The sequence below is a fragment of the uncultured Anaerovibrio sp. genome, assembly GCA_902786545.1.
GTDB lineage: Bacteria > Bacillota > Negativicutes > Selenomonadales > Selenomonadaceae > Anaerovibrio.
Map to the genome: position 1 here is coordinate 1 of CADACU010000013.1, position 40446 is coordinate 40446.

Here is a 40446-nt window from a genome sequence, read left to right on the forward strand (position 1 = left end):
CAATTAGCGTTTCAACGAGCTGGGAGATATGCTCGCCAGCTGTTGTAGTTTGTTTTCCCCCACCTAAAGAGGTGGGGGACATCTTAAAGCTCGTTATAAACAGATTATAATATGGGCTATTTTATTTCTCAACCCTTGGAGGATGCCTGATTATATACATCCTTCAGCAGAGTTTCCTTGCGAAGCTTCAAGCATTCACAATGCTTATCTGAAGCCGCCACATTGCGGATGGTTTCCAAAATAATCTCACCAATCATTGGTGCATCATCATAGAAAATATCCGCCATATCCTGATGGGACCATTTCCTTATGCCCTCACCATAATTAACAGTAAAATACAGTCCGGCATAGCAGGCCCCAATTTCCCGGGCCAAATATACCTCCGGACACATACTTTGCCCCACTATATCAGCATGACCATTCAGCATAGCCACCTCGGCGGGACTCTCAAAGTGACGGCCATCCGTAACCGCATAGGTTCCTCTGGTGAAAATACGCCCGTTAAACCGTTTTTTGGTGGCCTCAATAAGAGCCTGACGCAGCTCCGGGCACAAAGCGTCCCGCATCACCAACAGATACCGGCCATCCAGCATAACATCCTTGCGCATGGACAAATCAAGATAATCATCCGGCACCATAAAATCACGAATATCCAACAACTTATTTACAGTGCCGACACCACCCTCGGAAATAATCCGTTTTACGCCAGCCTCCCGAAACACCCAGAATACCTGTCTGGAGGCATCTGCCCTGGTTACTCCGCTGCGCCATCCGTGCATTTTTACAGTAAGAACATGCTTATCCCCTACGGTAAAATGGCAAAACGCCGGACTTTCCCCATAAGGAGTATCAAAATGAAGGTTTTCACCTACAATCTTTACATCATCAGCCTTTACATTGGCCGGAAAATCGCTGGAAAGGGTACCAGAACCACCTACCACTGCATAATCAGCCTTAGGGATTATCTTTTCTGCCATATCAGAACCTCCGTAAAATCTCATACTCAGTATTGCGCTGAGCTGGCTTCCGGCCAGCGCCCCTTATCATGTCCACCATTTTGTTAATGGACATATCATAAGCTGTACCAGCGGCCCTTACAACATTTTCTTCCAGCATAATACTGCCCAAATCATCAGCCCCAAAGCCCAGAGTCAACTGGCCAATGCGTTCTCCCTGCGTTACCCAGGAGCCCTGAATATGTTTAATATTATCCATATAAAGCCGACTCATGGCCAAATTACGCATATAATCCCAGCCGGACACCTTTTCGCCGCCCAGTTCAGTATTATGTGGCTGAAATGTCCAGGAAATGAAAGCCCGGAATCCACCGGTCTTATCCTGCAGCTGGCGGATACGCTCCATATGCTCAACACGCTGTGCCATGGTTTCACCTAAACCAATGACCATAGTAGCAGTAGACTCCATCCCGATAGAGTGGGCACACTCCATTACATGGAGCCAATCCTCGGTCATAATTTTTTTCGGACTTACCCGTTTACGCACCTCGTCCACCAAAATTTCTGCACCGCCACCCGGCAGGCTGTCCAAACCAGCCGCCTGCAGGCGTTTCAGGCACTCCAATACAGTTATGCCCTCCTGATAGGCAAAATGCTGGATTTCCGTTGCCGTAAAGGAATGAATGGTAATATCAAAGCGGCTTTTTATGGCCCGCAGCATATTTTCATAATAACCAAGGCCCAAATCCGGATACAGTCCCCCCTGAATCATCAGCTGGGTACCTCCGGCATCCACCGTTTCCTGTACCTTGGCCAGGATTTCCTCGTTGGTCAGCAAATAGGCATCCTTGTGATCCTTGCGACGGAAAAAGGCACAAAACCGGCATTCATTCTTACACACATTGGTATAGTTTATATTTCGGTCCACAATAAAGGTAACGGTATCATCAAACCGCTTACGGCGTTCTGCATCCGCTGCCCGGCCCAACTCAATGGGATCACCATTGGTCAGCAGCTCAACGGCTTTCTTTGCTTCCATTCGCATTTATTCCGCCTCCTTTATGGGATGATAAAAGGTATCCCGCTCCACCGGAATCATTCCCGCCTCAGTTATGAGCTTTCTAAGGCGCTCTCTGGTAGTCCCGGTTCCGGTTTTTGCCCCGGCCTCGTGAATGATTTTTTCCTCACCAATGGTACCGTCCAAATCATCCGCCCCAAAGCCAAGAGCCAACTGCGCCAATGGGGTTGTCAGCATAATCCAGAAGGCCTTCACATGGTCAATATTATCCAAAATCAATCGGGACAAGGCAATCATCTTCATATCCTCCCAAGAGCCAACCCGCTTTAAATGACTCAGCTGAGTATTGGCCGGGTGGAATGGAAAGGCAATAAATGCCTGAAAGCCACCGGTTTCATCTTGAATATCCCGCAGGGTAATCAAATGCTGCAGCCGCTCCTCTATGGTTTCAATGTGGCCATACATGATGGAGCAGTTGGTGCGAATCCCCAGCTCATGGGCTGCCTTAATCGTCTCAATCCACTGAGCTGTGGTGGCTTTTTTCGGGCATATTTCCTGCCGGACCCGATCGTTTAAAATCTCCGCTCCCCCGCCTGGCAACGAGGACAAACCTGCTTCCTGCAGAATTTCCAAAATTGCCTTGACCGGTTTGCCGGTCATCTGACTGAAATGCACTACCTCAACCGGCGTAAAGGCCTTTATATCCACCGTTGGCAGAGCAGCCTTCACCTGGCGTACCACATTTAGATAATAGTCAAAATCCTTTGTAGGATGTAACGCACTGACAATGTGAATTTCCCCCAGATTTTTCACCTGCTTGGCCTCGGCCAACACCCTGGCCACATCCTCAGTTTCCATCACATAGCCTCGTTTGTCCCCTTCCTCACACTGAAAGGCACACAAAGGACAGCCAGAGGTGCAGATATTTGTCAGGTTGATATGTCGGTTTACATTGTAGTAAACATTTTTACCACTTTTCTTTTCCTTCATCTTCCTGGCACAGGCGGCTAAAAAAAGCAGGTCGTTATCTTCATACAGGGCCAGGGCATCCGAAAGGGTCAACCGTTCGCCAGCCTCCGCTTTGGCTCTGGCCTGTTTTATTTCTTCCTCAGTCATTGGTATTCTCCTTAATCAAATCGACGCAAAATATTAAAATTGCAGTCACAGGCCGCCGGAATACGGCCAGCATCACGAATAAGCTTAATTATACGGTCCTCGCTAAGAGCCTGTGGGCTGGTGGCACCGGCATCATGCAGAATAACTTCCTTGTGAACTGTACCATCGATATCGTTAGCTCCGAATCCTAAGGCAACCTGGGCCACCGGTACTGTCAGCATTACCCAATATGCCTTGATATTGTCAATGTTATCCAGCATCAGACGGGAAATTGCCATGGTCCTAAAATCATCCCACATGGTAGTCTGCTTTATACTCTGCCCCAGCTCCGTGTTCTTGGGCAAAAACGGGAAACAAATAAATGTCTGGAGGCCGCCGGTTTCATCCTGTAAATCACGAAGCTTAATTAAATGATCCACCCGTTCCTCCAGGGTTTCAATATGGCCATAAAGCATGCTGGCATTGGACTTTATCCCCAGCCTATGAGCTGTTCGGGCCACCTCAAGCCATTCATCCGCAGTAGCCTTCTTTGGACACAGCTCCCTCCGGACCCGGTCAGACAAAATCTCCGCCCCGCCGCCGGCAATGGCCTGGAGTCCGGCTGCCTTTAATTTTTTCAGCACAGCTTCAATGCTAAGGCCAGAAATCTTTGAGAAATGGGTAATCTCTACTCCAGTAAATCCCTTCAGATACAGCTCCGGGAATTCATCATGCAAGGCCTGCAGCCGCTCCAGATAGTCATCAAAGGACCAATCCGGATGCAGACCACTGACTACATGCAGTCCGGCCAGATTGGGATCCTTTTTGGCGTCCCGAACCACATCAAGGGCCTGCTCTACACTGAAAGCATAAGCCCCCTTACTGTCCTTATCCTTGCCAAAGGCACAGAACTTGCAATGGGAAGTGCAGATATTCGTCAAATTCACATGACAATTTACATTGTAATAAACGATATCACCGCATTTCCTTTTCCGGACCATATCAGCCATATTGCCCAGCCAAGCAATATCGTGACAGTTAAACAGCCGGATACCATCCTCCCGGGACAGTCTTTCTCCCTGTATTATTTTTTGCTCAATATCAGCATATTCATTGGATGCGTACAAAACAATAATCCCTCGGTTTCTCTATATGATATAAAATTGTATGATATATTTTTTCGCATACGGAATATATTATAACGCAGTTGTTCAAATTTTCCTATATTTATATAGGAAAATATACATCATAGCGTTTCGTCGAAGTATAAAAGTAACTCGACATAACGCAGTTGTTCAAATTTTCCTATATTTATATAGGAAAATATACATCATAGCGTTTCGTCGAAGTATAAAGGTAACTCGACATAACGCAGTTGTTCAAATTTTGTCGACAGACAAAATACACTTATCAGCGTTTCGTTTCCCTCCCCACTTTATTCGGGCTTAGCCTTGACCAATAGCGTATAATATATATGTGAGTTAAAATTCGGGAGGATAATATGCACCAATTTCTTTTCTACATAGGAGATTTTCCAATACGGGCCTACGGTCTGGTGTTGAGTATCAGCATCATTTTAGCCACCGGTGTGGGCTACTATCTGGCCAAACAGGACGGCCGCTATCACGGTCATGTGGTGGATTTAGGAATTTATTGTGGCCTTAGTGGACTTTTAGGCGCCAGGCTGTGGGATGTGTTTTTCTTTGACTGGGGCTATTACAAAGACCACCTTACCGAGATACTAAATGTCTGGCAGGGGGGAATGGCTATTCAGGGTGGCGTGATTTTAGGCGTTATTGTAGGCGTATTGTATTGCCGTCATCATAAAATTGACATTTTGGCCATGATGGATATTGCGGCCCCGGCTATTGTTTTTGGACAGGGATTGGGCCGCTGTGCCAATTTATTAAACGGTGATGCCTTTGGAGCACCTACCGGCGGCAGCTTTGGCATATTATATCCATCCTCAACTCTGGCCTATCATACCTATGGCAGTCAACCGCTTTGGCCAGCCGAAATCTGGGAAGGCCAACTGGATTTTGTCATTTTTGCCCTATTGCTGCTTTTTCGGGCTTTTCCTCACATAAAAGGTCAGGCCTTTGCCCTGTATGTCATGCTGTATTCTCTGGTCAGATTTTTTTTGGAATACCTGCGGGGGGATTATACCGGGCTGATTATGGGCGTATTTAAATCGGCCCAAATGACCAGTGTTATTGGCTTTATTGCAGCTCTTATCTGTTTTGTTGGATTGTACTTTTACAAAGGCAACAAAAGCACATAATACCTTTACAAAAGTTATAAATACTTTACTCATAAAACTACTTATTGTATAATTATGAGGAAATGATAGCTTTGAAAGGGGTATTTACTTGAGTATAATTGCACGACACATTACTGTTGATATGTATAAATGCAAAACGACCTGCTTTGATGATATGCATGCGTTGCAAAATACCATAAAGACCATGCTGCAGGAAAGCGATTTGGAAATTCTTTCCTCCAGCAGCCAAATGATGACTGATGAGCACATTGCTATTGTATTGCTGTTCAACGAAGGTCATATTACGGTTCACGCGTTCCCAGATTTACAGTATGTTTCCGCCGATGCCTTTTTATGCGAAGAAGACGCAGCACCGGAGCAAGTTTTCAGCTCCATAAAAAAGCTCTTTAAACCGGAAAAAACCAAAACAACCATTTTAAAACGGGGAGATTTTGGCACCAACACGGATATGAAACCAAAGACAAAAACCAAGGTTGCCCCTCTGCGCCGGATTCACAATACCGGCAGCAAGGTAATCAATATGCTGAAAAACAAAGACGACAACAAAAACTGATAAAAGCCGTCCCTAGGGACGGTTTTTTTTATGTATACATTACACATTCCACCAAAGTATCAACAAATCCGTTTTTATATGTATAATATTACCTATATCAGATAATTCAGGAGTATACTATGAACAAACCTCGCCTTGGACATATCAATTTTTTAAATGTACTGCCGTTAACTTACAGTCTGCTACACTGCGGCTTTGATGAGGGCATTGACATAAAAAAGGGTGTCCCATCTGTTATGAACAACGATCTTATAAACAACCGGCTGGATGCCAGTGAAATCTCTTCCATTGTTTACGCCAAAAATTCTGACAACCTGTTAATATTGCCCGATATGTGTGTCCGGGCTGACGGGCCGGTACGGAGTATTATTCTGGTTTCCCGCAAACCCATCTACGAAATCAATGAAGACAAGATAATCCTTACAGCGCAATCAGCTACTTCCCACACCTTCGCCCGGATTATCCTCCATAAAGCCTATGATGCCAATCCAAAATATTATACCCGGCACATTTGTCCTGAGAATCCGGTACCGGAAGATGCTACCGCCGCTCTGTTCATCGGTGATGATGCCCTAAATTTGTATTATCACCAGGACAAGGAAAAGTTCTATTATTATGATATGGGCATGGAGTGGAAAAAACTCACCGGAAGGTGTATGGTTTACGCTGTATGGGCCGTCCATAAGGACTTTGCCACCAATTATCCTGATCAGCTTCAGCTATTGTATGAACGACTGTATAAGGGACTTCGTCATGGTTATGCCCGCAAGCAGGAGGCCATTAACTCGATTCTTGACACAAAACCATTCACCTATTCCCAGCTCAGTGAGTATCTGGAAGTCATAAAATGGAATCTGACCGAAGAATATTTGGACAATCTGATGGTGTTCTACAAATATGCTTATGAAATGAAGCTTATTCCCCGTATTCCCAAGCTAAAATTAGCTCAAATAAAAATTTAAGGCTGCCCTCAGGCAGCCTTTTTCATTGCTTTACGCAGCACATCCACCGGAATAACCCCAAAAGCCAGTCCGGCACAGACAAGCCAGGAATTTAATGACAAACTTTCTACACTTAATGCCTCGCCCCCAAAGGTGACAAAGACAAACTGCATAACAAAAATTCCCAGCATTACCAAAATAAAATTTGTATTCCTCCCCAAATGCTCAAAAGGATTTAAATGCTCCGTACGGGCGTTAAAACCGTTGAAGGTAATGGCCATCATAAAGGTGGCAAAGACAGCTGACTTCAAATATACGCCATCTGTACTGCCAAACCAGGCCCGAATAGGTTCAATAAATAATATTCCCAAACAGATTATGGTGATGTACAAGGCACCTATGATTACTTCCGTCATCATCCCACCAGTTACAATGTTTTCCTGCCGTGGGATTGGCTTATCCTTCATATATTCCGCCAGCGCCGGCTCACTGCCATAGGCAATGGCTGCCAAGGTATCCATTGCCAGATTTATCAGCAACAATTGAATGACGGTCAAAACTACATTTTCCCCCAACAGTGGTCCGATAAAGCAGGTCAATACTGCTGCAACATTCACTGTCAGCTGAAAAATAAGGAATTTTCGGATGCTTTTAAACATGGTACGGCCATACAAAATGGCTTTGCAGATAGAAGAAAAATTATCATCAAGAATGGTAATGTCCCCTGCTTCCTTGGCTACTTCCGTACCACTGCCCATGGCAAAGCCCACATCGGCTTTTTTCAGGGCCGGAGCATCATTTACCCCATCGCCGGTCATTCCAACCACATAATCCAGCTCCTGGGCAATTTTCACCAAACGGCTTTTATCTGTCGGCAGAGCCCGGGACACCACCCGCAAATCCGGCAGGATGGCCTTGATTTCCTCATCAGTTTTTTCCTTCAGTTCATCTGATGTCAAGACAATATCCTGATCATTTCGTATAAGTCCGGCTTCTCTGGCAATAGCCATGGCAGTTTCCTTGCGGTCACCGGTAACCATTACTACCTGTACCCCGGCAGACTGAGCCGCAGAAATGGCCTCCACCGCTTCCTTCCGCACATTATCACGGATGCTGATAAGGCCAATAAGAGTCAAATGGTCACTATCAGGGTTACTCCCCATAGCCACCGCCAAAAGGCGCATAGAGCGTGAGGCCTGCTTATTGATGTACCCATTTAGGACCTCATCAGCCGTTTTATCACCAAAATCCCGCTCAACGCCATCTTTATCAATATAGTAATGGCATAACCCTAAAACCTGTTCCGGTGCTCCTTTTAAGAAATAGCGGCTATCCTCCGGATCCATCCAATAAGTGATGGATGAAACCTTCCTTTCCGAATCAAAGGGAACACTGGTCTCCAGCCTGGTTTTATCTATTTCATCAACAAGTTGGTTGTCAGCCAGCATTTTTAGCAAAGCCCGGTCAGTGCTGTTGCCACCCACTATATTACCCTGACTGTAGGTAGCTCCATTGTTCACCCCTGCTCCCACAGTAAAATACCTGATGGCCTTCCGGGAAAATGATTTTACATCTGTATAATGGGAACCATCCCCCAGGGCAAGCTCCACCACAGACAGCTTTCCCTCCGTGATGGTACCGGTCTTATCACTGAACAAAATACTAATGCTGCCGGCTGTTTCCAGCCCGTTAATTTTTCGTACCAAAACATTGTCCTTGGCCATTTTCAGACTCTGCAGGGACAACAATATGGAGGTGAGCATGGGCAGACCTTCCGGCACAGCACAAACAATAATGGTAACTGCCACGGTAACGGCATCAATAATCAGCCGGCCCCACCCCAGAATATCCTCCGGCCATACACCGCTGAAAAAGGTTTTGGCCAAAATTCCGGCAATGATGGCGATAGCACCTACATAACCAAAAGTCGAAATTTGATGAGCCAGTTTCCCCAGCTTGACCTGCAGCGGCGTTTCACGTTGCTTTTCCTGGACCTCCAGTGACATTTTGCCAAACAGGGTCCGGTCACCGGTTACCTTGGTGGTAAAATATCCTTCCCCGGCGCAGACAATGGTTCCTCTGTACACATAGTAATTATTCAGCAAATCATTTATATCATAGGAATCATTATCCTGAGCCGGCGGAAATTTATCCGCTTCCTCTGTTTCGCCGTTCAGGGCCGATTGGTCGATTTGTACTCTACCCTCTATCATAAGCCCATCAGCCGGAATTTTATCCCCAGCCTGTAGATAAACGATATCGCCCTGCACCACATCGTCCACAGGAATTTCCTGCAAACAACTATCCCGGACGACCTTGGCCCGCTCCAAAGCTTCGGCTTCTTCCTTCAGGGCATTAGCCTTATGCTCCTGACTGTTTTCACTGTAGGCTGCCACTCCGTTGGCAATGATTATGGCCACAAATATGCCCACCGGTTCAAACCACTCAGCTTGTCCCATGGCAAATAAAACCAACTGTACCACAAGAGCCACCAGCAAAATCATTATCATAGGATCACGAAATCCGTTCAGCAGTTTTTGCCAAAGAGATTCCCCCTCCAGCTGGGTCAGCTTGTTAGTACCATATTTACGGCGCAGTTCCTCTATATCTTTGGAGCTTAAGCCCGTTAATGTCATAATAATCCCTCATCCATCACCATGGACTTTTACTTTCCCGTAGCCAAAATTTCGTTATCATAATCCTTTTCATCGAAAAACCTTGGCCGCAGGGTATTATACTCCTGGTTAATAATACTTCTGGCCGGATCAAAATCCGGCGTATGAATATCGGCAATATCCAGTACAGTATGAATCATATCATCCGTCATATACGGATTGTAAATGGCCTCCTGGATCAAGGCCCACTTTTCCGGATGATTTTCCTTAAACTTTTCCGAAGCCCACATAATCAACGGAACCTCAATCATATGCCGGCTTGGATTTTCTTCAATATGACCATTGACACCGCCCTCATCGTATACAGCCTCGCCATGATCCGGCAGATAAATAACAATGGTATCACTGTTGGTTTCCCGGAACTTGTCGATAATACCGCTGACAATGTAATCGTTGTAGAAAATGGCATTATCATACTGAGAAATAACTTCCTTCTGGTCATTATTATAATTTCCGGTAATATCCTTTTCTGTAAACTTAGTAAAGAGATATGGATATCGGTTGTAATACGCCAGATGACAGCCCATAAGATGCACTACATAGAAATTCTTTTCCCCGTCAGCACCACCAATGGCATTATCTACCAGAGGAAACAACTCTCCATCTACCCGACCGTCATCCTCCTTAGAATCCCGAATCTGGGTGTAATGACTAACATCACTGTGGGCCGCATAAATCTGGGCTACATTTCCCCATATTCCCGAGCTTTCCTGATTGGAAAGCCAATGGGTCTTGTAACCGGCCGCATTCATGATATCAATAAGATTGTTGTATTCAAACCACGGCTTTGGTGCCTCATGATTACAAAATGTAAAAATTTTGCTGAGTGAAGCCACAGTAGTGGAATGAGCACTGACCACATCCCGGAAATACACAATTTCACCTTTTTGGGCCATAGCGTCCAAATTAGGTGTATTAGGCAAATTGTAGCCATAAAGATGCATATGATTCCGGTTGGTGGACTCACCCAAAATAAACACAATATTGGTTATCTTGCCATCATTTTTCGTCAGTTCAATATGCTCATCCAGCTTGGCCACCAATTCCTGATAGGCCACATGGTTTTTCCAGGCCGTATTGGTGGCTCCCATCAGGCGGGTCAGTGGCGTCAAATCATCTCCGCCAAACATTATCCCCGGATAGGCACAGCACATATAAATAGCATAGGCCGCCGATACCGTAAATACAATACCCGCCAACACTTTTTGCGACAATGCATCTATTTGGGCCTTTTTCCACGGCTTATATTTAACCAGTAAATAAAGAACAACAACAATAGCCAGTGCCAAACCTAATCCGCCAAAACCTACAAAGGTCTTGACAAATTCAGCTGATTCCTCCGGATTGGTTTCAAACAGAGAATTCACTGTACCAATTCCCAAAAGAGCATTGTACTGATACAAAACAAAGGCTTCAATTACAAAGGCCACAAACATTATTCCCACCAAAATACGGCGGATAATTTTTGATGCCTTGGGAACAAACAGCCACTTGGTAATAAAGGTAACTGCAATAGCGGTCAAAAGACCGGTAAAAGTCAGACTCATCACCAAATCTACCTTGCCGTCATTGGCCCATTTTATCACCTGGGTGGAGCAGCCTAGCAGCCATATTGTCATCAAAAAACCGAAATCTTCACCGGCTATGCAGGCTATTTTCTGAAAAAATGCCCCCAGTTTGTCTGAAAAGTTTTCTTTAGCCAACTGCTGCACCTCCTTATAACTGATTCATCATCCGGTGGGTCTGAGGAATAACCCGTACATCCCTAAGGCATTCCAAAGCCTGTTGCTGCAGCTCCAGCATTAGATCCGGTGACGCCTCAGCTACCCCGTTCACTGGAGTAACTGGCTGCAAAACAAGCATAATATCCGGATTTATCCCTGCCACCATATCAATGGCCCGCTGAAAATCCTCCATATCTGTATCGCCGGTAATCACCAGCTTTACATAAACATCCTTTTTCTGCGCCAGCTCCAAAAATCTTTTATGATCAGCCCAATGATCAGCTCCGGTCATTTGTGGCAGCTTTATATCCATACTTATAATGTCTATCAAGTCAATTACCCGTTCCAGACGGTCCGGCAAAGTGCCATTGGTTTCCAGCATAACCGGTGCATTTATCATGGGAATTAACTCAGAAAGAAAAGCTGAATGAAGCAATGGCTCACCACCAGTAAAGCTGATAGCCTGATGTGGCAAAGCCTGTAGAAAACGGTTGATATAAGCCGCTACCTCGCTTGGCTCCAATGGGTTTATTGCATCAGAAAACTTCCGCGAGCCCGGATATGTTTCCACCTGACACAGGGTGTGCAGCCCGGCCTCGTGCTCCGTATCACAATATTCACATTTAAGATTACAACCTTCAAACCGCACAAATAATTGACGGCAGCCAACATAACGGCCTTCCCCCTGTACGGAAGAAAAAATCTCAATAATATTTGCGTCCATGCTCCCTGTCCTTTAATCCAATGTATAAATAACCGATGATTTTGGTGACTCCCAAACCTGAATATGCTTTAACTTAACATTTTCATTGAAAAAATCTGCCTTGGCCATTTCCTCGTATATATACTGCGCCAAATGCTCTGCCGTGGGGTTATAACCCTCCTTAAAGGCAGGCAGCTCATTCAGATATTGATGGTCCAAGGTTTCCAACAAATCCCGCAGCCGGCCCTTTACCACCTTAAAATCCACCAGCATTCCCAGTTCATCCAGTTTATTACCTGTAACAGCCGCTTCCACAATCCAGCTATGTCCGTGGAGTCTGTCACATTTGCCATTATAGCCGGCAATGCGATGAGCAGCCTCAAATTCAGCACTCACATGAATTTCAAACATAAACATCCTCCGTTCAAAAAGGGAAACCCCTTCATTGCCAATGGTTCTGAAGGGGTAATTTTATCATTTTCGACCATCAATAAACTGATCGTAGCTGACTGCCTGGGTATGCTTGGTATGCGCCCATTCGTGCTCGTTTCGATGAATAAAGCCCAAGAAAACAATTGGCAACCAGGAATAAATAAACACCTGATACAACGGTATATACAGCCAAGCCTTCCATTTGGCCCGCATCTTGATGAGAATAATCATTGGCAGTAAATACTGAATAATGGTGATAGCCGTCATCAGATGATTAGGCATAAAGGCGTAAATACTGGTATAAATCTGCTGACCGTAAAACACCTGAATATAACCCATAAGTATAAAAAAGGCCGTAAACATCAGGAAATATGGCTGAATAAGGTACAGGCAGCCATCCAAAATAGGAATACTACGCTGTTTGATTCCCTCTTTCAACAGCTTTGGTATAAAGCGATGGGCCACATCAAACTGTCCCTGTGCCCAGCGTTTGCGCTGATACCAGGACTGCATAAAGGTCAGTGGCTTTTCATCGTAAATAATAGCATCCACAGCCCAGGTGGTTTTGATACCTTCCACCAGGGACTTCATGGTAAATTCCATATCCTCAACCAGACAGTTAGCCCGCCAGCCGTGGCGTTTCAGGACCTCAGTCGTGATACACATACCAGTACCACCCAATACCGCCGAAAGGCCAAGATTCGTTTTGGCCTGATGTATCAAGTAATCAATAACCCAGAAAGACAGGGCAAAGGTAGCCGATACCCAGGAATCATACGGATTTTTGGCATCAAGAAAGCCCTGAACAATTTTGGCCCCCTTCATCAGATGGTGATTCATTTCCAGCAAAAATCTTGGATGAACCAGATTGTCCGCATCAAAAATGCAGACCGCGTCATACGGCTTGTCCATATCCTTTTCCATAGCAAACAGCTTGTCAAACATCCAGTCCAGGGCATATCCTTTGGTCTTATGCTCCGGATCAAACCGTTCGCAGACGATGGCCCCCGCTTCCCGGGACACCTCAGCAGTATTATCCGAACAGTTATCAGCAATTACATAGATATCATATAATTCCTTTGGATAATCCATCTCCTGTAAATTCTTTACCAGATGGGCCACCACCGCTTGCTCATTATGGGCAGCAATCAGGCAGGCAAACTTTTTTTCCGGAGTAGTTATCTTCTTTTCCTTGAACACTACCAGACCAAAAAAACCAATGATAAAGAAATATATAGTAAAGCAAAACAGAAATATCTGCAAAGGAATCATTATTATATCAAGTGGATAAAACATTAAGTTTATTCTCCTTCAAAAACAGCATACATCTTATTATTTATTACCAGAAAGCAAATTGATACTGTGGTTAACAATACCAAAAATTGCGTATGCTGCGAAAATACCAAACAGGACAGCATAACCGATTCCGTCCCGGCCCAACCACAAAATTAGCATAAAAATGATTGCAGCTACAGCCTTGGCAATAATATTCATTTTTTCACCATCACCCTTGAAATCAGGATAATGCACCGTGCTGACCATAAGATAAGCCACCACCATCACAATAATCGGGTAGGCATAGGACAACTCATTAAGATCATAGCCGATAGAGTTTACCAACAGAGTAGAAGTGGCAATCAAGCATCCACCGGCCGGAATAGCCAACCCCATAAAATAACCGTGTACCACGGTGGTATTGACATTGAACCGGGCCAAACGCCACATTCCGCACAACGCAAAGAATACCGCCGCTACACAGCCCAATATACCAAATTCGGCCAGCTGCAGCTTGTAAGCCAGCATAGCCGGTGCTGCGCCGAAGGATACCAAATCGCACAAAGAATCCATTTCCTTGCCAATCTCACTGCTGACATTCAGTGCTCTGGCCGACCGACCATCCAAACCGTCAGCCACCAGGGCCAACAATATACATACAGCACCCCAAAACAGGTTGCCATTAAAAGTCAAAATAATGGAACACATACCAAAAACCAGGTTCATTGAAGTCAAACCATTCGGAATAAGTGATTTACTCATTAGTCCTTTATCCTCCCTACGATGGTCTCGCCACCACGCACCTTGTCACCCTTCTTCACAAGGACTTCAACACCTTTTGGCATAACAATCTCCGTGCACGAACCAAACTTTATCAGGCCATAAACCTGACCCTTCTCCATCTTATCATCCAGGGTAACCCATGAAACAATCCGCCGGGCCAAAATCCCTGCTATCTGGGTAACCGTGACCTTTAGACGGTCATTCTCAATACCCAGCATATGACGCTCGTTGTCAAACCCCACCTCATCCTTGTAGGCTGGCCGGAAACGGCCACATACATATTTCTGACATTTGATTTCACCGGCAATCGGACTGCGGTTCACATGAACATTAAATACCGACAAAAAGATAATAACCTTTGTGCAAGGTTCCTTTATAAACTCATCATCGTCCAATTCAACTACATCCTGGACTGTGCCATCTGCCGGTGAAACCACCAGATGCTCATCTTCCGGAATCTTCCGTTTTGGATTTCTGAAAAAATATGTAAAATAACACGCTAAAATTACTGGAACAACTGCACCCAAGGGGCCAAAGGCCAAAGCAAGTAGTCCAGCCAGTGCCAATGCGCCAAAAATAAACACATAACCGTCCCGCACTATGGGAATACGGTTCATACTCAGCACCTCCCACTATAAAAATACAAATAATACCGATAAATAGCCACTCCATAAAACCTGTAGCTGGCTAATTTGCGCTTTAAGTCCGAATAAATTATATGCCAGTCAGTTTTCTTTGTCTACTTATTATTTGCTTTTCATTACTTCTATTACAAATTTTGGCAGGGCCATCAGCCGACCGATTCGGCTTGGCTGCTTCAAGCCCCGGAACAGCCATTCCAACTTGGCCTTTTGCATCCAGAGGGGTGCCCTCTGCATAACCCCGGCCATAACATCAAAGGAACCGCCCACACCGATGGATACCGGCACATTTAACTCCTGTTTATGGGCGTACAGCCATTTTTCCTGTTTTGGTACGCCAAGAGCTACCAATAGTATGTCCGGATCAGCATTCTTTATATCAGCGATGATTTCGGCTTCATCCTCTGGCTTGAAAAAACCATTTCGGGTACCGACAATATTTATTCCCGGATACCATTCTTCTGCCTTTGCTTTAGCTGATTCAGCCACCCCAGGTGCCGAGCCGAAGAAATATATCTTCTGTCCTCTTTCCGGTGCTGCTTTCATCAGTTCCTGCGCCAAATCATAGCCCGCTACCCGTTCCGGCATTGGATATCCAAGATATCCGGCGGCCCAAACTGTTCCGGCTCCATCCGGCACTACCAGATCAGCTGAATTTAAAATTGTTTTCAGCTCATCATCATAAGTGGCCCTCATTATCATTTCAGCATTAGCCGTGGCAATTAGGGCATTTCCCCGGTTTTCAATAAAGCCCTCAATAGTTTCCACCGCCTCGGTCATAGTTAAGGAATTTACCTTTACGCCGAGAATGTCAACCTTTTCCAAAGACATTATATGCCTCCCAATAAAAAAATAAGCAAAGGGGATGTGAAAAACGATTTTGTCTTATCACATTCCCCTTCGTATATAATTCTGATACCTAATTACTGATTAGTCTTCCTTGACCTTTTTCTTTACATGAGTGCGGATAGAAAGCTCCTTCAGCTGCTTTTCATCAACCTCAGATGGAGCCTGACTCATAACATCGGATGCACTCTGAGTCTTAGGGAAGGCGATAACATCACGGATAGACTTCCGCTTAGCCATAAGCATTACCAGACGGTCAAGACCAAAGGCCAATCCACCGTGTGGTGGAGCACCGTACTTGAAGGCATCCAGCATAAAGCCGAACTTTTCATGAGCTGCTTCCGGTGTCAAGCCGATAGCCTCAAATACCTTCTCCTGCAAATCCCCCTGATAAATACGGAGGGAACCACCACCGATTTCCACGCCGTTAAGTACCATATCATAAGCAATGGCCTTAACCTTACCTGGATTAGAGGAAAGATACTGCACATCCTCATCCCGAGGTGCAGTGAACGGATGATGCATGGCCTTCCAGCGCTTATCCTCTTCGCTGTATTCAAACATAGGGAAATCAACTACCCACAGAAAGCACAGCTTATCCGGATCAATGAGGCCACGACGGCGGGCCATTTCCAGACGAAGCTCACCCAAAGCCTGAGCTACTACCAATGGCTTGTCAGCAATTACCAGCAACAAATCACCAGTCTTGGCTCCGGTTGCCTTCTTGATTTCCTCAAAGGTTTCATCAGAATAGAACTTTTTGAATGGAGACTTTACACCTTCTTCAGTGTACTGAATCCAAGCCAGACCCTTGGCACCATAGCCCTGTACATACTGCACCAGACCATCCAGCTCACGGCGAGGAATATTGGCATAATCCTCCACATTGATAACCTTAACCTGACCACCGTTCTCCAAAACAGAAGCAAATACCTTGAAGTCAGAGCCCTTAACATATTCGGAAATATCCATAAGTTCCATGCCAAAGCGAAGATCCGGCTTGTCAGAACCAAACCGGTCCATAGCCTCATCCCAAGTCATACGCTGGAACTTCTCCGGCAGCTTAATATCCAATGCCTTATCGAAAATTTCCCCCATCATACCTTCCATCATGGTGAGAATTGTTTCCTGATCAATGAAGGACATCTCGATATCCAGCTGGGTGAATTCCGGCTGACGGTCAGCCCGCAGGTCCTCATCCCGGAAGCAGCGGACAATCTGGAAATACTTCTCAAAGCCGGAAAGCATAAGAATCTGCTTGTAAATCTGTGGAGACTGTGGCAAAGCATAGAATTCGCCTGGGTTCAGACGGCTTGGTACCAGGAAGTCACGGGCACCCTCCGGGGTGGATTTACAAAGCATTGGAGTCTCAATCTCCAAGAATCCATTACGGTCAAAATAGTCACGCATAATCTTGGTTACACGATGGCGAAGCATCAGGCACTTCTGCATCTCTGGCCGGCGCAAATCAAGATAACGATACTTCAGACGAAGCATTTCATCGACCTCAATACCATCCTGAATATAGAATGGCGGCGTCTTAGCTTTGTTCAAGATGCGAAGCTCAGCTACAACCACTTCGATTTCACCGGTTTCCATATTTGGATTGATGGTGTCCTCGCTGCGGGCCCGAACATTACCCCGAACGGCCAGCACGAACTCACTGCGGATGGTTTCAGCCTTATGGAAGGACTCCTCGCCAATAGCTGCCTCATCAAATACAATTTGTACCAGACCGGACCGATCACGGAAATCGATAAAAATCAGTCCGCCATGGTCACGCCGACGGGAAACCCAACCGCAAAGTACAACCTCGCTGCCCACATTATCCTTACGCAGCTCCCCGCAATGATGGGAACGCTTCAAACCTTCTAAAGTATCCATTTAGTTTTTCACCTCATATAATATTTTTGGATTATTTGACTTTGTTGATAATATCTGATACAGGAACCTTTTCCTGTTCACTGCCCGCCATATCACGGAGCATTACCGCGCCTTCAGCCAATTCATCATCGCCCATAATGGCCGCATATCTGGCGTTCAGCTTGTTGGCCTGCTTCATCTGGGCCTTCATGCTGCGACCAGCATAATCAACTGCCGCACTAAGTCCAGCATCCCGCAACTCCATTACCAGCTTGAAGGCTTCTTCCTGGGCTTTGTCACCCAAAGCAACCACATATACATCTACACTGCGATTCTTGTCCGGCAACAGCCCTTGCTTTTCCAGCGCCAGAAGCACCCTTTCCAGCCCAGTGGCAAAGCCAACTGCCGGAGTAGGATTTCCGCCCATTTCTTCAATAAGACCATCATAGCGGCCTCCACCAGCTACAGCACTCTGTGCTCCCAATGGCGGATATTTTATCTCAAAGGCAGTCTTGGTATAATAATCCAAGCCTCGAACCAGCCGTGGATCCAACTGGAACTTCACCCCCACCTTGGTGAGATAATTCTGCAGCTTCCGGAAATGGTCACTGCATTCATCGCACAGGCAATCAGTAATCTTTGGCGCATCCATCATATAAGATTTGCCGGCATCCTTCTTGCAATCCAGTATACGCATTGGTGCCCGCTCAAATCGGCTGCGGCAATCCTCGCATAAATCCTCCAGCTTATCCCGGAAGAATTCCTGCAACATAGTACGATACTTGGCCCGACAAGTTGGACAGCCCACGGAATTGATATAAAGCTCCAAATCCTTCAGGCCAAATCCTTCCAACAGCTTTATGGCCAATAGAATTATTTCCGCATCCACCGCTGGGTTGGACTCGCCAATGGCCTCCACCCCAAACTGATGGAATTCCCGCATCCGGCCAGCCTGTGGGCGGTCATAACGGAACATAGAGCCAATGTAGAACAGCTTGGTCAAAGCATTTTCAGCATAAAGCTTGTTCTGCAGATAGGCCCGGACAGCTGAAGCCGTATTCTCCGGCCGCAGGGTAATGCTTCTATCCCCCCGGTCGGTAAAGGTGTACATTTCCTTATCCACCACATCAGTGCCTTCGCCAATTCCCCGCTGAAACAGCTCAGTATGCTCAAAAACCGGTGTACGGATTTCCTCATAACCAAACCGCTTGCACAAAGAACGGATTTTGTCTTCCACATACAGCCAGTCACCTACTGTGTCCGGCAAAATATCCTTGGTGCCCCGTGGAGCATTTGTCAACATACTATCAAAAACCTCCTTTGCCCCTAATATAAAGAAGCAAGGTATATTCTAAAGGTGGCCATAAGCGTCTGCTATCAGGGCCGCCCGTTTTTCAATGTAAATATCTATATCTCTAAGATAGGTGATTAAATCCTTGGCGTTAAAGGATGATTTTAACCGTCTTTCCCGGAAATTAACCACCTTGCTGGTAGCCGCACCACCAATACCCAATATAGTCTGGTGTTCTTCCATTATCTGAATATTATAGATGCTTTCGGCTCCCGCCCTACAACAACCAACATTTTCCAGCTGGCCGCTCATATAGCCCTGTCGATACAGATAATATGGCTTCATTCCGGCCTTATGGATATAATCCATAGCCGTGCTGAACATCTGTCGGCAGGTATCATCATCCGGCAGCTCATATTCCTCCAGATTCATCTTCAGAACCGAGCCACGCTTCAGGGCCAGCGAATGAAGGGTAATATCATCCGGTCCCAGGGCAATGATTTTTTCCATGGTATCTTTGATATCAGCCACTCCCTCACCAGGCAAGCCAATAATCAAATCCATATTTATTTCCGGAATACCGGCCTCCCGCAGGCTGTCAAACATGGTAACAATGGCCTCCGGACTATGGTTGCGGCCAATTCTTTTCAAGGTCCGCTGCTGCATGGTCTGCGGATTGACACTGACTCTGGTCACATGCATTTCCACCATGGTTTTATTCTTTTCCGCCGACATACTGTCAGGGCGCCCCGCCTCTACAGTAAATTCCACCGTATCAGACCCATAAAAGGCTTCCTTTACGGTGGTCAGCATTTCCCTAAAATATTCATCCGGCAGGCTGGTAGGTGTACCACCGCCTACATATATGGACTGAACTTTAAAACCATAATCAGCTACAGCCTGCTTTACCGCTGCCAAATCCTTATGAAAAACCTCCATAAACCGGTCCAAACCGGCTTTATCCGGTAAGATATTGGCCGGAAAGGAGCAATACAGGCATCGGCTAAGGCAAAATGGAATTCCAACATATATACTGATAGTCTTTTCATCCGATCTGGCCAAAAATGGCTTTTGACGAATGGCCATATCCGTAATGGTGACAGCTTTTTCCTCACTGGCTTCGTAATCGCTGCGAAGCCGGGCAATCACCTCATCCCGGGACAAGCCACCCTCCAACAGGCGATGCACTATTTTGGTGGGACGGACCCCATGCAATATCCCCCAGGGAGCTGCTTTGAAACCAAACTGTTTTCTGAACAGCTGATATAGGTTAAGCTTTATCAAACGATGCTTGCCGGCCGAAAATCGCTCATCAGTCCGCCCAGCCATCGTCTGGCTCAAGGTTATGGCCTGATTCTTGGCATCGGTAATACTGATAACAGTCTCCACAACAGGGTATTCATCCCCCCGAAGATTGTTTACAATATCCAATGTTTTCCAATCGTATTCATCTTCACAATCAGTCTCAATCTTAAACAGATTGAGAACCTCCCGCACCACCTTGGTAACCACCTGGTCGCGGCTGTTCAATGTAAAGTAGTTTACCTTCAAACCTTATTGGCACTCCTGACAATATCCGTAAAAGATTACCTGGTGATCAATAATTTTAAAATTGCACTCCGTGGCAATCTTTTCCTCAAGCTCCTCCAGCATATCTTCGGAAAATTCAATAACCTTATCACATTTCTTGCAAATCAGGTGATGATGCTGATGAGTATTTGGCTCAAAATGCTTTAGCTCATACCGGGCCCGTTTCTCACCAAATTCCATCTTCTGCAAAATCCCCATTTCTGGACTGCACATCAATTCAAGAGTACGATACACCGTTGCAAGACCAATATCATACCCCTTATCCCGAAGAATACGATGTACCTCCTCAGCACTAAGGTGTTCGCCACCACGGTTGAGAAAAACCTCCAATACATCCTGTCGTTGATGAGTAAGCTTATATTTACTGTTTTGGAGTCTTTTTTTCAATTCTTCGACGCTAAATCCAGCCTGCATATGCCTATCCTCCGTATACCTTAATAATAATTGCATTACTCTCCTAGTATACATCCAATTATTGTATTATACATTAGTTGTATAATTTTTTCCATTAAAAAATAGAAAATGCTCTCCCATTTCAAAACTCAATTCCCAGTTGAGCCTTTACTCCTTTTTGATAAGGATGCTTTAGCAAAGTCATTTCCGTAACCAAATCAGCCATATCAATGATTTCCGTTGGAGCCTCCCGTCCTGTCAATACCACATGCATATCCTTGGGCCGGTGGCTCAGCAGTTCCTTTACCTCATCTACTGTAATAAGACCAAACTTAACTGCATAATTTATTTCATCCAAAATTATCAAATCATAATTGCGGCTTTCCATGGCTCTAACCGCTTCATTTAATGCCTCCCTGGAAGCAGCTATGTGCTCGGTCTTGTCCGTAATATTGCGTTGAAAGCCTTTGCCCAGCCGTCGCAATTCTATACGGCCATCCAATTCGTTCAGCCTTTTTATGGTTTCAATCTCACCATATTTCCACTGACCTTTGATGAACTGCAAAATCAAAACCCGAAGGCCATCGCCCCAGGCCCGCATGGCCAGTCCCAGGGCTGCCGTGGTTTTCCCCTTGCCATTTCCTGTATGCACAATGATTAAGCCATTCTTTTCTTCCATATTTTTTTCTCCACCCGATTAAACACATTGATATACAGGCCAATTATCACAAACACGGTGGCCAGCCAGCTGATAGGATAAACCGCCATCAGCACCTCAAAGGTCGGATATTCGGCAAAAATCGAATAAACATAAAAAACCCGGAACACGCAGACACCTAGCATGCAGGCAATAGCCGGCACAAGGGAATAGCCCACCCCCCGCATGGCACCGCTAAGGGTTTCAATGAATATATTGATAATCTCAAAGGATAAAATATATCGGATACGGATAACAGCGTATTCTACCACCTCCGGATCAGCGGTAAAGATTTCCGCCAAGGGATAGGCAAAAACAGCAAAGGCAATACATACAGACCAGCTTATCAATGTACTAAGCCCCAAGGTAACCTTGATAACCCGCCGACAACGGGCAATGTTTTTTGCACCGTAGTTCTGCCCCACAAAGGTAGTAGCCGCCTGAGAAAAGGCCTGCAAAATAAAGCAGCCGGCAAATTCAAAATTAAGAGCTACAGCTGTGGCCGCCACCACCTCGGCCCCCAAATTATTCAACGCCACCTGAATAACAACATTGGAAAAAGAAAATACCATTCCCTGGAAACCGGTGGGCAGGCCAACCTTACAAATATGAATGAGAATTGATTTATCCACCGACAGCTTATCAAAACGCAGCTGCATCGGCCCCTTCTCCTGATGAAGCCAATAAACCATCAGACCGGCACTGACACAGCTGGCCATAACAGTCGCTATTGCTACGCCTTCCACCGCCATTCCCAGCTGAGTAACAAAGAACAGGTTCAACAGAACATTTACTGTACCGGCACAAAGCATCGCATACAGTGGTCGCTTGGTATCCCCCTTGCTTCTGAGAAGTGAGGCGCCAAAGTTATATACCAGCATAATTGGCACGCCGCCCATCAGAATGCGCAGATATAATACCGCACCATCCATTATATGCTCCGGTGTATCCACCAGCTCCAAAATATCCCTGGCAAAGTACACACCGAACAAGGCCAATATAGCACCACTGGCCAACGCTAAAACAATCGATGTGTGAACGGTCTTTTTGATTCGAAGGTAATCCTTGGAACCGATACGCATTGCGCACACAACATTGGCACCGATGGACAGGCCAATAACCAGATTGAGCATCAAATTGATGACAGTGGCATTGGCCCCTACCGCCGCCAGAGCTTCCTTACCGACAAATTGACCTACTACAGCTACATCTGTTGCATTGAACAGCTGCTGCATTATACTGGTAACGGCTAAGGGAATAGCAAATTTTAAAATCTTATCCCAAATGCTGCCCTCCAGCATATTTATACTAGCTAAAGCCAAATCTATTTCTCTTCTTTCAAATATTCTTCCAATTTATCCATTATCTCAAAGGCCTGGTCTTCTGTAACAAGGATTTCCCGTGGCTTGCTGCCCTGCGGCGGACCAACGATTTTAAGCTGCTCCATGGTATCCAGTAACCTTCCGGCTCTGGTATAACCTATATGATACCGGCGCTGGAAGCTGGACGCAGATGCATTGCCGGTCTGCATAACCAGCTCCACGGCCTGGCGCAACAGTTCATCCACATTACTCTTGTTCTTGACAGCATCGGCACCATCCTCCGACTCGCTGTCCGCCCTATTGGTAAAATCAATGATTTCCTGATTGATTTCGCATTTATGGCCCTGTTGCTTAATACTTTCCACCAGGCGTTCCACTTCCACATCACTGACAAAGGCTCCCTGTACCCGGACGGACTTTGGTTCTGTCTGCGGTTTAAACAGCATATCGCCCTTGCCAAGCAGCTTCTCTGCCCCGGCCGAATCCAAAATTGTCCGGGAGTCAATCTGAGAAGTGACGGCAAAGGAAATTCTGGACGGAATATTGGCCTTAATAACGCCGGTAATAACATTGACCGATGGACGCTGGGTAGCCAATACCAGATAGATACCGGCCGCCCGGGCTTTCTGGGCCAGACGGCAAATCGCATCCTCCACATCGTGAGGGGCCACCATCATCAAATCCGCCAACTCGTCAATAATAATAACAACTGACGGCAGCTGCTTGGCCTTGTCGTCTGCATAGTACTGATTATAGGTTTCAACATTTCTGACGCCGGCTTCGGCAATCAGACCATACCGCTTCTCCATTTCCTGAACCGACCAGTTTAAAACAGCAGCTGCTTTTCGGGAATCAGTAACAACCGGTACCATAAGATGAGGAATATCATTGTAAACCGACAGCTCCACCATCTTCGGGTCAATCATTATGAATTTGACCTCATCAGGTTTGGCTTTAAACAAAATACTGGTAACAATTGTGTTGATACACACGGATTTACCGGAACCTGTAGCACCAGCAACCAGCAAATGTGGCATATCAGCCAAATTGGCAAAAATCGCCTTGCCACTGATGTCCTTGCCAAACCCTACTGTCAGATTTGATTTGGCCTCCTTAAAGGCAGGATTTTCCAAAACCTCCCGCAGCTGAACACTTTCCAGCTTACGGTTCGGCACCTCAATACCAATAGTAGACCGATTTGGAATTTGTTCTATCCGCACCGAAGATGCAGCCATACTAAGGGCAATGTCATCAGCCAAACCGGTAAGTTTGTTTACCTTGACCCCTGGGGCCAGCTTCACCTCATAGCGGGTTACGGCCGGACCGTGACAGGCACTTAAAATAGAGGCATTAACCTTAAAATCCTTCAGTGTTTGGGCCAAAACCTTGGCCTTATCCGAAATTTCCTGCTCCAGCTCTTCATCTTTTTCCTTATTTTTCTTATCCAAAATAAGATTTACATCCGGCACTTCGTACGGTGGCAACGGCTTCTGCTCTTCCTCAGACGATGACTGGGACAGCTCCGCTGCCATAGCCAGTTTATCCACCGGGGCCTCCCTTGGGGCTTCCACCGGACTATCTGCCTCAACAGAATCATCTATTTCATCCTCCGGCAAGCTCTTGGCAAAGGATGATTCCCCTTCATTATCGGAACTGAATTCAATGGCAAAGCCCGTCTCTGCTTCAGCAGCATTTTCTTCCAGTTCTTCCATTTCATTCGAATTATTTATGGTCAGATTATGATAATCCTTATCGTTATCTGCTTCCTCCAGCAATTCATCGATGGAATTTACCACCATTGGTCCTTCATCTTCCGGTTCAGCTTCCTCCGACTGTTCATCCACATCAGCAAAGGAACCGTCCTCGATTGTTGCATTGGCGAAATCAAAGGTCTGCTCATCCAGCTCACTGGTCTGGCCTTCATTGCTTTTTTCCCCATCAACAGGCGTATTATTGTCCGGAGATGATATGAACCCACCATTTTCAGCAGTCAGGCTCATCACTTCGGCCAATTCCTCCTCCGACAAAGGCTCGTCATCGTTGCCCTTTAAGCGCCAATTGTCAAAGGTGCCTTCCGGTATTTTATTTTCCTTTACATTAACAAAATTGGTAGTGTCCAGTTTTTCCAGATTTTTATTGAGGTTACCAGCTGCCTTCTTGGCAAACTGACTTATATACTCCCCGTCACCGTTTCCGATTGGCTCCACATAGCCGTCCATATCCGGTCCATCAAAGGACTTCTTTTCACCTACAGGCTCCGGTGCCTGCCAGGACGGGGCATCTGTACTGCCATCCAGCTTGATTATCGGCTCAATCTCACCTTGATCCATGCCTGGTTCAACCCGTTTGTCTGTACTGTCCATCACCGGCCCGTCATCAATAAAGGAATCATCTCTGGTCTGGTCATAAAAGGATTTTTTATTCTTTAGCTTCTGTACCTGTTCCCCAACCTGATTCTGCACCTTGGCACCAACATTTTTTGCCCCATCATATACAACTTCAGCCACATCCTTAGCTACACCAGCCCCCATTTCCGAGGCTTCCTTGGTATACAGAATGCCTGTTGCCAAGGACCATGGGGTAGCCAGCAATACAGAGCCAATAATGGCGGCAGCAAAACAAATGGTAGTTCCGGTGCTGCCAAGAGGCTTATGAAACAGCCAAGCCATCACTCCCCCAATCAGTCCGCCACCATTGGCCAAACTGTCCGGCATTATTTCCTTTCCCACCGGAATGAGGATATGATGATACATGGCCAAAATGGAAATCAGCAACAGCAAAACCCCAATGGAGGTTTTGTTGATACCAATTTTTTTATGCTGCATAATGTAATATCCACCACAAACAACGAACAGCAACGAGACCACTGCCGCCCCAATGCCAAAGAAATATTTCAGGCACTTGGCAAAAAACAGTCCCATATAGCCTACATTAAGCCCCAGCAAACCACAAATGGAAATCAAACCAATGGCCACAAAAACAATGCCGATAATTTCTGATTTACGGGTGGATGGTGTTTCTGGTATTTCAGTCTTATTTTTCTTTGTCTCTACCTTGTTTTTGGTTTTAATATGTTTATTACGCTTCCCTTTATCCTTGGAAGTTTTTTTTGTTATTTTTTTCTGCAAGATTTTCACCTCATTAAATAAAACACTGCATATTATTATATCGCAGTTGTTCATATTTTTCCATTTCCATAAAAAAATACACCGAACCCCATTTAAACGAGTATAAATCTTTAACCTCGTTGTAATCAACTAAAAAAGACTTGAGAATACCTCAAGTCTTTTCACATATTATTTGTCAAATATCCAGTGCAGCCTTGGCCAACTTGTCCGCCAGCTCATTTCCGGCCACTCCGGTATGACCGGCCACCTTCACAAAGGAAAACCGCTCTTTTCGCTGCTGCATAAACCGGGCATATTCCGTAGTCAAAGGAGTATTGGTCTTCCAATGCCCCAAAGCCCACTCAGAGAGGCCAACATAATCGTGGCAAATAATTATTTTGTCTACGCCGTTGGCTTCAGCCCAAAGCACCGCCTGTTTTGCGCCTTCGATTTCGCCGGCCACATTGTGCAGCTTGGCCGCTTCCTCGGAAGTACCTTTGCCCTTGTCCTGAACTACCAACTGACCGTCCTTATATATTGCCATTCCCCAACTGTATTCGCCGTTGAAGTAGGACCCATCTACATAGGCTACCACTCCGTCCACCGGCAACACCGTTGTTTCTTCCCCGGACATATACGCCTCGGCTTCTTCCTTGGTAACAAACCCTTTAAATTTAGCTCCCTTATAGCCGACAGTCTGTTTCTGGCAATCAGCCCAGGTAGTATAAATCCCTGGCTGACGCCCCTGCTTTACTGCATAAAACTTCTTCTGTGCCATTATCGGTTCACCAAATCCATAGCCACAGCCTGTGCTTCATGTAGAATTCTTTCTTCATCCAAGGTGAGCACCTCACCCTTCTCCATAACTATCTTGCCATTACAAAGAACTGTATCCACAGAAGTGGAATTGGCTGAATAAACCAACAGAGAAACCAAATCATGGCGTGGACACCATTCGGTCCGATTCATATCGTAGAGAACGATATCCGCCTTATAGCCAGGCTCCAGCTTGCCTACCTTATCCAGAAGCAACGCCTTGGCACCATTTTCCGTCCCAAGCTTCAAGGCTTCCTTGGCTGGAACAGCCAATGGATCCAGCTCATTCACCTTGTGGAGCATCGCTGCCAATCGCACTTCCTCCAGCATGTCCAAATTGTTATTACTGGAGGCACCATCGGTACCTAATGCTACATTCACGCCCTCTTTAATCAGCCGTGGTACAGGCGATACACCACTGGCCAGTTTCATATTGGAGCCTGGATTATGAATAGCTGATATATTATGCTTCTTCATAATGGCAATATCCTCATCATCCAACCATACACAATGGGCTGCAATAGCTAGGAAATCAAACAATCCGGTATCTTCAATATACTTAAATGGCCGTTTGCCATACTGTTCCTGAATTTGCTTGATTTCCGCCTGAGTCTCACTCATATGAATGTGAATTGGAATATTATATTTTCCGGCCAATTCCCGGGCATAGGCACAAAACTCCGGTGGACAGGTATATGGGGCATGTACCCCCATCATAATAGTAATAAGCCCATCACCGGCTCCATGGTAGTTCTCATATAAATGCACATTGTCTTCCAAGATCTGCCGACCAGCCGGGAACAAACCAATGGCACCCCGGGCAATTACACCACGAATACCCGCCTGAATGGTTGCTTCAATTACACTTTCCATATGTGGCCCATACATATCCGAAAAGGCGGTAGTACCGGTTTTAATCATCTCCAGGAGAGCCAGTTCGCCGCCAACCCGAATATCCTTTTCCACCATCTTGGCCTCGGTTGGCCAAATACGGTTATTGAGCCAGTCCATCAGCTCCATATCATCACCATAGCTTCGCAGCATGGTCATAGAAGCATGGGTATGACCATTTACCAGACCAGGCACAGCAAAATGGTCCTTGCCATCTATTGTCCGGTCTGGAGCAAAATCCGCCGGAACAGCCCCAACTGCCAAAATTTCCGTATTTTCAATGGCAATGTCCGCTTCCTTGGTAGTATAATCCGGCATCAGAACCGTTGCACCCTTTATCAATATTTTGCTCAATTTTTATCCCTCCATTATTCCAGGTTGATATATAACCCTTTAATATTAAATTCTGCTTTTGTATTCCGGGTACCATTTTAAAATCTGTTCAGCCGGAATTTCAAAATGCTGGTAATCCTTTTCTTCGTCCCAGTCACCGCCCCAGTCAAAGCCATTTTCCACAAACAGCTTATAGCAAAGGTCATTCTTTTCCAGCTTGTAATCAAAATCATTATCCCGCTCCATATATGGCCTGCCAGCGGCGGGAGCAATGTAGAGTCCACTCTCAATGGTCTTTATATATGGGTTATACAGCGGGTTAATATCCACCGCAAGACCAAAACCATGCTTGGAAATCCGATCAGTATGGGCTACCAAACGATAATTGAAGCAGGAGCTGTTGTTATTCGTCATAGACAGCTCATCATCGGCGTGATACTCATCAATAAGATTGCACTTTTCAATTGGATAACCTGCATCAAAAAGCTTTTGGAAAATGTCCAGCAACCGGTCAGCAATATGATGGTTGCAAATCATTTCCCCGCTAAGGGTTTCCCCCTTGAGGTTTTTATGGAGAAAATGGATGTACCGCAATTCCGTCTCAGGCAGAATACAACCTTTGGCATAGGATTTGCCTTTTATCTGAAATGACAACTCTTGCGTAATTTCCGTCTTAAAAAAATCATTATCCATACTTATGCCCTCCCCACATTTATTTTCCATCATAAACTGGCTTACCCTTTAATAATATTTTATTCACCATTATAAGTCAATTAAAACGCTTTTACCTGTACCATTTAATGGTTTCCCTACTTTATCTTTCCAATAATATCATCCTGTTTTACTTCCATGAGCGATTATATGCCCTGATAACCAATGACTGCACATAAAAATGCCCTGACTCCGGAGATAAGACCAAGGCCGTGGCTGGGTATGTGGGTAGGTATATTTTAATATCACAATTATTTGTATTTAGTCAAAATCACCGTAGACTATGAGCGGAAGAGATATTAAAATGGAATATAGTAACTAAAACACTACAAAAAGGACTGTTTCTATGAAAAAAATAACTTCTATTACTATACTGCTTTTCTGTCTTATCTGGCTTATTACCGGCTGTGGCAATGAGCAAAAATACAATCCCGACACTACTATTTCTATGGCACTGTCCAGTGAGCCGTCTTCCCTGGACCCGGCCATGACCTACGGGTTGTCGGAAAGCACCGTTGAACTGGCCATTTTCGAAGGACTTACCCGACTCGACGAGCATAACATCCCTCAGCCAGCTTTAGCGGAACACTGGGAAATATCCCCGGATGGCCTTACCTATACCTTCTATTTAAGACATAATATACAGTGGACTGACGGTACGCCGATTACTGCCCACGATTTTGTCTATTCCTGGAACCGGATCCTCAATCCGGACACAGGCTGTGGCAACTCCTATATGCTGTTCAATATCCTTAATGCCGAAGAATACAACAGCGGTGAAGCCACTGAGGCTGAGGTGGGATTAAAGGCCCTTGATGACCATACTTTACAGGTGACCTTAAAGGAGCCGGCAGCATATTTTCTGAACCTTACGGCCTTTCATGCCTTTTATCCGGTGCCGAAGCACATCGTAGACAATGCCCCGGACACCTGGGCCAGCAACAGCAATACCATTATTGGCTGCGGTCCTTTTAAAATCATCAAATGGACTCATGCCAGCGAAATAATTCTGGAGCGGAACGAAACCTACTGGAACAGTGAAGTTGTAAAATCCGACCACATAAAAATGCCGATAAGTGAATCCCGGAGCACTCGTCTCACTATGCTGGAAAGCCATCTCACTGATTTAATAATTGACCCGCCGGCAGCGGATGAAGCCCGGCTCACCCAAATGGGCTTGTACAAAACCACCCCGATGCTGGGAACCAGTTATTATGTATTTAATGTAACCAAACCGCCTTTTGACAATGTTGATGTGCGTAAAGCCTTTGCCATGTCAATCGCCCGGCAGGATTTGATTGACAAGGTCATAAAAAATGGCAAGAAACCGGCCTATACCTTTGTGCCTCCTGGAATAACAGTTGATAATAAGGATTTTATCAGCGAAAGCGGTCATCTTATTGAAGAGGATGTACAACAGGCCCAAAAACTGCTGAAATCCTCCGGATATAACGGCGAACCGATAACCATCCTCTATAACACCAGCGAAGTAAACAAGGCAATTTCCGAGGCAATTCAGGCCATGTGGAAAACAAATCTTGGTGTGGAAGTCGAACTGACCAATCAGGAGACCAAGGTTTTCTACGACAGCCGGGAACACGGCCAATATCAGATTGCTATCGCCAACTGGGTGGCGGATTTTGCTGACCCGGTAAATTTTCTTGATGTTTTTTCTGACAAAACCAACGATGCCCAATACCACAATCCGGCCTACAACCAGCTTATGGCATTGGCTCACAAGGAAATAAATCCACATAAACGGCTGGAGTATCTTCATCAAGCTGAAAAAATGCTATTTGATGACTGCGTGATAATTCCGCTGTATTATACCAATCAGGTTTTGGTGGTCAATCCGGCCTTTAAAGATTACATCTGCTCTCCAATGGGCACCATCGACCTTATAAAGGCTTACAAGGAGAAACAATAATGTCTGATATAAAAAAAGAACTTTGCCGGCTGACAGATAAATACCAGCCACTTCTAAATGAAATTGCCGATTATATCCATCAAAACCCGGAGCTGGGCTGTGAAGAACATAAAGCTGCTGCTTTCCTGCAGAATATACTTGCTGACCATGGCTTTACCATATCAAATAAACTGGCCGGAAAATTCCCCACGGCCTTTAAGGCTACCAAAGGTGAAGGTCCCTCTCATATCGGCTTTCTGGCTGAATACGACGCCCTGCCGGAAATCGGTCACGGCTGTGGCCACAATTTAATCGCTGCAATGAGTGTAACAGCGGCTATAGTCTGTAATGAGGTATTGGGAAATGAAGCCACTATTTCCGTGTTTGGCTGCCCGGCTGAGGAAACCGTTGGCAGTAAAGTTATGCTGAGTGAACAGGGGGTATTCGATGGATTGGATGCAGCCCTTATCTGTCATCCCGGCAGTGAAACCTCCTTTGGCGGCACCTCTTATGCTACCCATCCCCTGCAAATTACCTTCATCGGTAAACCGGCCCATGTGGCAGACCCGGATTATCACGGTATAAATGCTTTGGATGCCTTAGTAGATTTCTACCAACAGCTTGAAGGTTTGGCCAAAACCTTCACTGAGCCGCATATTCTGGGGAAGATTATTACAGAAGGCGGCACCGCTCCCAATATCATCCCGGATAGGGCTGTGATGCGGGCTACCATTCGGGCCCTACGGGCAGAATACCTGGAAGATATTATGCTTCCTAAAATTAAACAGCTGGCCCAACAGGTTTCAGATGCTCACGGTACCCGATTAGAGCTATACCATTATGAACCGCTGTTTAAAAATATGCTGAATGATAAACAGCTTCAAGCCTATGCTATGGCCAATTTTCAATCACTAGGCCTGACGGATATGACTACATATCCTGACGATTATGCCGATGGCTCCACTGATGTAGGCAATGTAAGTCATATTGTACCTACTATTCAACCTGAAATAAAAATTGGCGACCAAATTGCCGCCCACACGCCGGAATTCGCCAAAGCTGCTGCCAGTGCATATGGCAAGGAAATGGCCCTAAAAGCCGTCAAGGGTCTGTGTATGACTGTGGCAGATGTAATCAAAAAGGGCTGAACCACAAGGTTCAGCCCTTTACTAATATCTATCAGAAATACATATTGAAAAAGTTTCCCATATTTGCATAGCCGTTCATCCGTAACAAGGCACTGCCGGTATATACCTGGGCTGTCTTCAGTTCTTTCCCAAACAGGGACTCAACCGATGGGAACAACTTATCCTTCTGGGAATTAGCGGTTTGAATGTGAGACTCGGTCTTGCCAGCCAAGCCATCCTGTCCCAAAATTCGTGAAACCTTGTCCGGTGAAGAAGTAATGGCATTGGTCAATCTTTCTTCATCAACAGACAGGCTGCCATCCTTGCCTACACTAATACCAATACTCTGATAATTTGAGGCCCGATACGCAGTGTCGGCAAACATTTCACTAACACGCCCCATCCGTTTGGAAATGGACGCATTATCCTTCATAAAGCTGACGGCATCATTGTAGCTACTTACAAAGTCCTTAACATTCTTTACTGCCGTCTTCAGCTCATCACTCATCTCAGTCTTTGTGCCGGTGGTAGTCTTGCCATCCTTATCAGTAGTGGTAACTTCCGATTTGGTCAAGGCATCCTTGCCAACATTAAAATTCGTGGAACGAAGATTTTTTGTCGCCTTGGACAAATCACTCATAACAGAGCTGAAATCCTCGTTAAACTCCTTGCGGGTACTCTCATAGGAACTCAATAGCTCCCTGGCCCCTTCCTTAATGCCATAAACATCGGCCGCATTAAGGCTATAAGAATTGCCACTGTTCTGGGAACCGGCATAGCTGTTCCACATATCAGAGATATTAGAGACATTATTGGTTTTGCTGGTGGCATTCCTATTGCCATACAGACCAACCCCTTGATCCTGAGCTAACTGGTAAAAACTGTATTCGTTTTTAGCCATCGATGAAATCGTCATAGCCATAACTCATTCTCCTCCCATCCGTGAAACCTCTATACATCCTGTAAAATGAAACTTATCCTGGGCTTTATTGGTGCTCTGCTCCCACCTAAGAGATGATTGCCTTAGCACCCGTTAGCACAGGTAAAATCAGTACATACGGGTGTATTTATTCCTAGCTTAGTTTACCATACCACCACTAAAGTGTCAATAAATAGTAAAAAGTTATTAACAGTTTTATTAACATATTCACAGCAAAAAGCAAGGAAGTTTACACAAAAGTGTAAACTTCCTTGCTTTTAATCAACTCATCTTTCTTCTGACGAGTCATTTGTTTTATTTCCCACTCCCGGCTCATAGCCTGGTTTTTGTCATCAAATTCTTCAACATAAACCAGCTGCACCGGCAACCGACTACGGGTATATTTGCTGGCTTTACCACTGTTATGCATCGCCAAACGATGTTCAATATCCGTAGTATAGCCCGTATAAAGGGAACCATCAGCACATTTTAAAATATAGGTATAGGCCTTCATTATTCAGCCGCTTTAATCTTGATGCTGTTAATAACCACATCATGAACCGGTCTGTCCTGGGCCCCGGTCTTCACATGACCAATCTCCCGAACTACCTCAATCCCCTTTACCACCTTGCCAAATACGGCATGATGATCGTCAAGCCACGGCGTTGGTGCCAAAGTGATAAAGAACTGAGAACCACCGGTATTAGGCCGACCGGTATTGGCCATGGAAAGAATACCCTCGCTCTCATGACGCAGCTCCGGTACAAATTCGTCCTTTATATTGTAGCCAGGACCACCCGTGCCAGTGCCGGTTGGGTCACCACTCTGAATCATAAAGCCATCAATAACCCGATGGAAAATTACTCCGTCATAATAGCCATCCTCGGCCAGCTTAATAAAATTTTCAGTAGTGATAGGGGTCTTATCCTCGGTAAGCTCAACCTCAAATACCCCCATATTGGTGTCAAAAACTGCAATACGATTAGCCACTTTGTCATTCGCTCCTTTTCCATTGTTGTTGCCTGCCATACAGCCGGTAGTCATTAGCACCATCAGCAGCATGGCAAAAATTAGAATTCTTTTCATAAGTGCCTCCTTATATATTATCAATGGCCTGACAATATATCAAAGCCATAATCCAACAATTTAGCTGCTTCGGTAAAACGGCTTTCCATACTATCTGAATGAAGCAGCACCACCATTACCTCATTATTCTTGCGTTGAGCCGCTGAAATCAGACAACCTTTGGCCGCCTTTGTCCAGCCGGTTTTTACCCCAATACATCCATCATAATCATACACGAGATCATTGGTATTTTCACAAAACAGGGTCTCACCCGGAGGGTAAACACTGTTGACATACATGCTTTGTGTTCCCACTATCCGCCTGAACAAGGGATTTTTCATGGCATAATTGGCAATCTTGAACACATCCCGGGCCGTAGTGTAGTGATCATAATCCGTCAAACCATGTGGGTTGACAAAATGGGTGCTGACTGCACCAATATCCCTGGCCTTATTGTTCATCATCCGGACAAAATTTCGCTGATTACCACCTACCGCCTCAGCCAACGCCGAAGCAGCCACATTGTCTGACAGCAACAGCATCTGGGTCAGCATATCAAACTGACGAATCACCTGCCCAGTGTACGCAAAACTGGCATACGGGGTATTGCCAGCCTCCCGGCTTACCTTGACATTCCTATCATTGTGGTTGTCCTCCAGCACTAAAATCGCAGTCATTACCTTGGTGAGACTGGCCGGATATTCCCGCTTATCAGCATTTTTTTCATATAATACATTTCCTGTTTTATTATCCACTACCATCACAGCATCTGCTGTCACCCTTGGTACAGCCATTTTTGCTTCAGCATAGGCCGATATGGTCAGCATACAAACCATGGTCATTATGGTTAACAAAACATTCAATTTAAACTTCAACACAAACCCTTCTTTATGTTTATAGTATTTGTTTATAATCCACCATAATTAAATTTTGGGGCCGGCTTCCTATCAACAGGTTCATCATCATGAATGTCCAGTATCTCCTCGGCATCCAAGGGCAAAGTAGTATAAGTCCAGCTCAGGAGATAGTATTTCTCCGTCTCCAGCTCCAAAAGCATCTTGGCCTTTTTATTGGACGGATTGGTAAAAACATAGTATATGCTTCCATCTAATTGCTTATGCTCAGCCGTGCCAAACGCATCGGTTATTCCGGCCCGGGTAGCCCCATAGGTCACACCCTTTGGCCCAACATAATGCTTGCTTTTACAGAATATCTCCACAACCTTTTTATCAGCAGCTGAAACATATATCTTCTGATCCGCCGAATAAGTATATCTTATTACCGGAACCCCCCGATGATACATCTCAGTATCAAAATCCGGTTCTCCCAGCTTTTCCTGCATCTGAGCCACGCTATCCCCCAGGGAAAGTCCCTTAAAGGAAAAATCTGCCGGACTGGCCGCAAAAGAAATTGATGTCATTACAATGAATATCAGAAAGCATACCGCACTGACTTTTTTAATGAGTTTATCCATACACATCACCTTACTTTTTTAAAGAGGTTCCCTTGTCAACCACCATATCAATCCATTCCTCATGGAAACCAGTGTCCATCAGTAATTCTTCCAGACTGGCACAGCGCCTCTGCTCCAAAAACATACCTACCCGTTCCTTTTCCACAGATTGGGTAATATAGAAATCCTGTCCAACCGTGTCATCAGCCGGAAAAGCCACTGTATATTCGTGGTACTCCTCATCGGACAGGGACATGGGCAAACTGGATGAATGGGCTACTTGCGCCTTCCAGGCCGGAGTCTGCTTTTCTAAAAGCTTTTTGGCCTCATAAATCAGTGGCTGAATGGTGTCACGATACTCCTGTAAGGCGTCCTCAATAGCCTGAGTATCCTGCAATATAACAGCACACACCAAATCTCGCAAGCTTTCATGGGTGGATAAATCAAACTGCAACAGATAGCTGGAATCCTCAATTCCGTCCAGCCATTTTTTTACAGAAGCAGTCATCAGCTTTTTCGCCTTGGCCGCCAACAGCTCATCCTGCATATGAAGCTGGTGACACAAATTGTATATATGTTGACCCGCCTCCTGGGAATTTAAAATATGCTTTTTGGCACATTTGCTGCACACCCCAATAGTATGATATGTAAACGGCTTTTCCATCAGCTCCCACTGGGCCGGAAAATCCAAATCCAGCTCATCGTAGACTTCCCGCTGGGAGGCCACTCTGCTCTTGGAAAAATAAGTGATACCATCATTATCATTCCGGAATTTAACAGTAAATTCTCCGCCACATTCCGGACAATGATACATTTTATCCACCAGCTTTACCCCAACATACATAGCATCATTGGGCTTAAAAAAGCCGTAGGGCATATCATCAATAAAAGCGTAATTATACACCTTCAAAAGGTTATCGGTTATTTTTGTCATGTCAATATCTGGCATTATTACACCTCTGTTAAAAATTTCACTCGTTTATTATACGCTTATAATCTGTAAATAACAAGGAAAGGAAAAAAGCAACAATATAAAGGGCTGGAGATCATTCCCCCAGCCCTACAGGAAGCACACTGCTATATCAAAATTTCTCGATTAAATTATATCCTTTCCCCATCAGGAAGGTAGCCGTCTCTGGTTCATTGGTCTTAAATACCACCACCGGTTTGCCGGTATCACGCTCAAAGGAAATATACAAATAAGAAATATCTATATTTGCCCCATGAATGGCGTTGAGAATATTATCCAAACAACCAGGAGTATCCTCCATGGTAATGGCAATAACCTTGTCCTCCCGGCACTGATAGCCTGCCTTGCGCAATACATCTATGGCTTTTTCCGGCTGATCAACAATAAGGCGGATGATACCAAATTCAGCACTGTCATTGGCCAACATGGTATAGATATTGATATCTGACTTGGCCAGAACATTGGTAATTTGAAAAAGCCCTCCCGTTTTATTTTCCGTGAACAAAGAAACCTGTTGTAACATATGTATACCAGACCTTTCTAACATCTTTGTTCATAATATACCAAATGCACTGGCTATAATCAAGTAAATCACCATCATTACTTAGCAAAAAACGGGTTACATCTCAATCAGCAACCCGTTTTCATAATTCTTAGCTTACGGCTTCCTTTTTCTCCCCCGGAATGTCCCGGATGGCATCATCGCCTCGCTGACCTGTACGGATACGCACCGCATCCTTCAGCTCTGTCACGAAAATCTTACCATCGCCAAACTGCCCGGTCCGAAGCACCTTTTCACATATTTCCAGCACCCTTTCCACAGGAATTTCCGAAACCACAGTTTCTACTTTTATTTTAGGAACAAGATTTATATCGTAGGCCTTGCCCCGATATACCTCTCGATGACCCTTCTGCAGGCCACAGCCGAACACTTGACTGACGGTGATTCCCAGTACACCAATCCGGTTTAGGGCCCCCAACAGCTCATCTAACTTACTGGAGCGGGTAATAATCTCAATCTTTGTCAGCATACCAATCATCCTTTCCCTGCCAGAGCATGAACTGTGTTGGCCAGCATTTCACTGGAGTCTTCAAATGATCCCAGTAATGGACTCCCCGTCAGAACACTTCTGGCATAGCCCCGTTCACCATGCTCTACAATATCCAAACCGGTGAGTTCCTCAGTTTCATCGGCCCGAACTTCCATAAAGCTGCTAACAAGTCTATAAATGATAAAGGAACCTGCAACAGCCAAAACATAAGCAACAACTATGGAAATTAACTGTGCAGTAAACAAGTGAGTTTCGCCGTAAAATAAGCCATTGGCTCCAGCCGGATTGATTTCTGTGGTAGCCCAAATACCAGTAGCTATGGCACCCCAGGTACCGCCTATACCATGTACACCGAAGGCATCCAAAGAATCATCATATCCCAGTTTTTCCTTTAAAACCGCCACCGCAAAGTAGCAAACTGCACCCCCAACCAGACCAATAATAACCGCTGGCAGCGGAGCCACATAGCCAGCCGCCGGTGTAATAGCCACCAGACCGGCAACACAACCGGAAACAGCTCCCAAGATGGTTGGCTTGCCGTTAATCTTCCATTCCACCAATACCCAGGACACTGCAGCAGCAGCCGCCGCAGCCTGAGTTACTACAAAAGCATTGGCGGCCAAAGCATTGGCCCCCAGAGCACTGCCGGCATTAAAGCCAAACCAGCCAAACCAAAGGAGGGTTGCTCCCATAACAGTCATTGGCAAATTGTGTGGTAACATTGCCGTATAATGATAACCATGCCGCTTGCCCAGCAGCAGACAAATGGTCAGACCGGATACGCCGGACAGGATATGTATAACCAGGCCACCGGCAAAATCCAAGGCCCCCAGTTCAGCCAAAAATCCGCCGCCCCATACCCAATGGGCCATCGGATTGTAAATTAAAATCGCCCAGAGCAATATAAATACCGCAAAGGCAGCAAATTTCATCCGCTCGGCAAAAGCACCGGTAATCAGTGCCGGAGTAATCACCGCAAACATACACTGAAAAGCAACAAATGCCAGCTCAGGAATAGTAGCACCTTCCAAAACCTGCATACCAATACCTGCTAGGCCAAATTTATCCATATTACCAATAAAGCCGTTCATATCACCACCAAAGGCCATGGTATAACCAATGACAATCCATTCCACGGAAATCATGGCTACAATAAAAAAGCTCTGCATAATCGTGGTCAAAACATTTTTGCTGCGGACCATACCACCATAGAAAAAAGCCAAGCCCGGTGTCATTATAAAGACCAAAGCGGCACTGATAAGCACCCAAGCCGTATCGCCGGTGTCAATCATAATAATCATCCCTTCCAAAATGCAACTAAACTCTCAACCTAATACATATAATTTCAGCAGAACCAAAAACAGCGCCCACCCGGCAATAAAAATGCCAGATGGACGCCATTGTCCAAAGAAAAATCCCCAAATACCCGGTACCTGGTATCTGGGGACTTCATTGTCCTGCTTTACAAATTATACATAAATTATAGAAAAAATAGCAAAAAATGTCAACCTGAAATTTTATGTATACATGAATACAAAAAGCTATCTTTAATTTCAGCGATTTATTACCTTTACCAGCTGATTCATATATTCCGGTATATCTGGCGGACGGCGGGCTGATACAATATTATCATCCACCACACATGGTTCATCCAGCCATATCGCTCCGGCATTGGACAAGTCATCCTTAATCCCCGGGGTACTGGTGACCTTTCGCCCCTGCAAAATACCGGCAGAAGCCAATACCCAGCCAGCGTGGCAAATCTGACCAATAAGCTTTTTGTCCGCATCCATTTCCTTGACCAGGGATAAAACCTTTGGAAATCTGCGCAGCTTATCCGGTGCCCAGCCACCTGGTACCAGAATACCATCGTAGTCTTTGGAGTTCACATCATTAAAGGACATGGCTACTTCACAGGGTACACCATACTTTCCGTGGTACAATCCTGGCTTTTCTGCCACCAAATCCACTTGAATACCGGCTTCCCGCAGCCGCATCACCGGACACCACAATTCCAGGTCCTCAAAATCATCACTGACCAGCTGCAATACCTTCTTCATTGACCTTCCTCCTCACTTATGCCTTACATATATGGATTACTTTCCCGCTCAATGCCCATATTAGTGGCCGGACCGTGGCCAGGAAACACCTTAACCATATCTTCCACCTTGGCTAGTCTGGTCTGAATGGACTTAATTATTTCCTCCAAACTGCCCTCCGGGAAATCAGTCCGCCCAATGGAACCAGCAAACAGTGTATCACCACTAAAGAGTGCTCCACCACCGTGAAGACAAATCCCCCCCCTGGTATGTCCCGGGGTACTGATAACCCGCAAACTACATTTACCAAAGGAAATACAGTCACCGTCACGAAGGATTATATCCGCAGGCTCAGTTTCAACTATCGCCCCCATAAAGGCCGACAGGTTTTTCCGCCCATCGGTAATCATATCTGCATCAGCCTCATGAACTGCCACCGGGACTGCTAAGGACTGCCGTAGCTCCTCCACGGCCCCAATATGGTCAAAGTGGCCATGTGTCAAGGCTATAAGCTTCACATCGATATCATTTTCATTTATATAGGCCAGTATCCCTTCTGTATTATCCCCCGGATCAATAATCATACCTTCGCTGGAATTATTGTCTTTTAAGATGTAGCAGTTTGTTCCCACTGGTCCAACTACCATTGTTTTTACTGAAAAATCCATAAAACCCCCATCAACCATTGCGCTTATCCGCATTGTTGGTCATAGCCCGGCTTACACTGTACACATCTTTTAACCGCCTAATTTTAGTCATTATCTGGTCAACCTGAGAGGCTGCATTAACCTCAATACCCATCATAATGACGGAAGTCTTATTATTTCGGTTAGTCCGGGCATTAACGGAGCTGACATTCATCTTCATCTCCGACGGAACGGCCAAAATACTGGTAAGTATTCCGGCAGTATCATTACAATGGATTTCAATTTCTACCGTGTAATCCTTATCCAGACCCACATCCCAGTTTACCGCAAT

At 45.4% G+C, this 40446-nt stretch carries 39 protein-coding genes; 5 read left to right on the forward strand and 34 right to left on the reverse strand.

What is annotated here, in order from left to right:
• Positions 1 to 128: 128 nt before the first annotated feature.
• Genes QZV24_RS03945 through mqnE (QZV24_RS03960) form a run of 4 tightly spaced genes read right to left on the reverse strand, consistent with a single transcriptional unit; the run spans position 129 to position 4196 of the window.
• The gene (locus tag QZV24_RS03945; protein WP_294520421.1) at positions 129 to 977 is read right to left on the reverse strand and encodes an MTAP family purine nucleoside phosphorylase; all 849 of its coding nucleotides are present in this window, start codon (positions 975 to 977) and stop codon (positions 129 to 131) included.
• A 1-nt stretch (position 978) separates the two neighbouring features.
• Complete coding sequence (mqnC, locus tag QZV24_RS03950; RefSeq protein ID WP_294520424.1) at positions 979 to 2001, reverse strand: cyclic dehypoxanthinyl futalosine synthase; 1023 nt, start codon at positions 1999 to 2001, stop codon at positions 979 to 981.
• Positions 2002 to 3090, reverse strand: a complete 1089-nt coding sequence (gene mqnE / locus QZV24_RS03955; RefSeq protein ID WP_294520427.1) for an aminofutalosine synthase MqnE — start codon at positions 3088 to 3090, stop codon at positions 2002 to 2004.
• 11 nt (positions 3091 to 3101) lie between these two features.
• Positions 3102 to 4196, reverse strand: a complete 1095-nt coding sequence (mqnE, locus tag QZV24_RS03960) for an aminofutalosine synthase MqnE (RefSeq protein WP_294520429.1) — start codon at positions 4194 to 4196, stop codon at positions 3102 to 3104.
• Between the two features lie 374 nt (positions 4197 to 4570).
• On the opposite strand from mqnE (QZV24_RS03960), the gene lgt reads away from it, so the two are divergent.
• From lgt to QZV24_RS03975, 3 genes are all read left to right on the forward strand, one after another.
• Positions 4571 to 5350, forward strand: coding sequence for a prolipoprotein diacylglyceryl transferase (lgt, locus tag QZV24_RS03965; protein WP_294520432.1), 780 nt, complete (start codon positions 4571 to 4573; stop codon positions 5348 to 5350).
• Between the two features lie 88 nt (positions 5351 to 5438).
• On the forward strand, positions 5439 to 5903 hold the full coding sequence (gene speD / locus QZV24_RS03970) for an adenosylmethionine decarboxylase (protein WP_294520435.1): 465 nt from the start codon (positions 5439 to 5441) through the stop codon (positions 5901 to 5903).
• Positions 5904 to 6022: 119 nt separating this feature from the next.
• Positions 6023 to 6865, forward strand: a complete 843-nt coding sequence (locus QZV24_RS03975; RefSeq protein ID WP_294520439.1) for a menaquinone biosynthetic enzyme MqnA/MqnD family protein — start codon at positions 6023 to 6025, stop codon at positions 6863 to 6865.
• A gap of 8 nt (positions 6866 to 6873) precedes the next feature.
• Here QZV24_RS03975 and QZV24_RS03980 read toward each other — a convergent pair whose 3' ends face one another.
• From QZV24_RS03980 to QZV24_RS04065, 18 genes are all read right to left on the reverse strand, one after another.
• The gene (locus QZV24_RS03980) at positions 6874 to 9480 is read right to left on the reverse strand and encodes a calcium-translocating P-type ATPase, PMCA-type (protein WP_294520442.1); all 2607 of its coding nucleotides are present in this window, start codon (positions 9478 to 9480) and stop codon (positions 6874 to 6876) included.
• 29 nt (positions 9481 to 9509) lie between these two features.
• A complete protein-coding gene (locus QZV24_RS03985) occupies positions 9510 to 11222 on the reverse strand; it encodes a phosphoethanolamine transferase (RefSeq protein WP_294520445.1) in 1713 nt (570 codons plus the stop codon).
• A 13-nt stretch (positions 11223 to 11235) separates the two neighbouring features.
• A complete protein-coding gene (locus tag QZV24_RS03990; protein ID WP_294520447.1) occupies positions 11236 to 11967 on the reverse strand; it encodes a 7-carboxy-7-deazaguanine synthase QueE in 732 nt (243 codons plus the stop codon).
• 12 nt (positions 11968 to 11979) lie between these two features.
• Positions 11980 to 12357, reverse strand: a complete 378-nt coding sequence (gene queD, locus QZV24_RS03995) for a 6-carboxytetrahydropterin synthase QueD (protein WP_294520450.1) — start codon at positions 12355 to 12357, stop codon at positions 11980 to 11982.
• Positions 12358 to 12420: 63 nt separating this feature from the next.
• Positions 12421 to 13674: a glycosyltransferase family 2 protein gene (locus QZV24_RS04000; RefSeq protein ID WP_294520452.1), complete on the reverse strand. Its 1254-nt coding sequence runs from the start codon at positions 13672 to 13674 to the stop codon at positions 12421 to 12423.
• Between the two features lie 36 nt (positions 13675 to 13710).
• Complete coding sequence (pssA, locus tag QZV24_RS04005) at positions 13711 to 14415, reverse strand: CDP-diacylglycerol--serine O-phosphatidyltransferase (RefSeq protein ID WP_294520455.1); 705 nt, start codon at positions 14413 to 14415, stop codon at positions 13711 to 13713.
• Positions 14415 to 15053 (reverse strand): phosphatidylserine decarboxylase family protein, encoded by a 639-nt coding sequence (locus QZV24_RS04010; RefSeq protein WP_294520458.1) that lies wholly within the window; start codon positions 15051 to 15053, stop codon positions 14415 to 14417. Before QZV24_RS04010 ends, pssA begins: the two co-directional genes overlap by 1 nt.
• Before the next feature lie 129 nt (positions 15054 to 15182).
• Positions 15183 to 15908 carry a WecB/TagA/CpsF family glycosyltransferase gene (locus QZV24_RS04015; RefSeq protein ID WP_294520461.1) on the reverse strand — a complete coding sequence of 242 codons (726 nt, stop codon included), beginning with the start codon at positions 15906 to 15908 and terminating at the stop codon, positions 15183 to 15185.
• 99 nt (positions 15909 to 16007) lie between these two features.
• Positions 16008 to 17807: an aspartate--tRNA ligase gene (aspS, locus tag QZV24_RS04020; protein ID WP_294520462.1), complete on the reverse strand. Its 1800-nt coding sequence runs from the start codon at positions 17805 to 17807 to the stop codon at positions 16008 to 16010.
• A gap of 31 nt (positions 17808 to 17838) precedes the next feature.
• The gene (gene hisS / locus QZV24_RS04025; protein ID WP_294520465.1) at positions 17839 to 19089 is read right to left on the reverse strand and encodes a histidine--tRNA ligase; all 1251 of its coding nucleotides are present in this window, start codon (positions 19087 to 19089) and stop codon (positions 17839 to 17841) included.
• Positions 19090 to 19137: 48 nt separating this feature from the next.
• Positions 19138 to 20628: a coproporphyrinogen dehydrogenase HemZ gene (gene hemZ / locus QZV24_RS04030; protein ID WP_294520468.1), complete on the reverse strand. Its 1491-nt coding sequence runs from the start codon at positions 20626 to 20628 to the stop codon at positions 19138 to 19140.
• Positions 20629 to 20631: 3 nt separating this feature from the next.
• Positions 20632 to 21081, reverse strand: a complete 450-nt coding sequence (locus tag QZV24_RS04035) for a Fur family transcriptional regulator (protein WP_294520471.1) — start codon at positions 21079 to 21081, stop codon at positions 20632 to 20634.
• Between the two features lie 121 nt (positions 21082 to 21202).
• Entirely contained in the window at positions 21203 to 21739 is a 537-nt protein-coding gene (gene cobO / locus QZV24_RS04040) for a cob(I)yrinic acid a,c-diamide adenosyltransferase (protein WP_294520474.1), read from the reverse strand.
• Complete coding sequence (locus QZV24_RS04045; protein WP_294520477.1) at positions 21718 to 23079, reverse strand: MATE family efflux transporter; 1362 nt, start codon at positions 23077 to 23079, stop codon at positions 21718 to 21720. The genes cobO and QZV24_RS04045 overlap by 22 nt, the downstream gene beginning before the upstream one ends.
• A 2-nt stretch (positions 23080 to 23081) precedes the next feature.
• Positions 23082 to 26207, reverse strand: a complete 3126-nt coding sequence (locus QZV24_RS04050; protein WP_294520480.1) for a DNA translocase FtsK — start codon at positions 26205 to 26207, stop codon at positions 23082 to 23084.
• Between the two features lie 175 nt (positions 26208 to 26382).
• On the reverse strand, positions 26383 to 26964 hold the full coding sequence (locus QZV24_RS04055; RefSeq protein WP_294520483.1) for a ribonuclease H family protein: 582 nt from the start codon (positions 26962 to 26964) through the stop codon (positions 26383 to 26385).
• On the reverse strand, positions 26964 to 28211 hold the full coding sequence (locus tag QZV24_RS04060) for an amidohydrolase (RefSeq protein ID WP_294520517.1): 1248 nt from the start codon (positions 28209 to 28211) through the stop codon (positions 26964 to 26966). The genes QZV24_RS04055 and QZV24_RS04060 overlap by 1 nt, the downstream gene beginning before the upstream one ends.
• An 81-nt stretch (positions 28212 to 28292) precedes the next feature.
• A complete protein-coding gene (locus QZV24_RS04065; protein WP_294520486.1) occupies positions 28293 to 28919 on the reverse strand; it encodes a M15 family metallopeptidase in 627 nt (208 codons plus the stop codon).
• A gap of 364 nt (positions 28920 to 29283) precedes the next feature.
• Between QZV24_RS04065 and QZV24_RS04070 the strand changes: the two genes are divergently transcribed.
• Both QZV24_RS04070 and QZV24_RS04075 read left to right on the forward strand, forming a co-directional pair.
• Complete coding sequence (locus QZV24_RS04070) at positions 29284 to 30864, forward strand: ABC transporter substrate-binding protein (RefSeq protein ID WP_294520489.1); 1581 nt, start codon at positions 29284 to 29286, stop codon at positions 30862 to 30864.
• Entirely contained in the window at positions 30864 to 31991 is a 1128-nt protein-coding gene (locus QZV24_RS04075; RefSeq protein ID WP_294520492.1) for an amidohydrolase, read from the forward strand. The genes QZV24_RS04070 and QZV24_RS04075 overlap by 1 nt, the downstream gene beginning before the upstream one ends.
• Before the next feature lie 31 nt (positions 31992 to 32022).
• On the opposite strand, the gene fliD is transcribed toward QZV24_RS04075, so the two are convergent.
• The 12 genes from fliD to QZV24_RS04135 all read right to left on the reverse strand — a co-directional run.
• Complete coding sequence (fliD, locus tag QZV24_RS04080) at positions 32023 to 32892, reverse strand: flagellar filament capping protein FliD (RefSeq protein WP_294520495.1); 870 nt, start codon at positions 32890 to 32892, stop codon at positions 32023 to 32025.
• 247 nt (positions 32893 to 33139) lie between these two features.
• Positions 33140 to 33403 carry a GIY-YIG nuclease family protein gene (locus QZV24_RS04085; RefSeq protein WP_363137874.1) on the reverse strand — a complete coding sequence of 88 codons (264 nt, stop codon included), beginning with the start codon at positions 33401 to 33403 and terminating at the stop codon, positions 33140 to 33142.
• On the reverse strand, positions 33403 to 33933 hold the full coding sequence (locus QZV24_RS04090; RefSeq protein ID WP_294520521.1) for a peptidylprolyl isomerase: 531 nt from the start codon (positions 33931 to 33933) through the stop codon (positions 33403 to 33405). Before QZV24_RS04090 ends, QZV24_RS04085 begins: the two co-directional genes overlap by 1 nt.
• A gap of 62 nt (positions 33934 to 33995) precedes the next feature.
• On the reverse strand, positions 33996 to 34829 hold the full coding sequence (locus QZV24_RS04095; protein ID WP_294520498.1) for a D-alanyl-D-alanine carboxypeptidase family protein: 834 nt from the start codon (positions 34827 to 34829) through the stop codon (positions 33996 to 33998).
• A gap of 32 nt (positions 34830 to 34861) precedes the next feature.
• On the reverse strand, positions 34862 to 35428 hold the full coding sequence (locus tag QZV24_RS04100; protein WP_294520501.1) for a hypothetical protein: 567 nt from the start codon (positions 35426 to 35428) through the stop codon (positions 34862 to 34864).
• Positions 35429 to 35438: 10 nt separating this feature from the next.
• A complete protein-coding gene (locus QZV24_RS04105) occupies positions 35439 to 36356 on the reverse strand; it encodes a hypothetical protein (protein WP_294520505.1) in 918 nt (305 codons plus the stop codon).
• Between the two features lie 133 nt (positions 36357 to 36489).
• Positions 36490 to 36900, reverse strand: coding sequence for an amino acid-binding protein (locus QZV24_RS04110; protein WP_290656566.1), 411 nt, complete (start codon positions 36898 to 36900; stop codon positions 36490 to 36492).
• Positions 36901 to 37030: 130 nt separating this feature from the next.
• A complete protein-coding gene (locus QZV24_RS04115; protein ID WP_290656594.1) occupies positions 37031 to 37414 on the reverse strand; it encodes a P-II family nitrogen regulator in 384 nt (127 codons plus the stop codon).
• Positions 37414 to 38721, reverse strand: coding sequence for an ammonium transporter (locus QZV24_RS04120; protein WP_294520508.1), 1308 nt, complete (start codon positions 38719 to 38721; stop codon positions 37414 to 37416). The genes QZV24_RS04115 and QZV24_RS04120 overlap by 1 nt, the downstream gene beginning before the upstream one ends.
• 261 nt (positions 38722 to 38982) lie before the next feature.
• Positions 38983 to 39489: a type 1 glutamine amidotransferase domain-containing protein gene (locus QZV24_RS04125; RefSeq protein ID WP_294520511.1), complete on the reverse strand. Its 507-nt coding sequence runs from the start codon at positions 39487 to 39489 to the stop codon at positions 38983 to 38985.
• Between the two features lie 23 nt (positions 39490 to 39512).
• Positions 39513 to 40136: an MBL fold metallo-hydrolase gene (locus QZV24_RS04130; protein ID WP_294520514.1), complete on the reverse strand. Its 624-nt coding sequence runs from the start codon at positions 40134 to 40136 to the stop codon at positions 39513 to 39515.
• A gap of 10 nt (positions 40137 to 40146) precedes the next feature.
• The coding region (locus QZV24_RS04135) for an ACT domain-containing protein (protein ID WP_363137878.1) at positions 40147 to 40446 on the reverse strand (300 nt) is incomplete at its 5' end.

What these genes read in the sequence shown, in the direction of transcription:
- QZV24_RS03945 (WP_294520421.1), bottom strand. Translation starts at nt 977, where the DNA reads ATGGCAGAAAAGATAATCCCTAAGGCTGATTATGCAGTGGTAGGTGGT.
- mqnC (WP_294520424.1), bottom strand. Translation starts at nt 2,001, where the DNA reads ATGCGAATGGAAGCAAAGAAAGCCGTTGAGCTGCTGACCAATGGTGAT.
- mqnE (WP_294520427.1), bottom strand. Translation starts at nt 3,090, where the DNA reads ATGACTGAGGAAGAAATAAAACAGGCCAGAGCCAAAGCGGAGGCTGGC.
- lgt (WP_294520432.1), top strand. Translation starts at nt 4,571, where the DNA reads ATGCACCAATTTCTTTTCTACATAGGAGATTTTCCAATACGGGCCTAC.
- QZV24_RS03975 (WP_294520439.1), top strand. Translation starts at nt 6,023, where the DNA reads ATGAACAAACCTCGCCTTGGACATATCAATTTTTTAAATGTACTGCCG.
- QZV24_RS03980 (WP_294520442.1), bottom strand. Translation starts at nt 9,480, where the DNA reads ATGACATTAACGGGCTTAAGCTCCAAAGATATAGAGGAACTGCGCCGT.
- QZV24_RS03990 (WP_294520447.1), bottom strand. Translation starts at nt 11,967, where the DNA reads ATGGACGCAAATATTATTGAGATTTTTTCTTCCGTACAGGGGGAAGGC.
- queD (WP_294520450.1), bottom strand. Translation starts at nt 12,357, where the DNA reads ATGTTTGAAATTCATGTGAGTGCTGAATTTGAGGCTGCTCATCGCATT.
- QZV24_RS04000 (WP_294520452.1), bottom strand. Translation starts at nt 13,674, where the DNA reads ATGTTTTATCCACTTGATATAATAATGATTCCTTTGCAGATATTTCTG.
- pssA (WP_294520455.1), bottom strand. Translation starts at nt 14,415, where the DNA reads ATGAGTAAATCACTTATTCCGAATGGTTTGACTTCAATGAACCTGGTT.
- QZV24_RS04010 (WP_294520458.1), bottom strand. Translation starts at nt 15,053, where the DNA reads ATGAACCGTATTCCCATAGTGCGGGACGGTTATGTGTTTATTTTTGGC.
- QZV24_RS04015 (WP_294520461.1), bottom strand. Translation starts at nt 15,908, where the DNA reads ATGTCTTTGGAAAAGGTTGACATTCTCGGCGTAAAGGTAAATTCCTTA.
- aspS (WP_294520462.1), bottom strand. Translation starts at nt 17,807, where the DNA reads ATGGATACTTTAGAAGGTTTGAAGCGTTCCCATCATTGCGGGGAGCTG.
- hisS (WP_294520465.1), bottom strand. Translation starts at nt 19,089, where the DNA reads ATGTTGACAAATGCTCCACGGGGCACCAAGGATATTTTGCCGGACACA.
- QZV24_RS04035 (WP_294520471.1), bottom strand. Translation starts at nt 21,081, where the DNA reads ATGCAGGCTGGATTTAGCGTCGAAGAATTGAAAAAAAGACTCCAAAAC.
- cobO (WP_294520474.1), bottom strand. Translation starts at nt 21,739, where the DNA reads ATGGAAGAAAAGAATGGCTTAATCATTGTGCATACAGGAAATGGCAAG.
- QZV24_RS04055 (WP_294520483.1), bottom strand. Translation starts at nt 26,964, where the DNA reads ATGGCACAGAAGAAGTTTTATGCAGTAAAGCAGGGGCGTCAGCCAGGG.
- QZV24_RS04060 (WP_294520517.1), bottom strand. Translation starts at nt 28,211, where the DNA reads ATGCCGGATTATACTACCAAGGAAGCGGACATTGCCATTGAAAATACG.
- QZV24_RS04065 (WP_294520486.1), bottom strand. Translation starts at nt 28,919, where the DNA reads ATGGATAATGATTTTTTTAAGACGGAAATTACGCAAGAGTTGTCATTT.
- QZV24_RS04070 (WP_294520489.1), top strand. Translation starts at nt 29,284, where the DNA reads ATGAAAAAAATAACTTCTATTACTATACTGCTTTTCTGTCTTATCTGG.
- QZV24_RS04075 (WP_294520492.1), top strand. Translation starts at nt 30,864, where the DNA reads ATGTCTGATATAAAAAAAGAACTTTGCCGGCTGACAGATAAATACCAG.
- fliD (WP_294520495.1), bottom strand. Translation starts at nt 32,892, where the DNA reads ATGGCTATGACGATTTCATCGATGGCTAAAAACGAATACAGTTTTTAC.
- QZV24_RS04085 (WP_363137874.1), bottom strand. Translation starts at nt 33,403, where the DNA reads ATGAAGGCCTATACCTATATTTTAAAATGTGCTGATGGTTCCCTTTAT.
- QZV24_RS04090 (WP_294520521.1), bottom strand. Translation starts at nt 33,933, where the DNA reads ATGACTACCGGCTGTATGGCAGGCAACAACAATGGAAAAGGAGCGAAT.
- QZV24_RS04100 (WP_294520501.1), bottom strand. Translation starts at nt 35,428, where the DNA reads ATGGATAAACTCATTAAAAAAGTCAGTGCGGTATGCTTTCTGATATTC.
- QZV24_RS04105 (WP_294520505.1), bottom strand. Translation starts at nt 36,356, where the DNA reads ATGCCAGATATTGACATGACAAAAATAACCGATAACCTTTTGAAGGTG.
- QZV24_RS04110 (WP_290656566.1), bottom strand. Translation starts at nt 36,900, where the DNA reads ATGTTACAACAGGTTTCTTTGTTCACGGAAAATAAAACGGGAGGGCTT.
- QZV24_RS04120 (WP_294520508.1), bottom strand. Translation starts at nt 38,721, where the DNA reads ATGATTGACACCGGCGATACGGCTTGGGTGCTTATCAGTGCCGCTTTG.
- QZV24_RS04125 (WP_294520511.1), bottom strand. Translation starts at nt 39,489, where the DNA reads ATGAAGAAGGTATTGCAGCTGGTCAGTGATGATTTTGAGGACCTGGAA.
- QZV24_RS04130 (WP_294520514.1), bottom strand. Translation starts at nt 40,136, where the DNA reads ATGGATTTTTCAGTAAAAACAATGGTAGTTGGACCAGTGGGAACAAAC.